The sequence below is a fragment of the Brevibacillus sp. HD3.3A genome (assembly GCF_013284375.2).
In the GTDB taxonomy this organism is placed as follows: Bacteria; Bacillota; Bacilli; order Brevibacillales; family Brevibacillaceae; genus Brevibacillus; species Brevibacillus parabrevis.
Map to the genome: position 1 here is coordinate 1 of NZ_CP085875.1, position 54,830 is coordinate 54,830.

The 54,830-nt window shown below is 47.1% G+C and carries 77 protein-coding genes and 1 pseudogene (1 of these 78 running past the window's edge); 62 read left to right on the forward strand and 16 right to left on the reverse strand.

Annotation, left to right across the window (positions count from 1 at the left end):
• The 3 genes from HP435_RS28625 to HP435_RS28635 all read left to right on the forward strand — a co-directional run.
• On the forward strand, positions 1-748 hold a 748-nt coding region (locus HP435_RS28625), incomplete at its 5' end, for an N-acetylmuramoyl-L-alanine amidase (protein ID WP_229050014.1).
• A 160-nt stretch (positions 749-908) separates the two neighbouring features.
• Positions 909-1,760 (forward strand): DUF3800 domain-containing protein, encoded by an 852-nt coding sequence (locus HP435_RS28630; protein ID WP_173600031.1) that lies wholly within the window; start codon positions 909-911, stop codon positions 1,758-1,760.
• 266 nt (positions 1,761-2,026) lie between these two features.
• Positions 2,027-2,212, forward strand: a complete 186-nt coding sequence (locus tag HP435_RS28635; RefSeq protein ID WP_173600032.1) for a hypothetical protein — start codon at positions 2,027-2,029, stop codon at positions 2,210-2,212.
• A gap of 43 nt (positions 2,213-2,255) precedes the next feature.
• Here the strand turns inward: HP435_RS28635 and HP435_RS28640 are convergent, their stop codons facing one another.
• The 9 genes from HP435_RS28640 to HP435_RS28675 all read right to left on the reverse strand — a co-directional run bounded on the left by HP435_RS28640 (position 2,256) and on the right by HP435_RS28675 (position 9,759).
• The gene (locus HP435_RS28640; RefSeq protein WP_173600033.1) at positions 2,256-3,635 is read right to left on the reverse strand and encodes a helix-turn-helix transcriptional regulator; all 1,380 of its coding nucleotides are present in this window, start codon (positions 3,633-3,635) and stop codon (positions 2,256-2,258) included.
• 20 nt (positions 3,636-3,655) lie between these two features.
• A complete protein-coding gene (locus HP435_RS28645) occupies positions 3,656-3,991 on the reverse strand; it encodes a GNAT family N-acetyltransferase (protein ID WP_173600034.1) in 336 nt (111 codons plus the stop codon).
• A 526-nt stretch (positions 3,992-4,517) separates the two neighbouring features.
• Positions 4,518-4,832: a hypothetical protein gene (locus HP435_RS28650; protein WP_173600035.1), complete on the reverse strand. Its 315-nt coding sequence runs from the start codon at positions 4,830-4,832 to the stop codon at positions 4,518-4,520.
• A gap of 434 nt (positions 4,833-5,266) precedes the next feature.
• Positions 5,267-5,647, reverse strand: a complete 381-nt coding sequence (locus HP435_RS28655) for a ParB N-terminal domain-containing protein (RefSeq protein ID WP_173600036.1) — start codon at positions 5,645-5,647, stop codon at positions 5,267-5,269.
• 102 nt (positions 5,648-5,749) lie between these two features.
• The gene (locus HP435_RS29365) at positions 5,750-5,935 is read right to left on the reverse strand and encodes a helix-turn-helix transcriptional regulator (protein WP_370641124.1); all 186 of its coding nucleotides are present in this window, start codon (positions 5,933-5,935) and stop codon (positions 5,750-5,752) included.
• A 497-nt stretch (positions 5,936-6,432) separates the two neighbouring features.
• A complete protein-coding gene (locus HP435_RS28660) occupies positions 6,433-7,791 on the reverse strand; it encodes a sensor histidine kinase (protein ID WP_229050039.1) in 1,359 nt (452 codons plus the stop codon).
• 271 nt (positions 7,792-8,062) lie between these two features.
• Positions 8,063-8,299, reverse strand: coding sequence for a hypothetical protein (locus tag HP435_RS28665; protein WP_173600039.1), 237 nt, complete (start codon positions 8,297-8,299; stop codon positions 8,063-8,065).
• Positions 8,300-8,302: 3 nt separating this feature from the next.
• The gene (locus tag HP435_RS28670; RefSeq protein WP_173600040.1) at positions 8,303-9,319 is read right to left on the reverse strand and encodes a ParM/StbA family protein; all 1,017 of its coding nucleotides are present in this window, start codon (positions 9,317-9,319) and stop codon (positions 8,303-8,305) included.
• Positions 9,320-9,489: 170 nt separating this feature from the next.
• Positions 9,490-9,759: a transcriptional regulator gene (locus tag HP435_RS28675; RefSeq protein ID WP_370641122.1), complete on the reverse strand. Its 270-nt coding sequence runs from the start codon at positions 9,757-9,759 to the stop codon at positions 9,490-9,492.
• 217 nt (positions 9,760-9,976) lie between these two features.
• On the opposite strand from HP435_RS28675, the gene HP435_RS28680 reads away from it, so the two are divergent.
• From HP435_RS28680 to HP435_RS28690, 3 genes are all read left to right on the forward strand, one after another.
• Positions 9,977-11,422 (forward strand): FtsK/SpoIIIE domain-containing protein, encoded by a 1,446-nt coding sequence (locus tag HP435_RS28680; protein WP_173600041.1) that lies wholly within the window; start codon positions 9,977-9,979, stop codon positions 11,420-11,422.
• Positions 11,406-11,996, forward strand: coding sequence for a replication-relaxation family protein (locus HP435_RS28685; RefSeq protein ID WP_173600042.1), 591 nt, complete (start codon positions 11,406-11,408; stop codon positions 11,994-11,996). Before HP435_RS28680 ends, HP435_RS28685 begins: the two co-directional genes overlap by 17 nt.
• 279 nt (positions 11,997-12,275) lie before the next feature.
• Positions 12,276-12,428, forward strand: a complete 153-nt coding sequence (locus HP435_RS28690) for a hypothetical protein (RefSeq protein ID WP_229050016.1) — start codon at positions 12,276-12,278, stop codon at positions 12,426-12,428.
• Positions 12,429-12,618: 190 nt separating this feature from the next.
• On the opposite strand, the gene HP435_RS28695 is transcribed toward HP435_RS28690, so the two are convergent.
• Entirely contained in the window at positions 12,619-13,521 is a 903-nt protein-coding gene (locus HP435_RS28695) for a hypothetical protein (protein ID WP_173600044.1), read from the reverse strand.
• A 460-nt stretch (positions 13,522-13,981) separates the two neighbouring features.
• On the opposite strand from HP435_RS28695, the gene HP435_RS28700 reads away from it, so the two are divergent.
• Positions 13,982-14,527, forward strand: coding sequence for a DUF3862 domain-containing protein (locus HP435_RS28700; RefSeq protein WP_173600045.1), 546 nt, complete (start codon positions 13,982-13,984; stop codon positions 14,525-14,527).
• 148 nt (positions 14,528-14,675) lie between these two features.
• Here the strand turns inward: HP435_RS28700 and HP435_RS28705 are convergent, their stop codons facing one another.
• Positions 14,676-14,927 (reverse strand): helix-turn-helix domain-containing protein, encoded by a 252-nt coding sequence (locus HP435_RS28705; protein WP_173600046.1) that lies wholly within the window; start codon positions 14,925-14,927, stop codon positions 14,676-14,678.
• Positions 14,928-15,090: 163 nt separating this feature from the next.
• On the opposite strand from HP435_RS28705, the gene HP435_RS28710 reads away from it, so the two are divergent.
• Positions 15,091-15,840 carry a LytTR family DNA-binding domain-containing protein gene (locus HP435_RS28710; protein WP_173600047.1) on the forward strand — a complete coding sequence of 250 codons (750 nt, stop codon included), beginning with the start codon at positions 15,091-15,093 and terminating at the stop codon, positions 15,838-15,840.
• 158 nt (positions 15,841-15,998) lie between these two features.
• The gene (locus HP435_RS28715; protein WP_173600048.1) at positions 15,999-17,216 is read left to right on the forward strand and encodes a helix-turn-helix domain-containing protein; all 1,218 of its coding nucleotides are present in this window, start codon (positions 15,999-16,001) and stop codon (positions 17,214-17,216) included.
• Positions 17,217-17,253: 37 nt separating this feature from the next.
• Here the strand turns inward: HP435_RS28715 and HP435_RS28720 are convergent, their stop codons facing one another.
• Positions 17,254-17,412 (reverse strand): hypothetical protein, encoded by a 159-nt coding sequence (locus HP435_RS28720; protein WP_173600049.1) that lies wholly within the window; start codon positions 17,410-17,412, stop codon positions 17,254-17,256.
• A gap of 183 nt (positions 17,413-17,595) precedes the next feature.
• On the opposite strand from HP435_RS28720, the gene HP435_RS28725 reads away from it, so the two are divergent.
• The gene (locus HP435_RS28725; protein ID WP_173600050.1) at positions 17,596-17,766 is read left to right on the forward strand and encodes a hypothetical protein; all 171 of its coding nucleotides are present in this window, start codon (positions 17,596-17,598) and stop codon (positions 17,764-17,766) included.
• Positions 17,767-17,777: 11 nt separating this feature from the next.
• On the opposite strand, the gene HP435_RS28730 is transcribed toward HP435_RS28725, so the two are convergent.
• Positions 17,778-18,158, reverse strand: coding sequence for a helix-turn-helix domain-containing protein (locus HP435_RS28730; RefSeq protein ID WP_173600051.1), 381 nt, complete (start codon positions 18,156-18,158; stop codon positions 17,778-17,780).
• Between the two features lie 200 nt (positions 18,159-18,358).
• Between HP435_RS28730 and HP435_RS28735 the strand changes: the two genes are divergently transcribed.
• From HP435_RS28735 to HP435_RS28800, 14 genes are all read left to right on the forward strand, one after another.
• Entirely contained in the window at positions 18,359-18,649 is a 291-nt protein-coding gene (locus HP435_RS28735) for a helix-turn-helix transcriptional regulator (protein ID WP_217365848.1), read from the forward strand.
• Positions 18,650-18,830: 181 nt separating this feature from the next.
• Positions 18,831-19,067, forward strand: coding sequence for a hypothetical protein (locus HP435_RS28740; protein WP_173600052.1), 237 nt, complete (start codon positions 18,831-18,833; stop codon positions 19,065-19,067).
• A complete protein-coding gene (locus HP435_RS28745; protein ID WP_173600053.1) occupies positions 19,067-19,252 on the forward strand; it encodes a hypothetical protein in 186 nt (61 codons plus the stop codon). The genes HP435_RS28740 and HP435_RS28745 overlap by 1 nt, the downstream gene beginning before the upstream one ends.
• 2 nt (positions 19,253-19,254) lie before the next feature.
• The gene (locus HP435_RS28750) at positions 19,255-19,500 is read left to right on the forward strand and encodes a hypothetical protein (protein ID WP_173600054.1); all 246 of its coding nucleotides are present in this window, start codon (positions 19,255-19,257) and stop codon (positions 19,498-19,500) included.
• A 188-nt stretch (positions 19,501-19,688) separates the two neighbouring features.
• Entirely contained in the window at positions 19,689-20,564 is an 876-nt protein-coding gene (locus HP435_RS28755) for a hypothetical protein (RefSeq protein ID WP_370641123.1), read from the forward strand.
• Entirely contained in the window at positions 20,542-21,330 is a 789-nt protein-coding gene (locus tag HP435_RS28760; RefSeq protein WP_173600055.1) for a PD-(D/E)XK nuclease-like domain-containing protein, read from the forward strand. Before HP435_RS28755 ends, HP435_RS28760 begins: the two co-directional genes overlap by 23 nt.
• A 15-nt stretch (positions 21,331-21,345) precedes the next feature.
• A complete protein-coding gene (locus HP435_RS28765; protein ID WP_173600056.1) occupies positions 21,346-21,777 on the forward strand; it encodes a single-stranded DNA-binding protein in 432 nt (143 codons plus the stop codon).
• A 9-nt stretch (positions 21,778-21,786) separates the two neighbouring features.
• A complete protein-coding gene (locus tag HP435_RS28770; protein WP_217365849.1) occupies positions 21,787-21,954 on the forward strand; it encodes a DUF6906 family protein in 168 nt (55 codons plus the stop codon).
• Between the two features lie 180 nt (positions 21,955-22,134).
• The gene (locus HP435_RS28775; protein ID WP_173600058.1) at positions 22,135-22,941 is read left to right on the forward strand and encodes a phage replisome organizer N-terminal domain-containing protein; all 807 of its coding nucleotides are present in this window, start codon (positions 22,135-22,137) and stop codon (positions 22,939-22,941) included.
• A gap of 14 nt (positions 22,942-22,955) precedes the next feature.
• Positions 22,956-24,302: a replicative DNA helicase gene (dnaB, locus tag HP435_RS28780; RefSeq protein WP_173600059.1), complete on the forward strand. Its 1,347-nt coding sequence runs from the start codon at positions 22,956-22,958 to the stop codon at positions 24,300-24,302.
• A 316-nt stretch (positions 24,303-24,618) separates the two neighbouring features.
• Positions 24,619-25,005, forward strand: a complete 387-nt coding sequence (locus HP435_RS28785; RefSeq protein WP_173600060.1) for a hypothetical protein — start codon at positions 24,619-24,621, stop codon at positions 25,003-25,005.
• A gap of 198 nt (positions 25,006-25,203) precedes the next feature.
• Positions 25,204-25,725, forward strand: a complete 522-nt coding sequence (locus tag HP435_RS28790; RefSeq protein WP_173600061.1) for a crossover junction endodeoxyribonuclease RuvC — start codon at positions 25,204-25,206, stop codon at positions 25,723-25,725.
• Positions 25,726-25,758: 33 nt separating this feature from the next.
• On the forward strand, positions 25,759-26,148 hold the full coding sequence (locus HP435_RS28795) for a hypothetical protein (protein ID WP_173600062.1): 390 nt from the start codon (positions 25,759-25,761) through the stop codon (positions 26,146-26,148).
• A gap of 35 nt (positions 26,149-26,183) precedes the next feature.
• Entirely contained in the window at positions 26,184-26,483 is a 300-nt protein-coding gene (locus HP435_RS28800; protein ID WP_173600063.1) for a hypothetical protein, read from the forward strand.
• 147 nt (positions 26,484-26,630) lie between these two features.
• On the opposite strand, the gene HP435_RS28805 is transcribed toward HP435_RS28800, so the two are convergent.
• Positions 26,631-26,849 (reverse strand): hypothetical protein, encoded by a 219-nt coding sequence (locus HP435_RS28805; protein WP_173600064.1) that lies wholly within the window; start codon positions 26,847-26,849, stop codon positions 26,631-26,633.
• An 80-nt stretch (positions 26,850-26,929) separates the two neighbouring features.
• Between HP435_RS28805 and HP435_RS28810 the strand changes: the two genes are divergently transcribed.
• From HP435_RS28810 to HP435_RS28830, 5 genes are read left to right on the forward strand one after another with little or no spacing between them, the layout of a single operon-like run.
• Entirely contained in the window at positions 26,930-27,472 is a 543-nt protein-coding gene (locus HP435_RS28810; protein ID WP_229050018.1) for a site-specific integrase, read from the forward strand.
• A gap of 45 nt (positions 27,473-27,517) precedes the next feature.
• A complete protein-coding gene (locus HP435_RS28815) occupies positions 27,518-27,694 on the forward strand; it encodes a hypothetical protein (RefSeq protein WP_173600242.1) in 177 nt (58 codons plus the stop codon).
• A complete protein-coding gene (locus HP435_RS28820; protein WP_173600241.1) occupies positions 27,691-28,017 on the forward strand; it encodes a hypothetical protein in 327 nt (108 codons plus the stop codon). The genes HP435_RS28815 and HP435_RS28820 overlap by 4 nt, the downstream gene beginning before the upstream one ends.
• 15 nt (positions 28,018-28,032) lie before the next feature.
• Entirely contained in the window at positions 28,033-29,853 is a 1,821-nt protein-coding gene (locus HP435_RS28825) for a DNA cytosine methyltransferase (protein ID WP_173600240.1), read from the forward strand.
• 42 nt (positions 29,854-29,895) lie between these two features.
• The gene (locus HP435_RS28830; RefSeq protein WP_173600159.1) at positions 29,896-30,078 is read left to right on the forward strand and encodes a hypothetical protein; all 183 of its coding nucleotides are present in this window, start codon (positions 29,896-29,898) and stop codon (positions 30,076-30,078) included.
• 209 nt (positions 30,079-30,287) lie between these two features.
• Here HP435_RS28830 and HP435_RS28835 read toward each other — a convergent pair whose 3' ends face one another.
• Entirely contained in the window at positions 30,288-30,521 is a 234-nt protein-coding gene (locus HP435_RS28835) for a hypothetical protein (protein ID WP_173600160.1), read from the reverse strand.
• Between the two features lie 111 nt (positions 30,522-30,632).
• Between HP435_RS28835 and HP435_RS28840 the strand changes: the two genes are divergently transcribed.
• The 4 genes from HP435_RS28840 (at position 30,633) to HP435_RS28855 (ending at position 31,883) form a co-directional block, all read left to right on the forward strand.
• Positions 30,633-30,875 (forward strand): hypothetical protein, encoded by a 243-nt coding sequence (locus HP435_RS28840; RefSeq protein WP_173600161.1) that lies wholly within the window; start codon positions 30,633-30,635, stop codon positions 30,873-30,875.
• On the forward strand, positions 30,859-31,143 hold the full coding sequence (locus HP435_RS28845) for a hypothetical protein (protein ID WP_173600162.1): 285 nt from the start codon (positions 30,859-30,861) through the stop codon (positions 31,141-31,143). The genes HP435_RS28840 and HP435_RS28845 overlap by 17 nt, the downstream gene beginning before the upstream one ends.
• A gap of 37 nt (positions 31,144-31,180) precedes the next feature.
• On the forward strand, positions 31,181-31,588 hold the full coding sequence (locus HP435_RS28850) for a hypothetical protein (RefSeq protein WP_173600163.1): 408 nt from the start codon (positions 31,181-31,183) through the stop codon (positions 31,586-31,588).
• 61 nt (positions 31,589-31,649) lie between these two features.
• A complete protein-coding gene (locus HP435_RS28855; RefSeq protein WP_173600164.1) occupies positions 31,650-31,883 on the forward strand; it encodes a hypothetical protein in 234 nt (77 codons plus the stop codon).
• Positions 31,884-31,894: 11 nt separating this feature from the next.
• Here the strand turns inward: HP435_RS28855 and HP435_RS28860 are convergent, their stop codons facing one another.
• On the reverse strand, positions 31,895-32,083 hold the full coding sequence (locus HP435_RS28860; protein ID WP_173600165.1) for a hypothetical protein: 189 nt from the start codon (positions 32,081-32,083) through the stop codon (positions 31,895-31,897).
• A 45-nt stretch (positions 32,084-32,128) separates the two neighbouring features.
• Here HP435_RS28860 and HP435_RS29190 point away from each other — a divergent pair, with 45 nt between their 5' ends.
• The 29 genes and pseudogenes from HP435_RS29190 to HP435_RS28995 all read left to right on the forward strand — a co-directional run.
• Positions 32,129-32,260, forward strand: coding sequence for a hypothetical protein (locus HP435_RS29190; RefSeq protein WP_255679281.1), 132 nt, complete (start codon positions 32,129-32,131; stop codon positions 32,258-32,260).
• A 35-nt stretch (positions 32,261-32,295) separates the two neighbouring features.
• Positions 32,296-32,439, forward strand: coding sequence for a hypothetical protein (locus tag HP435_RS28865; RefSeq protein ID WP_173600166.1), 144 nt, complete (start codon positions 32,296-32,298; stop codon positions 32,437-32,439).
• Positions 32,440-32,451: 12 nt separating this feature from the next.
• On the forward strand, positions 32,452-32,835 hold the full coding sequence (locus HP435_RS28870) for a YopX family protein (RefSeq protein ID WP_173600167.1): 384 nt from the start codon (positions 32,452-32,454) through the stop codon (positions 32,833-32,835).
• A 143-nt stretch (positions 32,836-32,978) separates the two neighbouring features.
• Positions 32,979-33,344: a hypothetical protein gene (locus tag HP435_RS28875; RefSeq protein WP_173600168.1), complete on the forward strand. Its 366-nt coding sequence runs from the start codon at positions 32,979-32,981 to the stop codon at positions 33,342-33,344.
• Between the two features lie 13 nt (positions 33,345-33,357).
• Positions 33,358-33,588: a hypothetical protein gene (locus HP435_RS28880; RefSeq protein ID WP_229050021.1), complete on the forward strand. Its 231-nt coding sequence runs from the start codon at positions 33,358-33,360 to the stop codon at positions 33,586-33,588.
• A gap of 150 nt (positions 33,589-33,738) precedes the next feature.
• Positions 33,739-34,044 (forward strand): hypothetical protein, encoded by a 306-nt coding sequence (locus HP435_RS28885; RefSeq protein ID WP_173600170.1) that lies wholly within the window; start codon positions 33,739-33,741, stop codon positions 34,042-34,044.
• 26 nt (positions 34,045-34,070) lie between these two features.
• Positions 34,071-34,325, forward strand: coding sequence for a hypothetical protein (locus HP435_RS28890; protein ID WP_217365864.1), 255 nt, complete (start codon positions 34,071-34,073; stop codon positions 34,323-34,325).
• A 31-nt stretch (positions 34,326-34,356) separates the two neighbouring features.
• A complete protein-coding gene (locus tag HP435_RS28895; RefSeq protein ID WP_173600171.1) occupies positions 34,357-34,839 on the forward strand; it encodes a hypothetical protein in 483 nt (160 codons plus the stop codon).
• 62 nt (positions 34,840-34,901) lie between these two features.
• Positions 34,902-35,558 (forward strand): helix-turn-helix domain-containing protein, encoded by a 657-nt coding sequence (locus HP435_RS28900; RefSeq protein WP_229050023.1) that lies wholly within the window; start codon positions 34,902-34,904, stop codon positions 35,556-35,558.
• A gap of 782 nt (positions 35,559-36,340) precedes the next feature.
• Complete coding sequence (locus HP435_RS29370) at positions 36,341-36,541, forward strand: BC1881 family protein (RefSeq protein ID WP_370641125.1); 201 nt, start codon at positions 36,341-36,343, stop codon at positions 36,539-36,541.
• A 227-nt stretch (positions 36,542-36,768) separates the two neighbouring features.
• The gene (locus tag HP435_RS28905; RefSeq protein WP_173600173.1) at positions 36,769-37,311 is read left to right on the forward strand and encodes a GIY-YIG nuclease family protein; all 543 of its coding nucleotides are present in this window, start codon (positions 36,769-36,771) and stop codon (positions 37,309-37,311) included.
• A 68-nt stretch (positions 37,312-37,379) separates the two neighbouring features.
• Positions 37,380-37,820, forward strand: a complete 441-nt coding sequence (locus HP435_RS28910) for a hypothetical protein (protein ID WP_173600174.1) — start codon at positions 37,380-37,382, stop codon at positions 37,818-37,820.
• A 186-nt stretch (positions 37,821-38,006) separates the two neighbouring features.
• Positions 38,007-38,198, forward strand: a pseudogene (locus HP435_RS28915) (DUF1653 domain-containing protein); the annotation flags it as partial.
• A gap of 173 nt (positions 38,199-38,371) precedes the next feature.
• The gene (locus HP435_RS28920) at positions 38,372-38,761 is read left to right on the forward strand and encodes a phBC6A51 family helix-turn-helix protein (RefSeq protein WP_173600176.1); all 390 of its coding nucleotides are present in this window, start codon (positions 38,372-38,374) and stop codon (positions 38,759-38,761) included.
• A gap of 389 nt (positions 38,762-39,150) precedes the next feature.
• Positions 39,151-39,717, forward strand: a complete 567-nt coding sequence (locus HP435_RS28925) for a recombinase family protein (RefSeq protein WP_173600177.1) — start codon at positions 39,151-39,153, stop codon at positions 39,715-39,717.
• A gap of 52 nt (positions 39,718-39,769) precedes the next feature.
• Positions 39,770-40,336, forward strand: a complete 567-nt coding sequence (locus tag HP435_RS28930; protein ID WP_173600178.1) for a dUTP diphosphatase — start codon at positions 39,770-39,772, stop codon at positions 40,334-40,336.
• A 121-nt stretch (positions 40,337-40,457) separates the two neighbouring features.
• On the forward strand, positions 40,458-42,227 hold the full coding sequence (terL, locus tag HP435_RS28935) for a phage terminase large subunit (RefSeq protein WP_173600179.1): 1,770 nt from the start codon (positions 40,458-40,460) through the stop codon (positions 42,225-42,227).
• A 15-nt stretch (positions 42,228-42,242) separates the two neighbouring features.
• The gene (locus HP435_RS28940) at positions 42,243-44,414 is read left to right on the forward strand and encodes a portal protein (RefSeq protein WP_229050024.1); all 2,172 of its coding nucleotides are present in this window, start codon (positions 42,243-42,245) and stop codon (positions 44,412-44,414) included.
• Between the two features lie 78 nt (positions 44,415-44,492).
• Complete coding sequence (locus HP435_RS28945; protein WP_229050026.1) at positions 44,493-47,450, forward strand: hypothetical protein; 2,958 nt, start codon at positions 44,493-44,495, stop codon at positions 47,448-47,450.
• Positions 47,451-47,465: 15 nt separating this feature from the next.
• Positions 47,466-47,675, forward strand: coding sequence for a hypothetical protein (locus HP435_RS28950; protein WP_173600290.1), 210 nt, complete (start codon positions 47,466-47,468; stop codon positions 47,673-47,675).
• Entirely contained in the window at positions 47,632-48,171 is a 540-nt protein-coding gene (locus HP435_RS28955) for a hypothetical protein (protein WP_229050028.1), read from the forward strand. Before HP435_RS28950 ends, HP435_RS28955 begins: the two co-directional genes overlap by 44 nt.
• Positions 48,171-48,596 (forward strand): hypothetical protein, encoded by a 426-nt coding sequence (locus HP435_RS28960; RefSeq protein WP_173600248.1) that lies wholly within the window; start codon positions 48,171-48,173, stop codon positions 48,594-48,596. Before HP435_RS28955 ends, HP435_RS28960 begins: the two co-directional genes overlap by 1 nt.
• Position 48,597: 1 nt before the next feature.
• Complete coding sequence (locus HP435_RS28965; RefSeq protein ID WP_173600249.1) at positions 48,598-49,164, forward strand: phage virion morphogenesis protein; 567 nt, start codon at positions 48,598-48,600, stop codon at positions 49,162-49,164.
• Entirely contained in the window at positions 49,161-49,694 is a 534-nt protein-coding gene (locus HP435_RS28970; RefSeq protein WP_173600250.1) for a hypothetical protein, read from the forward strand. Before HP435_RS28965 ends, HP435_RS28970 begins: the two co-directional genes overlap by 4 nt.
• A 4-nt stretch (positions 49,695-49,698) precedes the next feature.
• Positions 49,699-51,228, forward strand: coding sequence for a phage tail protein (locus HP435_RS28975; RefSeq protein ID WP_229050029.1), 1,530 nt, complete (start codon positions 49,699-49,701; stop codon positions 51,226-51,228).
• Positions 51,228-51,662: a hypothetical protein gene (locus HP435_RS28980; protein WP_229050030.1), complete on the forward strand. Its 435-nt coding sequence runs from the start codon at positions 51,228-51,230 to the stop codon at positions 51,660-51,662. The genes HP435_RS28975 and HP435_RS28980 overlap by 1 nt, the downstream gene beginning before the upstream one ends.
• Before the next feature lie 13 nt (positions 51,663-51,675).
• Entirely contained in the window at positions 51,676-52,023 is a 348-nt protein-coding gene (locus tag HP435_RS28985) for a hypothetical protein (protein ID WP_173600228.1), read from the forward strand.
• A gap of 225 nt (positions 52,024-52,248) precedes the next feature.
• Positions 52,249-52,416, forward strand: a complete 168-nt coding sequence (locus tag HP435_RS28990; protein WP_173600227.1) for a hypothetical protein — start codon at positions 52,249-52,251, stop codon at positions 52,414-52,416.
• A gap of 53 nt (positions 52,417-52,469) precedes the next feature.
• A protein-coding gene (locus HP435_RS28995; protein WP_229050032.1) for a phage tail tape measure protein crosses the window boundary here: on the forward strand, positions 52,470-54,830 show its 5' portion. It continues 567 nt past the right edge of the window; the window shows 2,361 of its 2,928 coding nt (coding positions 1-2,361); its start codon is at positions 52,470-52,472; its stop codon lies off the right edge, out of view.

Below are 54,830 nucleotides of genomic sequence, written 5' to 3' on the forward strand. Positions count from 1 at the left end.
TAAAGGTGCTGATGCCGTGGCGAATCGGAACTACTTCAACAAGCCGACGACAGAAGCCAGCGCTCACTACATCGTGGACGACAGGCAGATCATCAGGTGTTTGCCCGAGACGGAAATGGGCTATCACGTAGGAGCCAAGTCGTACAAACCCGAAGCTTTGAAGCAGCTCAGCTCGTACCCGAACAATTGCACGATTGGCATCGAGATGTGCGTGAACCAGGACGGTGATTTTCGAGCGATGTACAAACGAACGGTGGAGCTGGCAGCGGATATTCTCAAACGCCACGGTTGGGGCGCGGACAAGCTGTGGCGGCATTACGACATTACCGGGAAAAACTGCCCGGCTTACTTTGTTGCGGATGACTACGCACGCAAGTACACCGGGCTGACAGCGGCGCAGGCATGGGCAAAGTTTAAGGCTGATGTGGAGCAGGCGTTAAAGCCTAATCCACAACCAGTCGCAAAACCTGTGGACAAAGTTTGCGTCGAGATCAACGGCAAGCGCCTGGCGGCGTCCGGCTACCTCAAAGACGGCGTATCCATGCTGCCGATCCGCGTCGTTGCAGAGGCAGTCGGCGGCAAGGTCGGTTGGTGCCAAGCTACCAAGCAGGTGACGGTCAACGGCCACGACCTGACAGAGACGATCGACGCTGGCGTCTCGTATGCTCCGGCGCGCGAGTTGGCATCGGCGCTCGGGTTGCAAGTCACATGGAGTCAAGCTGCCAAAACAGTGGAGCTATCAAAATGATCAACAAACCGTATAGGTTTTTGAAAGCAGCAAATGTAAGCAATAAAGCCTCTCTTATCAATTGATATGAGAGGCTTTATTTTTGTGTTTTTGTTTTTTCTCCTAACAAATCTCAGTTGGCATGGTACAATCGATCTATGTCTATTTGGGGGGAGATATAGTGTCAGGTGAATGGAAAAGAAGACCAACGCTAATTGATAGCTGGGAGGATTCAATCGATTCCGTCATGTCTCTTGATGAAAATGGTACGACAGACCTTGCTGGAATCCGGAAGCAAATCATGAAAAATTTTATGAATCCCAGCGCAATAACAGACAGATGGTTTACGATCACTGGAGTTGTTATAGATAGGAGTGACTTCCCAGCATTTCGAGACAGCATCTTAGCTGTTAAACATGCGCACTGGAATGATGGGAAATTTGGATATAAGCAAGGAATGAAAAGGGTTGTTTTCCATTCCAGTGAAATAAGGAAACGAGTAGGGCCGTTTAACCCCAAGATGATTAACTACGGACAATTTATGCTGGATTTATCTGACATGATTGCAGCAGCCCCTGTGACTGTTTATAGTGCTTCTATTGACAAATACCGACATGTTATACAATATGCGTACCCCTATCATGTATACACCCTGTGCCTAGAGTTTATCGTTGAAAGGTACTGCAGAGAGCTAAGAGCAAATGGAAAAACAGGGATGCTACTGCTAGAATCTCGAGGAAAAAAAGAAGATGCTGAAATTTTGAAGTTCCTTGTGGATTTTCTAGATAGAGGGAATCGGTATTACAGACCAGAACAGCTTTCCTGTATTAAAGGAGTCTATTTTAATCCCAAGTGGAGTAGCTTACATAATGGACAAGCATCTTTCATAACTCTTGAATTGACAGATTTGATCTCTTATCCAATCCATAAATTTGTAAGAAGTAATACTCGAGATAAAGCCTATGAGATTGTTGAAACAAAGCTATTCAATTATCCCTTTCCATCTGGTTATGGACTCAAGACATTCCCATAAATGAATAAAGCCGCCATCCGGCGGCCGTCCAGGCTAACCCTGAACCCTAATTTAAGTATACACTAATTACGTAATTACGCAATAGGTGTATAGGAACAATTGTTCCATTTTTTTATTTTTTTATACCTCTCTCCTCAATAGGAGGGCTTTTTCATTTGTACGTTCCCCTTCTGTTCGCATATCACCAAAGACGTCGAAGCCCTCGAGAGTGCTTTTCTATTTTGTGGAACAATTGTATCATTGATAGAAAAGAGAGGAGGGATAGAATGACTAATCTCATGATGAGAGGCACCGAGCCTAACTGGACGTTTGATCCAGGCGATGGCTGGGAATCTATCAGATTTGAAGATGGCCCAGGGTATGACCTCGTTTTGGACGGAGGACCAGGCTGGGATATCGCACCAGCACCCGCAAATGGCCCAGGCGAAACAGGTAAGGTAGCGGGCCACTAAAAAACTGACTCCTGCAGCCTCATCGGGCAGGAGTCAGTTTTTTCTAACGAAATAGTTCTTCAACAGTCGTATTCAAAACTCTAGCGATTTGTATGGCCACGTTTACGGGCGTTGATAGTTGATTACGTTCGTACCTGCCAACAGAGGTGCGAGACAAGCCAATTTGTTTGCCGAGTTCTTCTTGCGATATTCCCTGTTTTTCGCGGAAGAACTTGATGTTATTGGGCGTTGGAACTGCTTCATCTTCGTTCAGACTAAGTTCTTGATAGAGGGCGTCGTTGCTGCCAAAGTATTGTGTGACAACGCTTTGAAAGTTGTCATCAAACCATAGATATGAACTAAGTTTAATGTTGTGATCGATAATGGTTTTGGCATAATGAATTACTTTTGACTTAGACCACTCAGTATTTCTCCGAACATCTTCATAATTTATTCCTGCATGCTCCAAAGCTGACTTCAGAGAGCCAAAATGATTAATCGCTGCACCGTAAAGCGATTTGTTAAGCGCGCTAATCGTTTTATCAGACAAATCAGCGTTCGCTTTATAAGCCGTCTGTAGTATCTCGATGACCTTTTGCTTGTCCCATTCGTTCGTTTTTCTGATAGTTTTGTAGTCTAGCCCAACTGCTTCAACTGCTGCTGCCCACGATCCAAAATAATAGGTGGCACTTGAGTACAACTTAGGGCGTGCCTTCTGGACTTCATGAGCACTTAGATAGCAACCATCAGTGGTTATTTCACGTATCTCTTCCATGATTAGCTCTTTACTCCAGTACCCTGGTGGCTTCATGTCAACTCTTGGGTTCTTTACTGTTTTCGGACCAATGTTCGCTGCAATCAAGGCATTATCCCAACTGCCGAAGAGTCTGCGAGCTGCCCCGGTTAACTTTTCATCATCGTTGACGACTGCCTGGTAATTTAACGGCTTATTGTCTTCTGCTCGTTTGTGAATTGTCTCAATAACAAGTTCCCGACTCCACTTTACACGCATCTGAATCCTCCGTTGTTTCCGCTCATTCTTGTATAATTCGATCTGTTCGCGTGTCCAAACAGGCCCACTGGCGAGTCGTTGGATAGGCTCAGGAAACATCCCTTCCGGCCATCCTTTTTCTTCGGCTCGCTTGATGTAGTTCTGCACTTGTTGTTTTTTCCAACCAAGCAGCTCAGCAGTTTCAGCAAGGCCGACAAGTTCCGGGGCATGCCACGGGATCACACCCAAAAGCAGCACATCACCGGAAACCTCATCGTCCTCGTCTGGTTCCCGCCAATAAATATCGAAGTGCGAAAGTGCTGCTTTTGCTTCTTCGACTGTATCGTGCTCTGATCTTTCGTAAGCGGGAACTCCGTCGTGATCGTGAAGAGAGAGAATGATAGGCTTGCCGTCACTGTGGTAGTCATGATTTTCACGTATCACTGCTAACATGATGTTCCTCCTTTAGATGATCAGATGATCGCGTATCCACCGATGCCAGCATAGTCGGCATCACACTTGAAAGTGATGTCAGAGCGTTTCCGGAGAGATTCCCAGACGCGTTGGGCTTCTTCGGAAGCCTCGTCATCAAACGCTACTCCACAAAGATTCATTTCCTTTGCAAGACGAGCTGCTTCTACGTAGAGTTGAACACCGAAACCTTTGCCACGCTGATCTTCATCAACATGTACGTGGCTGATACGGAAGCAAGCATCTTCATCGTCGTTGATGACCACCAGATCGATGTGTCCGTGCTCGAAAGAAATGGTGTGGACTGCAGTTCGTTCATCGTAGGACTTTTTAAACATTGTTATCAACTCCCTGTTATCCTTCTTGATTTATATTATAAACCAAATATTTATAAAGTAAACCAGAACAACACACGAACATAACATTGATTTCATTTGCATGTGCGACTCAATGATTTCCTGCAAACTGGCATCACATGATGCACAGAGGGATTATGGCAGCAAAAAACCCGCCTGGCGCGAGGTCAGAGCGGGTTTTGTATTTCAAAATCAAGAGTAGCCAAGGTACTTGTAACTGATAAATACAATCTCTTCCGTCAACGGGTCGCTCGATAACTGTTTCCATGCTTGAGCAGCACTATTAATCGCCTGCTCCTTCACTTCATCAAACGTCAATTCCTTTTTAGAATAAACATCCAGTGTAATCAGATGATCTTTTGTACTTAGTTGGCACTCGTATCGATGCATTTGATCAGTCCTTTTTAAGTCTGATAATGTCTGATAATGTCAGATGATGTAACGCGACAATGTACGCTTTAGGCATTCGGATTTTCTTGGTGCGATCGGTACGTTGATTACAAGAGAACTATTCAGCAAAATCCACTTCTGTAGAATCCAAAGCAATTATCAGGCGTTTTTTCTTCTCCAAACGATTTTGTAGCTGCTCGCTTAACAATTCGCTTAGAGATAGGGGTATCTTTTTTTCCGGATCGGATTCTTTGAGAATACCCTCCAGCCATTTTATTTCCGTACTCAATGTTGTTAGCCTTTCTAGTGCTTCCCGAGCTGACAACTTACCATTAATTCTTTGCTGTAGAGCTTTTTCATGTTCCCACGACACATTTTTACTGCTAAATTTTATTGCTTCCCAAAAATCACTATCCGATTGTGTTTCCTTCATCATTAAGCATTCCTTTCAAATATCCATGCACGTTCCGTAAAATGCAGCGCAAGGTCAGAGTGAAAAAACTATACACAGTAACTAAACGTGTTAAGTAAGCACGGATAAATTTTTCGCCATCCATTTTAGAAAGTAAACATTCAGTTTAATCAGTCGTGAAAAAGGGATGTATCGTCTCATAATGCCAGTAGCCACGCCCGTTGTTGTCGTACCCGTCAAACGCTGGAAGTGTACCACGATCTAAGCGACCTGTTATCGCTGCTCGTGACACACCAAGCGCACGAGCGAGATCAGCTTGAGAAAAGTTACCAGCAATATCGCCCGGACCAAATGCCCGACCATCCGGTGATACCAGTACCGGCTGACCGTATGAGCTGGCGGCGTGGTCCGTCGTCAGTCGCCAGCCTGCCCATATTCCCGTCCCTGTCCAGATATCACCACTCTGCGAGTTGTGCTGCATACTGTTCAACCTCCGTTCCTTCGAAGATCGAGCGGAGCGAAGAGAAGTCGATTTCGTCAAACGAGCACTCATTTTCTTCGCAAAAGGAATTGATAAGGTCGGTTACATCCAAAGCAATCTCCGCGTTGAAAATCTCATCGATACGAGATTTTGTTTCGTCGTCCACGGCATCGTACATGTTGTTCAAGCGTTTTAGGGCTTCCAAGCGATGGCTGCCGGTTACAAGCCCTGTGTCCTCAACATAGAGGATAGGTGCGCCTTGCCAACCATTTTCGAGCATCGAATCAACAAGTTCTTGCACTTTCGTTTCTTCAACCAGGTTAATTCCTGCAAAGCATTTAATTTCGGAGTACATCGCTATCGCTCCCCTCGTGTCATGTCTTAATTATAGCAAAACATTAACAAGGTGTAAACGGGAACAGATAGGAACGAATTGTAAATTTTATGCAATGAGCAATCAGTTTTCTTTCCTTCGCCTACCTCTTGGTCGCGGCGTATCCAGCCACATTTGAATCTGGACCCGCAGCCAGAGCGGACCACTTGCAAGCACCTTTACTGGCTGCGGGAATTGCCCTCGTTCCAGATATGTCCGTACATTTTGTTTGGACATACCTACCATTTCACTTACTTCTGACAATCCCATGATGTCGTCTAAATTGACCTGCACGTTAGTCCCTTCTTCCAAACAAGGCCGTGACTATCATGTAGCCAACAGCGACAATCAAGATAGTCTGCTGCCACCAAGCATCTGATGGTGAGTAGGTAATAGCAAGAGCGATTCCCAGGACACCGCGTGGAGACAACAAATTCCTGACGTCTATTTTCCTTGTTTTCATGGTATACTTGGAGTAGATTGGTTTGCAGAAGGAGGGAGATTTTCTCCCGCCTTCCTTCTTACTACTTGCGACGTTTACTCTTGGCGGAGGGGCGTCGCTTTCGCTTTTTCCACCACTTTTTGAGCGGTGGCTCTACCCGATCTTTGAAGATCAAGTAGAGGAATGCTATTGTTGCTAACCAATCTTTGAACTCCAAGTTTTTCACCTCCTTCCTTATGTCTAAATTATATCACTTTGTGCTACATTGTACCACATTTATTTTCTAGTTTTCCCATAATTTTTTCACAGGAAAACCGTTCCAGCATCAAGCCGAAACGGTTTCGTTTGTGTCTGTGGTCTTCTGTGAGCCTTTCTCAGCGATTGGTAGAGTTACGGTGAATCGAGTTACCCCATTGCGAGAAACAACGTCAATTTCCCCCTTGTATTTCGTCACAAGAGCTTTTACGACTGGCAAACCGACTCCACCTTTTCCAGACTCGCGGGTTGTGTATCCAAGATCGAAGAGACGCGGCAAAGCTTCCTCTGGAATTGTTGGACCGGAGTTCTCTACAAACAGGTACTCATAACCACTTCTAACCCCCCATTCAATTCGAATATAACGATCCTCATATTGATTTTTTTTCGTAGCTGTGTACGCATTATCCAGCAGATTACCCAAGAGCTTGCTCACGTCGATGTCCTTCCAGTTCTCAAGCTGTGGAGCATTTGGAGATACCTTAACCTGAAAGTCGATACTGTCTTTCGTGTACTGCGACATTTTACCATACAAGAGAGCTGAGACAGTTTTGTTCTTGACTCCTTCTGTAATGTCGATAAGTTCCTTCGTTTCGGTCACAAGGTTCTGGACAAAGTTCTCAATCCGACCATACTCGTTCATTTTCAAGTAGCCAAGGATGACAGTGTAATGATTGAGCACGTCGTGCTTGATGGAGCGCACGGCTGTTGTAAGATCGATCAGTTGCTTTGCATACGGTGCTTCTGTCTCACGTTCAACTCGCAGGATCGTCTCACGCACATACAAGTAAAACAAAAGGACGTTAAGCAGCATGAAGATGAGCGCACCAAGCTGGTACATCCACATGCTTTTTGTGGATGTCATAATTTTGGTTGGTAGGATATCAATCAACAGAACCGAGATGTTCAGCAACAACATAAAGCCAACCGATATGCCACCGGATATCACCAGAAAGAGTAGATATCGGTTAGGTACTGTTTTGGGCCAAAGTGTCCTGGCGTCAAAACGAAACCACTTCAGCGTGATCGGAAGGATCGAAAGTGTGGCCAAGTAAATGTACGAAAGAGCGTACCTGAGTAAGCTTGAACCAGAAAAGATGATAAAATCAACATCGAAAAAATTGAAGGTGATCACAAGGATAGGTTCTGCTGTGAGCAGCCAGATCGCTGAAATGAGTGTCATTGGTATTGCCCTTAGTTTATGTCCCAGGCTCAAAAGGATCAAAAACTGCGCACAGAAAAACAAGATAAGCTTCATCTGATACGTAACCCCGATCAGTGAGAGAATATCCCCCCAAGCAGCCAGCAGAGCAGACCACAATAGGAGCGATTTCCAGTTCTCTCGGACTGGAATATTAAACAGTGAAAAAGCAGTAAGAATGAGCAGAAACGCTTCTTCGATGTCGATAAATACATAGTTGAGGAGCATTTCCACGTTACTTTTTCCCCTTTCTCTTGTCTATCCAACGATAAAGCTTGTACAGCAATGGCTCAGGGGTACTGAATGACCAGGATATCAGTGAAACAAGGATAAAGCAGGCAAATACTTCCCAGAAGTTGATTTCATGCATCGTGTTGTCCCGCCTAACATGGTGTATTTGCTATCCATTACCCGTGTTACACGGAGCAGAAACGCTAATTAGTGTTGTTTTCAGAAAAAAAGAAACACCCTGTGCGGGTGTTAGAAGTTGCTCATGTTGTCATCCAAAATCCATATCTGCTTTCGGCTCTCTTTTTGGCTTTTCCGGCTTTTTCTGAGGTGGAGTTGCAGGAACAACGACTGCGGTAGTTGATTCCCCTATTTCGGCTGCCATGTAATAACGAATTGCAGCCCTTACCCACTCGGCCTTTCTGGATCTCGGTAATTTATCAAGACGTTGTATTATCTCTTTATCATGAACTTCATCAAGCGGCAACTGATATATTTTATGGGCCATTTGTTACCCCCGAGCTTTGAATTTTCCGTAACGGAAGAATCCCTTAGCGTTTGCGATTTGGCTGTCCTTAACAACAATTATGTCATTTTCCCAAGCTTTAAAGTAAGGTGCCATAATCTCTGCACCTCCACCGGTGAGCAATAGCTTATCAAATTTAGCTCTGTTATTCCAACGAGAACTAATCCTTGGAATGATCCTATCTGCATATTTTCGCAGAACGTCTTCTTTAACTGCTTTAATATCTATTGAGCTACGTTTGCTGATTACATATGAGTCAGATCCAGTCAAAATCTGCTTCTCTACGGATTGCACAGTTGCTCCTGATTCTGGGTGCTGTCCAATAATGTAGTCACAAATTTCCTCGAATACTTTGTACATGGCGTATGGAATAGTTTCGGTGTCCTCTTTTTGACGCTTGAGCCCCTTGATGCCGTCCAAATCTGTTGTTCCGCCACCGATGTCAATTACACCGACATAATCTTCTTCGTAGCTTTCGTCTTCTACATATCCTTCTTCGTCAAGGTACAGAGATAACACAGTTCCTAGCGGCTGCGGCAATACAATTACATTGGAAACCTCGATGATTTTGGTTGCTCCGTTTACCGTTACAACATGGCCTCCGCTGAATATCTCTTCTAGTTCTGTCTCCAAACGTGTTCCTTTCTCTTTGCTTGGGCACCCTGTCACAACCAGGACATTATCGAAGGTTTTTTTCTTATCTGAAACTAAAGAAGCTAATGCAAATTCCGAAAGTAGTCGGTACGATTTTTGAGCATAACGGTTATCAGTTGTATAAGTTGGGATCAACATCGATGCTTCTGTTACGTCTTCTCCCCATACATATTGTTCCTTCTCGTATTTGTTTGATGTGTATGTCTTGACCTTGAACTGCTTCCCATTACCAAGCCCTTCTTCTCCAAACGAATCAGGAAGAGCATAAGCAGACGGACGAAGCAATTCTCCTTCTTCTGAAACACCCTTTACATTCGTATTCCCATGATCCAAACCAATTACAATCATTCACTACCCCTCCGTTTATGTAATATTTATATAACCATTCGCTAATGATTATATATTAACTAGAAGGGCAAGCGAAAATCAAGATAAATTTTCCACAATCATTATGTATTCGTTATGTATTAATTATGTAATAGAGTACAAAAAGCCACTGAGTATGATTCAGTGGCTTTTTACATGCTCCAAAAATCATCCTGTTTCACGTTCGGATCAACCTTTCGCAGCGCCTGAAGCACCTTCTTCATCGTGCTGCCCGTTGGCAGGTAGTCTGGCTTTGTAGCCAGGTGACTGACTGTAGTCTTATTGAGCTTTCCTTCCTTGCATAGCCAATCCTGTTTTATCCCTCGTTGATCAAGCCACTTCCCAAGTTTTGTTCTTGTCTTTCCTAGTCCAAACATTTGAATCACCTCAGTACCAGTTTGGACAAGATCGATTATTTTCAAACATTTTTCTCAAAAAAAACGTAATCTTGGACAATCCGTTCCTCGTAGCCTTTACTACACCAGTTACCTCACCAGAAACCAACATATCTACGGCAGTAACCTTACTGCAATAATCAAGCCAAGAAACCATGTGGTGACGGATAAGAGTGCTTTGTTAAGAGCGGAGCGATGAGCAAAGCGAGGCGCGGAGCTCTAGCGGCGAAAGGGGCGAAATTGTATGAACGTTTGGGCGAGTATAACAACCATGTTGGATGACCAGATGCAGGACTTATTTCGTGATGCCATGATCGAATTATTCGGTAGCGCCATGTTGGGCGGATTGCCAAGCGCACGTCTGGCTGATGGTTTGTATGTACTAGCAAAGGGCATCACCACAGCGTGTATACTCACGTATTGCGTGTTGAAGGTGCCAGGGTGGGTAAATGATCGCGCTAAGGTTAAAGAACGCCTGGTACGGTCGTTCATTGCAGCAGGAGTATACGTTGAGAAACAACGGAGAGACATTGGGGATGGCAACGTGAAGCCGTATCGCATTTTTCCGACCATCGAGCGCGTTACCATCGGGGGTAATTGTACGATCGCCCACCTTCATCTGCCGATTGGTATGGACCCATCTTTGATCGAGCGTAGCGAATGGGTGTTTCAGAACGCGTTTGGCCCGACCGCACATTTGGTGAACGACAAAGCCGGGCGGTTCCGCCTGATGATTCCAAAAAAGTTGCCTACAAAGATCACATACGACTTTGAAGCAGCAAAGGAAGCTATGAAGAAAGCTGGTAGCTTTGCACTTTATATCGGCGAGGCGTACAACGGCAGCGTGGCAATAGACCTCAAACAAACACCGCATGTCGGGCTGGTCGGGGTCACAGGCTGGGGCAAGTCAACGGCCCTGCGTGTTATCCTGAACACCTGGCTGCAGGTGTACGAACCGGATCGCCTCCGGCTATTTCTCGGTGATCTGAAAATGACAGAGTTCGGGATGTACCGGGGAGTCCCGCACGTAGAAGGCAGCATCGCTGTCAGGAAGGGGGAAGTGGTTGCCATGCTTGCAGAGGTCCACGAGATTCTTCTGTACCGGCAAGAGCAGTTCCATGCGGCGGGAGCCGTCGATCTGGACGAATACGAGGAGCTGACCAGCGAGCGCGTTCCTTATGTCGTTGTGTGCATTGACGAGGTTGCCAGTCTGGAAGGGGAGAGCGCGGCGCATGACATCCTGGAGGAGATCGGGCAACTGGGCCGTAGCTTTGGCATCTTTCTGGTGCTTTCACAACAACGTGTCGACCGGGAAGTAATGGACGGCAAGCTCAAAAACAATCTCAATGTCAGGATCGCCTACCGGATGAGCGATGACCTGAACAGCCGGATGCTATTGGGTAAGCCAGACGCAGCCGACCTAGATGTAAAAGGGCGTTGTTATGTCAAGCAGGCAACAGGAATGATCGAGGTTCAAACACCGTGGCTGGCCCCAAACGAGGCTCGCCAGCAGATTACGGATATCAAGCAGCGTTATGCCGGCGTAAAAAAGACGCCGTTGATTCCGCCGATTAATCCAGATGTTCCGCAGCCGGTGGAGCTGAACGAAGAAGAAAGCAATGAGCTGCGTGAGCTACTGAACGCGCTCATGAAAGAACAGGAGGAGCTGCCACATGCGCGAACGCGATAGAGCAATTCTAAAAGACCTGGAGCGGTTCCGGTGCTTGTCACGCGATGATGTAGTCAAACTCCACTTCAGTAGCGTCAAGGACGGCGTAGGAGCTGCAAATCGGGTTCTCCGCAGGCTACGCGATCGTGGAGAAGTCGAGGTCATCACCAGTCATGCGCCATTCGTGTACGCAGCGAAGCCGTCGCCGATTAAGCGTGACTCTCAGAAAATCCCTCACTATCTGGAGATCGCTGCCGTCTATCACCAAATGGCTCAGCTGCGTAAGCCTGACCTGTTCATACCGGAACCGAAGTATGGAAAAGGGCTGCCTGAACCAGACATATTCGCCATCTGGGGCAAACCTCTGTTCATCGAGGTACAGCGCAACCAGTTCACGCCGTCGGTCTGGCAAGACAAATTTGCCCGGTACCGCACACTTTATCATCGCGGGGATATCGCCAAAGAGCCGTGGCAGAATCCGCAGACACCAGTGTTCCCATTGCTGATCGTACTGACTGACCATCGAATCCTGGTACCCGATGCTTTGCCGTTCAAGGTACTACAGATAAAGGGCATAGGTGACCTGCTCAAATGACCGCGATGAGCGGTTTTTTTGTTGAGCAGGTCTATCTTTGGACAACCCAGCATATACGTCTGGTAAATGTGTTACACCGGAACAGATGAACACCGTAACCAAGTAACAGTGTTCCTGAGATAACCACAAAAAAGGGGTGTTGTTTTGATGGAAATTAGAGTAGGGAAGGCCCAACCCATACCAGTTAGAAAAGTAAGATCAGACAAAAAAGTCCGCGTCAATTCTTCGCTCTCTCAAGACACCCACGACAAACTCGTCATGTTGGCGACGAGTTGCGGCATGACCAAAACGAGTATGCAGGAAAGGATCGTCGAAGCCGTTCTCAATTCTCCGGAATGGGTGAACTTCTTCCAAGATCGGTACAACAAAACCGGGCGTTATCGGATCACCCCGATGAAAGAAAACGGCAAGATCAGCTACTTGTTGCTTTGAGTTCCTTCCTCATCGTCTTGGCAACAGCCTGGGCTTTCTTCCAGTTTGAATAGCAGTCATGACACATATCCATCTGCAAACGCCAGGCTCTCCTGGAGGTTTCGATCTTTCCGCATTCACATCTTTGCATTACAATCCCGACCCTTCTGAATTGTTTCGTTGGTATGAGGATTGACACGATGATGAGTATTTATACCATCCTGCGAGCAGCCTTCTGGTTTTCGGTATACTGCTGACGCATAGCTTTCTCTTCGAGAACAGTCATAAAATAATGCGGATAGCTGAAAATTCCAGGATCATCAAGCTTAGGGAAAGTCACAATACATGCTTGTCGTAAAGTTTCGGAATCAAATTCAAATTCTGCTTTAGTCATGCGGTGTACGATGTCATGGATGAACTTATCAGGGATACCGTTAGCCGGAGAATTTACTTTGAATAATTCAATTGCTCTTTCGCGATTAGGTGACATAGTGCGTACATGCTCTTTTTTCTTCCTGTCTTCTTCTATATCACTTAAATCAATATCATTAGATTTATTATTAGTATAAGGCGGGTTATCCAAAACAGGATTACCTTCTTCCGGAATATCCACTTCTGGGTTATCCGTTTCTAGGTCCATTTCCGGATTATCCGTTTCTGGCTTTTCATCCAGAATGGGGTTATCCGTTTCTGGACCTTTCAGACGCTTATCGTTTTTCTTTTTGTTGCGATTCTTTTTTTTATTGATCAGATCCATCGCTTTTTCTTGAGCTTCTTGAAGATGGGGATTAAACTCTGGTCGCTCAAAAACCAGGTACACCCACCTTTCAATTGTCCCATCCTCTTTGCGTTCCGGGAAGTAATAGAGGTATCCATGAAGCATGAGGTCCAAGATTGAGTTTTCCAGTGCTTCTTTTCCATCAGATGCCCGGTTCAATAAATCTGCCTTGTTGATCTGCCAGTCGTCTGGACGGGATAGAAGGTAGCTGAGCAACCCCTTTGATGCCCATTTCAAATTGTCATCATTCTCGATGAAATACCGATCAAGCTGAACAAAAGGATTTTCTCTTTTTACTGTGCGGAAGTATGTAGCGTTACCTGTAGATGTAGACATTGTATTCTCTCCCTTTTTGGGGTTAGAAAAAGCCTAGTCACTGTTACAACGCTGAAGAACAGCGAGTGTGACTAGGCTATTGTCATAAAATGACGTGTTTTTCCGATAGGTAACCTGTTGTATCTGTCGTGAAAATGGGTTAAAATGGTGACAGAAAGCAATGAGAGGTATAGCCGATCGGAAAGCCTGGTCACTGTTGCCGCAGTGTTCCCGGCTGTGGTAGAAGTGTTGGTCGCACTCTATCACCCCGGTCGGCTTTCTCTTTTCCCGTTCAATTGTGTTGAGACAATTCTAGCAAATATTTCTATTAGTTGTCCACATGTGGATAACTTTTCGTTTTTATGATCTGCGTCGCAGTGAATAAGAACTAGATGATTTTCTTTAAAACGACATAATATGACAATAGATTGGTATTTCTTATGGTATATTAGTCCTGAAAAATGGAAATGGAGGACTAAATATGAAGTTTTTGAGAGTTTTGGGTTGGATTTTCATTCCCTATGTAATCCTTGGGTTCCAGTGGAACAAGCTAGGGTCCGTAGGTAAAGGGCTTGGATCGGCATGGGCTGCCGTGTCTTTTTTTGGTCTGATGTTTAATGTTAGCAACACTACACCAAGCCCAGTGAAGCAAACAGCTGTCGTGACACAAACGGTGCAAACCGAGAAGCCAGCAGCAACCGAGACGACCAAAAAGGAAACGGAAACGCCTGTTAGTCCAACGACAACGCCAGCACCATCTCCGCAACCGACTGAGACACCTGCGCCTGAAAACAAACCAACAATTTCTAAGGCTGAATTCGACAAACTCAAAAATGGTATGACCTATGAGCAAGTCGTAGAGATAGTGGGCGGGCCAGGAGAAATGATGTCTGAAGTGGGTAGTGCAGGAGATCAATTTCATACGGTCATGTATACTTGGGAAGGCGAAGGAAGCATTGGAGCTAATGCAAACGCCATGTTCCAGGGAGGCAAACTAAATTCAAAAGCACAACTTGGATTACAGTGAGGAAAGGGCAGCGCAGCTGCTCTTTTTTTGTTTAACTATAGAGTATGTGGATTATTTTTTGTGTGTTCTGAAAGGGAAAGGGGGGGGAGAAAAAACGATGCACAAATGTGTGCTAAGTAGCGCGATTTTTGCCGTGAGTAGGGGATGCCTACTCTTTTTTTGTGCGTCTGACCCGTTCGCTTGGGGGAATATAATCCCATTCATACAGCTCTTCTATACGGATACTTAGCGCCGACGCGATCGTCATAGCCACATTAAGACTCATAGTTGGTTTCCTGCCACTGATGTAGTCGCGGAGCTGACTGGGAGACATGTTGATCATCTCTCCAAAAACCGCGATCTTTATCCGACGAGCTTTAAGAATCACCCCAAGCCGGCAGCGCCCGGCTTTATACGCCATGCTCCCTCCAAGGTGACTTTTTTTGAGATAGGTGTATTTTACCACTTTTTTTACGTTCAGAAAAATAAACGTAGATATAACTCCTAAAATCGGATTTTATTTCAAATAAAGACAGGTTAGAATATAAATATCCGTTTCATTGCGGATAAAGGGAGGAATAGGGATGATTAACAGCTTGAAACTTTTGGTTTTGGAAGATGCTGAAGCTCATCAGGAACTCATCAAGCGCTCATTAGAGTTGATCGGGATTAAACATATAGAATTTGCCCAAACAATAGGAGAATTTTTTGACACTCTAGAGCAACGAGGAAAGGATTTCAATTCATTTATTGTTGATGTTCATCTCGGGGAAGGGCAAATGGACGGGGTTCAAGTGTTGAAACTAGCTCGATCATTAGGTTTTGCTTACCCAGCAGCAGTGATAACAATGGATACCTCATTGGTTGATTTGATGAAATGCTATGAACTTGGGGTAACGGCAATCTTTGAGAAAGATAGATTATACGAAGAGGATGCATTAATATCCTTGGCAAGAGGACTTGCGGAGAAATATATCTGTGACAAGCTACACGACTCAAAAGTGATGATTGTTCCTGTAGTTAACGAGGAGATTTCGTACATACCTGCGTCGGACATTTTGTTCATACAGTTTTCCGAAGGTACTTACACAATACACACCTATTGCAATAGTTATGAGACGACCTTGCCGATTAAATTATACGCTCGACTCCTAGAATCATTTGATTTCTACCCAGTATCAAAAAGTGCTTTAGTTAATTTAAAGGCTGTAGAGCGTATCGATGTTATTGAACAATGCGTCACTTTCTATCACGATCCTGAGAATCGCTCAATTCCAGTACAGAAAACGTCGGTAAGTAGCATCAATAAGTATATTAAAAACAGAATGAAATAACAAAAAGGCAAAAAATCACGTCATATTTTGAATCGGACTTGATTTTTTGCCTTTTTTGGTCTTTAATCTAAATATGACTATGAAAAAATATTCTGTCGAATAGGATTTTGTTTTCTGGGGGGCATAATAGAATGACTGTTTGTCAAAGAGACATTTCGTTGTCAGTTAGTGATGTAGTTGAAAAATCGAGTCTACAAAAAACTCAAATTGCTAACGCTCTTAACATACCATTGGCTCAGCTCAGCCGATATCTTAGTGGAAAACGTCCTTTTGACATGAGAACTTTAGATGGTATAACAGAAATGCTTGGGTTATCATTGGGATACTTTTATACAGACTACCTATATGATTGTTGGACGGCACCGCGCAATCGAAATTTGCGTATTCGAAATTTCCTTTGGCATACAGCTTCAAATGGGAATATGGAATATACAAGAAAAATGGTTGAACTTCTAATCGATAGTGGAAAATCACTGGATGATCTTTACAAAGTGGGAGAAACTTTCGATAAGAGCGGTATAAAGGAAAAGGCATTGTATTTTTACAATCTAGTAATCGCAAATGAGAGGAACAGATTGGCGGAATGCTTGGCACAGAGCTACTATCGTAGATTTATGATCGTACGTGAATGGGATTTAGATCATGCATTTGAATCAGCAACAAAACTAGGGGAGCACATCAAGTTATTACCAGGCAAGGAAATGTATGAAGCCTTTCTGAAAATAATGACCGTATTCTATGTCCTTGATAAATGGGATCACCTTCTTAAATACAGCAAAGAAGTTAGAGGGGTAATGGAAGGCGCAAAAGAATATGACATCGACTTATATGTAGAATGTATGTCATACCAAGAGATCTCTTATAGACATATGAGGGACTATGATAAGGCACTGGAGATAAACAATATTTATTCTAAGTTAGGTGAACAGTATAGAAGATGGTCCGAACTAAATAGGTGCCTAATCTTTATTGAAAAGGGTGACAAAGAAGCGATTCAACACATGTTAATTTTGATGAACTTGTATCGCGAAGACGCCCCAAATAACCTTGAGCACGTTTTAAAATACTATGTGAGTAACAAGGAATTCGATGAAATAGGTATCGTGCTAGAAAAGTTTTCTGACGCTATTCAAGCACTATTTAGCAGAAGGGACCCAATTAGTCAAAAACGATCTATTCGAGTTAGGTGTTTTATCGCTGAGTGGTATATTAGTAAAAATGATTATGAAACAGCGGGAAGTTTAATAATTGAATCTCTTACACAATCAAAGAGTTTGAGGTTGACTAACCAATCAAATGAATGCCTGCGAATTTTGATGCGTATCTTTGATGAAATCCCACAGGAACACAAAAAAGAAATACAATCATTAATATAAAAAAGGGAGCACCAACCACCAGGTGCCCCCTTTTTTATTACCATTTGGGTCCGTTATCCATGGGTGTAACGGTTCCGATTGCAGGTAAATCGGTTGTTGGCGGAGCGATCCACTTAGGACCATTGTCAGCTGAAGCCACTGCCGTTACTGAGAAGACTGAAACAATAAACATCAGTGCACAGATTACTTTTTTCATAGTTCATTCACTCCTTTTGTTCTGCTTGCAGTACAAAATATCACAAAAAATTAGTCTTGTCGACAAATGTCGGAAAATTTACGGGCTATTTCCATTATACGCAATACCTCTCTAGTGGAAATGTATTCTATGATAAAATTGTGAGATGAACGAGAATGCCTTGCACATATTGGAGGGGTATGAATGGAAGCAGTAGAACAGAAGAACTTTACAATAGTATCTAAAAATAGCCAAGACTTTAGCAATATTGCATGGACGCCAGAACGGTTAGCAAAACTTCATTGGATTATTGATACAGAATCTCCAGAAGCTGAAGAGCTTCGTAAAAAGATTAAAGCCATCCTAACCGAGTAGGATGGCCATTTTTATTTTGGAAGGTTTACAGAGTCTAGAAATTCCATTAAGGCCACTAGCTTTTCGTCAGGAGTATTTTGAATCATACGAGCGAATCGCTTCTTCGCTTCAGAGGAATTTTGGTCATTAATTATTGCTTGGATCGGATCTCCTTCACTCTGGATGAAACCAGCTGCTTTCATTAGCTCTTCATACGGATAATCATATGCATTTGACAATTTGCGCAAAGTATCTGGAGATGGCTGTACAGGTCCTTTAGACCGAGTGCTTTGATTGAGTTCAATAGAGCGGATATATGAAAAACTCAGTCCAGTCTTCTCTTTGACATCGCGGAGCGAGAGCTTTTTATCTTTTCGGATTTGTTCCAGGAGAATCCCCAATTGGTTGCTCATCGTTTTAGTCCACCTTTTGTAATGTTTACAGTTCATATTGTACAGACAACAGTACATAATTAGAAGAGAGATCGTATGTTCCTGTATTCTCTGATTATACTTGTATTTTAGTATTGACATCGTGTTCTTTAAGCAATACAATTTGAACTGTATACAGCACAAAATGAATTGGCATTAGTACATAACGGGTGGTGAGTTGATTGAGAATCAACAAAGTCTGGGAGCTTCGTCAAGAATTTGGCGTTACTCAAAAAGAGTTGGCAACGGCCTGCGGAATTAGCAGAACTACTCTTTCAGAAATAGAACGGGGCCATATCCCGACTGGTGATGTAATGTTAAAAATAGCAGCATTTTTTGAATTAGATCCAAGGGTTATTTTTTTTACTAGGAACGTACTGTATACAGCACGAGAAGTGAAAGAAAAGAAAATCCAAAAGCAAAAGGAGCGAATGGAAAATGACAAGCGCAGAAGCCAACCGACGTCAGGCTGAGATCTGGTTAAGAGACGTTCACCACGAAAATGACATGATGAGGCCAGTATCTGGCGACGAAGTGTGCCAGAGCTTCTATAACCACGTTTTAGCCTTCTTTGACCTGTACGGGGTGGGAACATACTCGGTTAATTCAAAATCGTCTGTATCAAGCCAATAGACGGCGAGAGGGTGATGTGAAGTGGTGACAATCGAAGAAGAAATGGAGCTTTTGGAAATCAGGCGCCAGGCAAATGCCGAACACCTGCGATTTGTGGAGTTGATCCTGAAAAAGGCCAAAATGAACCTTCGCCTTTGCCAGACATCAGTGGAATCAGCTGAACAGCAAGTGGAGTATTGGCAGAAGAAGCTCGCCAATGACGATGCACGAATCGCTGAGTTGATGGCAATTGCGCGGCATGAAAGGGAGGGAGATTGATGGACAGGTTTTCGGAAGGGATTAAAGATGCTCAGGAAGCCAAGGTAGTCGATTACTGCGAAGAATGCGGCGGCGAGATTTACGAAGGGCAGTTTGTTTGGAAAGTAGGAAGAAACATCTTCTGTTGCCGAGGATGCATGCTGACAAATTTGGGAGTTGTGATGATCACAGCAGGGGAGGAATAAAAGTGCCAAGCGTAATCTATGATCATGCACAAGGTACGAATAGCGGTATTAAAGCGATCCAACGATTTGAAAGTTTTTTAGATGATAGTCACAACGAGATTGCTAAAAACCTTCACGAATCATTGGTTAAGATTCATTCCGAGATCGATGATGAGGTTACTCAAAAGTTGGACGAATACGAAAGCCGCGTGTTCGAACTGGAAGAACGGATTAAAGAGCTGGGGGAAGAACTGGAAAGCAAAGAATAACGCAGGCTTCGGCCTCGCGTGGAAGCATCGAGAAAGAACCCGCACAGTTCTTCCATATCACTCGATGCTTCCGCAAGTGGTTCGAACCACAAATGAGGTCACAACGGGCGCAGTCAACGGAGCTGTACGGCCGACAGAGAGGTTGGGCTGTCGGCGGCCTCGATTCCAAATACAAAGGAGTGATCATCTTGAACCAAATGCAACCGTTTGATCCTTCGCAGTACATGCCTGCACCAACTGATCAACGTAATTCGGTCACAGCACAAACAATGACAGGTCGCCAGGCTCAAGAAGTACAAATGATGATGTTGGCAGCTAAACAGTTTCCACGAGATTTGAATGTTGCTTATGCAAACATCATGAAGGCATGCAGCAGAAAAATTCTTGCAGAAACAGCGATGTATGAGTATCCACGCGGGGGGCAAAAAGTTACAGGACCATCTATTCGCATGGCAGAAGTTCTCGCTCAGAATTGGGGAAATATCGACTACGGTGTCGTTGAGTTAGAACAAAAGAACGGTGAATCATCGATGATGGCATATGCCTGGGACTTGGAGACGAATACCAGACAAACGAAAATCTTTACAGTAAAACATGAGCGAAAGGCCAAAGGTTCTGTAAACAGACTCGATGATCCGCGTGACATCTACGAAATGACGGCAAATCAGGGCGCTCGACGTGTACGCGCATGCATCCTTGGTGTTATCCCTGGTGACATCGTAGAAGCAGCAATTAAGCAGTGTGAGATAACCCTGAAAAGTGGACATAAAGAACCTTTGTCTGATCGGGTAAGGAATGCTTTGGTTCTCTTCGAAAGAGAGTTCAGCGTGTCCAAGGATATGATCGAACAGTATTTCCGTTGCAAAGTTGATGCCTTTTCAGAACAGGACTTTTTGAAAATGGGACGAGTGTACAACTCGCTCAAGGATGGGATGGCAAAGCGTGAGGACTATTTCGACATAAAAGCAACTCATGACGTTGGGGCAAGAGCTGAGGAGCAATTTAAACAACAGCAGCAAGCGCAAGGTGGTGTAAAACCAGATGCTGGAGCTGAACAACAGTAATTACTTCTCACTCGAAGCGGATCAGCATTACATGAGCAACAGTCAATACAAGGACTTCGTCGAATGTGAGGCTAGGGCGATGGAGAAGCTGACGGGGTCTTGGAAAGAGCCTCCGAGCGAAGCTTTACTGCTCGGCTCTTATGTTCACGCATGGGCGGAAGGAACGTTGGATGAGTTCAAAACAAATAATCCCGAACTGTTCACGAAAAAAGGCGAGCTGTATGCACAGTATAAGCACGCTGACAAGATGATTGAAACACTCGCCAAAGACCCTTTCATCATGTTCCTGCTGCAAGGTGAGAAAGAGAAGATCATCACAGCAGAATTTGCCGGTGCGGTCTGGAAAGCAAAGTTGGACGTCAGGAACGAAGAGGGCGAGCGGATCGTTGACCTCAAAACTGTGAGGGACATCCGCGGTAAGCATTGGGACAAGGAACTTGGCTGCTATGTCTCATTCGTCGAGGCATACGGATACCTGAGGCAGATGGCACTTTACGCCGAATTGGAGCGAATCTACTATGGCCACAGTCACTTTTACGAAACTTACATCGTGGCAGTCTCCAAAGAAGATCCGCCTGATAAAGAGGTGATCGGGATGGATCAGCATCGGATGGAAGAAGAGCTGGCCGAAATTGAACGCCGCATGCCTAGGGTTCTTGAAGTGAAGAGCGGTAACGCTGAACCGAAACGTTGCGAAAACTGCCGGTACTGCCGGGAGACGAAAAAAGTAACCAAGGTGGTCCATTACATGGATCTGTTGGCATAACAGGAGGCGGAACACTTGAACAAGGCAATTCTGATCGGCAACCTGACGAAAGATCCTGAACTTCGCTACACGCCAAATGGAGTAGCAGTAACCACATTTACAGTTGCGATCAACCGTCCAAGACGAAGCGAGAATCAGGAAACGGATTTCATCAACATCGTTGCGTGGCAGAAGCTCGCTGATTTGGCTGCTGAGTATCTGGCCAAAGGTCGGCAATGCGCAGTAGAGGGTCGTATCCAGACACGTAATTACGACAACAAGGAAGGTAAGCGCGTGTATGTGACAGAGGTCATTGCTGAAAACATCCAGTTCCTCGGTGGACGCGGCGGGAATGGCCAGGGCGGACAGCGTGGAGAACAGCCAGAACGTGGACAAGATCCGTTCGGAGATCCATTTGCAAGTTCTGGTCAAGCAATCAACATCGATTTTGATAACCTGCAATTCTGAGGAGTGCGAATGATGAAAAACGGCCGAAGGCTCACACGTAAGGAAATCCAGCAAATCAAAGCATCAATGCCCAGCCTGAACGTCGCTGACTACCTCCGCGTGAAGCGAGCTGGCAACGTGCTGACGCTGGTGCATCGCCACACGAATAAGCTGCTTGAAGTTCCGGTGGCGCTATGATCGGGCAAGTTTACATCATCCAAGGGATGCGCTGGGAGGTAATCAAAGCCTTTCAGCGCAGAAAAGTCGAGTGGGCAAGGTTGAGATGCCTCGATAAAAGGAGAAAGTACAGGTCGGTGACGATTGAGTTTCTGAAGTTTATCGATCATCGGCGACTGGTGGTGTAGGGAGTGAGCAAACATGAGCATCAAATGGATAAAAATTACCACAACCATGTTCGATGACGAGAAAATCAAACTTATCCGAAATCTTCCTGAGTCTGACAGTATTCTACTGACTTGGATTCAACTGTTGGTGCAAGCAGGGAAGGCAAACGCAAGCGGCAGCATCATCTTGAATGAGCGTATCCCATACAGCGAGGAAATGCTGGCGACAATTTTTGACCGACCATTGAATATTATCCGGCTGGCACTTAACACTTTCGAACAGTTTGGAATGATCAACATCGAGAATGGCGTCATCACCATCTCCAATTGGGAGAAGCACCAGAACGTTGACGGCATGGAAAAGATCAGGGAATTGAACAGGCAGAGGGTTGCAAATCATCGACAGAAGAAAAAGCTACTCGCTGAAGGCAGTAATGGTACATGTAATGTTACAGTCACGCACGGTAACGCACTAGATATAGATAAAGAAATAGATATAGAAAAAGATAAAAACAAAAAGATTACCTCCGGCTATACGCCAGAGTTTGAAAGTTTTTGGTCAGTTTACCCAAAAAAGATCAGCAAGAAAGAAGCAGTCAAAAAATGGAGCACTCGCCTAAAGGAAAAAGTAGAGCCAGAAACTTTGATCCAAGCAGCAACGAACTATGCAATAGAATGCAAGAAACGCGGAACCTCACCAGAGTTCATCATGCATCCATCCACCTTTTTAGGACCGAATGAGAAATACGCTGACTACATCAGTCCTCCAGAACCACCTACTCCTCAACCACCAAAGAAACCGGATGGAGACGATTTCCTTACCAAGTACGGATTCAAATAGGAAGGGGTGTGACAATGATTTACAACGAAGAAGCAGAACGCTCTGTTTTAGGAGCCATCCTCATAGACGGTTCGCTGATCAAAGAAACAAAACTGCGACCGGAGCACTTCTTTGAAGAAGTTCATCGAGTAGTCTTCAAGGCAATGAGAGAAGTTGAGAAAGACGATGAGCCAATTGACTTGGTAACCGTTGTTACGCGGTTGCAAAAGTCAAAGACATCCAGTTCAGTAGGCGTTGCATACCTGACTAATTTGGGACAGTCGGTGCCAACAACAGCGAACTTCTCATTTTATGAAGCCCATGTGATAAATGCCTGGAAGTTGCGGCAGGCAATGGCACTTGTTACGGAATTTAAAGCCGGGATCAAAAGCAGCGCAGACGTTAACATGATCGGCGAAGTAATCGCCAATCTATCCCGAGTAGATGAAGTCGCATTTGATTCTGACTTTGAGATGAGAAAAGCACTGCTGGAAGTTTATGATGATCTGATGTCCAAGCAAGTAGAGGCTATCGAGGGCATATCCACCGGATACACTGATCTCGATGCATTTACAAACGGTATGAAGAATCAGGACCTCATCATATTGGCAGCCCGCCCATCAGTTGGTAAAACAGCATTCGCCCTCAACATTGGTGCGTATGCCAGTGACAAGGAAGATACCGTTACCGCAATTTTTTCGCTGGAAATGAATGAAAAGTCTCTCTTAAAACGACTCATCAGCGCATATGGACGGATCGATGCCACGAAACTCAGAAATCCAGAACGATTCTTTACCGAAGATGATCATCAACGTTTAACGATGGCCATGGGTTCAATCGAAAAATGGAACCTGTTCATCTATGATAAGCCATCGGTAACCATAAACGAGATCCGCGCAAAGCTACGGCAGCTGAAAAAGAAGTTTCCTGGTAAACGCCTGCTTTGCATCATCGATTATTTGCAGTTGATCCAACCAGTGAACCCGCAGCCAGGTAATCGTGCTCAAGAAATATCAGATATCTCTCGCGGACTGAAATTAATTGCTCGGGATTTGGACATTCCGGTGGTTGCGTTGTCGCAATTATCTCGATCAGTGGAAAGTCGGCAAAACAAACGACCGATGCTCAGTGATCTGCGCGAGAGCGGTAGCATCGAGCAAGATGCTGATCTGATTGCCTTCCTGTACCGAGATGATTACTACGACAAAGAAACAAGCAATCGCAACATCGTGGAAATTATCATCGGAAAGCAGCGGAACGGACCAACCGGAACAGTTGAGCTGGCATTCCTCAAGGAATACAACAAATTTGTGTCTCTGGATCACCGATTCCGGCAGACAACGATAGATGAGGTGGGAAATGGCAAAGCGTCCAGTCAATAAAATCACATCAGATATGCCGACACGGATTCCGATTCCAGAACGACTGCTACAGATAGCAGACCCGAAACAAAAACGTAATGCACTGGAAGCACATTGGTTCTCATATGGCTACAGAGATCGATATGAGGTTGATCGGATAGAAAACGGCCATTTCGTGATGGTCAGGAAGCAAACGATTGATTGAACACAACGGACATATCGATTTAAACGTTTTAAGCCATGAAATTACGCTGATACCGGACAAGCCAGAGCAAAATACTACAGAAGATTCAAACGAGCTAAAATCATGGCGAAATTCGGTCAGGGAGTGATCAAGATGAATGCAACGATAGGAACCCTAACCACTGAAATTTACCTGAGATTGAAAGAGGCAAATCTCGCGGATGCTGAGATCGCCAAAAAATTCGGCATGAAGTCACTGACTGCATGGAAAAAGGAACGCGGTTTGAACGGAGTTCAAAACAAGCCAGGCAGGGACAGCTACTTTGCGATTACTCCGCGAGCACCGTGGGTTAGCGTAGAAGAGGCACCTGAAGAGTCATCGGCTGTTGAAGATTTGCGAAAGGCTCTGCAAGAAAAGCACAAGCACATCAACCATCTGGAAGGTCTGCTGAATCGAGCAAATGTAGCGACCAGGGCGGCAGAAGCAAAAGCAGAGCAATACCTCGAACTGCTGAAAACGAACGGCATTCCGGTCCCATGAAGAAGCGATACTGCCCATTGTTGCGACGGATCGAGGAACAAGGAGAGATTTTCTTCGGCGACTTAGTCAAAGGGGTTTACTTCTCCGATTACGATCGGGTTTATGAAAAGCTGGAGGATTATAGGCAGCGCGGGTTGATCGACTACAAAGGCATTCGAATATGGGAGAACACGGTCATCGCGGTTAGGAGGAAGAAAAGTGGCAAGATTTGTGGGAATAGACCCGTCAACCGCAACCGGATTTGTGGTGATAGACGAGAACGGTCAGGTGGTCGAGGAAACAGAGATCGTAAGAAAAGGGGAAGATCCAGCCAGAATGATTTCGCTCATCGATGATGTAATCCGGCTGGTTCAACATGGTGATTATGTGGCGATTGAGGGTTTTGGATTCGCCAGCCAGCAAGCTATCCAAATGGGCGGAATTGGCTGGGGAATAAGAATGGCCCTTCACAGACGCGGAATCAATTACGTAGAGCCAGCACCAAATGCAGTGAAAAAGTTCTGCGGGTCCAAAGGGAACGCCAAGAAAGAGCATGTCTCGGTTGAGGTGTACAAACGGTGGGGATTTGAACACCGGAGCAACAACGTGGTTGATGCATTTGTAATCGCCCATCTATGCAGGGCCTATTACATGGAAAACCTTGATCTGCTGGCGTTTCAACGTGACGTGATTCTTACGATGAAGAACCCACCAGATAAAAAGTCTAGAAAAAATAAGTAGAAACAATAAAACGATTCGAGAGGATGAATGAAAATGAAATCGACATTCCGTGCAGAGGTAAAAAAGTTCAACACAGATGGTAAAAAGCGAGTAATTCAGCTTGAGGTCGTCGGGAAGATGAGTTCTCAAGCCATTCTTAATACCGACGCCTTGACCGGAAGTGTTGTGGAAGTGGTTCTGGATGATAATCAATTGACCATCGATGACGTTGAAGAAGAAGAAAACGACCAAATTGAAATTGATGATCTGGATCATGAAGATCGCGAGGGCATCGAGTACACTACGGACGTCAGTGGAGTCGTTGAGATAAATGATGCTGATCGAGTAGTTCAAGAGTTCGAAGCAGCCAGGGACGCAGAAGATTCGGAACATGCAAAGGAAGAGAAATTGCCTTTCACTGACACAGATGAGGAGTCCTTTTAAAAAGGGCTCCACTCTCTCGGAAAGGGTGACCCGGCATGATGATCATCATCAACGACAACATTCGAATCACCAATGACGGAAGGCACAACCTCATCATAGAAGAGCGAAAGCTCGTCAGGTCAACAAAAGAAGGCGTATCCGATCGATACGAATGGGATGTAGTAGGCTACTTCGGCAACTTGCAAGCGCTCTGTATCGCGCTAATTGACGTTGTGACGGTGCGATCAGAAGCGCAAAGTCTGGAAGAACTGATGAACGAGCTGCGGCGATTGCGGGATGAAATCATTCGAACAGTTCAACAGATGAAGGAGAGCGAAAACAATGCGCTGCCCTAACTGCGGAAGCACGAAAAGCATCGTCAAAGAAAAACGCCCGGTCAAGAATAAGCCCGAGATAACCCGGCGTCGCCGCGAGTGCCTGGTATGCAAGACCAGATGGACGACGCATGAGCTTCTGGCAGGAAAAGTGGACATCCCTGCGAGTCACACCGGATAACTCCGGCCGTGGCTGCCAAACAGATCGAGGACTGACTTGTAAACCCGAACTGGCACGACCGGAAACACGAAAGCAACGTGACCAGCGGCCAGGTTCAGCTTGTCGGAAGGTTGCTCAATGGCAAACGGTATCTCCATGGCTTGCAAGGCATCCTTCAAGTAACCAATATCAGACCATTCTACCAAGTAATAAAACGACTTTTCCACGATATCACGCCTCCTTTTCTGATAGGGTAGCACACCCGTTTGAGACAAAAAAACAGGCATCACTCCACGGAGGGATGAGTATGAATTTTGTCGAGCCAATCAGGGACATGCAGAAATTGGACGAGCTTAAATCACTGTTGAAAAAGCGGTCTGAGCGAGACTATTTCTTGGTGGTACTGGGCATCAACACCGGGTTGAGAATATCCGATCTGCTGCGCTTGAAAGTGGCGGACGTGAAAGGTAAGAGTCACATCATTTTGGTCGAGAAGAAGACGGGCAAGCGAAAAAGGTTTCTCATCAACGACAGCCTGCGTAAAGAGGTTGATCAATACGTCATTGGCAAGAAAGGCGACGAGTATCTTTTTGCCTCGACGAAAAGGCCCCAACCAATCACTCGGGTCCGGGCCTACCAAATCATCAACGGAGCTGCGAAGAAGATAGGACTGAGCGAGATTGGTACCCATACACTTCGTAAGACGTTTGGCTACCATTTCTATCAGCGCACAAAAGACATCGCCACACTCCAGATGATATTCAATCACTCGCACCCGTCGATCACGTTGAGATACATCGGTATCACGCAAGACTTGATCGACGACGCGGTGAACAGATTCAGCCTGTAAAGGCTGGTAACAAACGCTCAATTTTGATAAATAGGCGGTGACGGCATGCAGGAACACCAAGCAAAAATAGAGCGCCTGATCGGGATGGAACGCGCAGAAGTCCAGCGGAAACATGTCGCTGCTTTGGTTGACGGATTGAAGTGCGGGGAGCTGACTGTCGCGGACGTTACAGCATACACCAACATCACACCTGAGAAGTTGGCGGAGCTGATGATGACGTGACAGAAGCAGAAGTTTGGCACCTCAATTACAGCATCGCATTTAACAACCGGGCACTTGAAGAGGATCGCGCTCTGTTGCAGATGGCCTATGATCAATTAAGACGGCATCACCAGGAGCTGAATATCCGTAGAAAAGCGATCAGTGCCAGACAGAGCATTGAATACCTGACAAAGAAATTTATTCCAGACATCCAAGAAGAGATAGCCATGATTGAAAGGCTGATCGAGATCAGGAAGCTGCAGCTGACTGGACTTACCTACGAAGAGGCTGAGGCATTTTTGGAAGCAGGCGCAAGCGAAAGGCAGTTAGAACTGTTCGGGTGAAATGGGGGGAGAACAATGCCTTTTACGAAAGAAATCATCGTCGACAACTTCGCGGGGGGCGGCGGGGCCAGCACCGGAATCGAGCTGGCAACTGGCTGCAGCGTAGACATCGCCATCAATCACGATCCGGCAGCGATCGCCATGCACCGGGCCAATCACCCGGAAACAGAGCACTATTGCGAGTCGGTGTGGGATGTTGATCCGCGCCAGGTGACGCAGGGGCGGCCGGTAGCACTCTGCTGGTTTAGCCCGGACTGCAAGCATTTCAGCAAGGCCAAAGGTGGCAAGCCAAAGGAAAAAGGTATCCGGGGGCTGGCATGGGTCGCCGTACGTTGGGCAGCCACGGTGAAACCGCGGGTCATCATGCTGGAGAATGTTGAAGAGTTCAAGACGTGGGGGCCGTTGTTGAAAAACGGCATGCCGGACCCGGACAAGAAGGGCCGTACGTTCCAAGCGTTCGTGAACGCGCTCAAACGGCAAGGGTACCAGGTTGACTACAGGGAGCTGCGGGCTTGCGATTACGGAGCGCCCACGACTCGCAAGCGGTTTTTCTTGATCGCGCGATGCGACGGCAGAAAAATCGTCTGGCCGGAGCCGACACACGGTGATCCAGAGAGCGCGGAAGTAAAGAGTGGGAGACTCAAGCCCTGGCGAACGGCAGCCGAAATCATCGACTGGTCGCTGCCATGCCCGAGCATCTTCGGGAGAAAACGTCCTTTAGCTGAGAACACGATGCGTCGGATCGCGCGCGGCATCCAGCGTTTCTTGATCGACAATCCGAACCCTTTCATAGTACGGATCGGGCAGACAGGTTTTGGTGGAGATCGATTGCAATATGAGGTAGATCAGCCTCTTACCACGATCACGACGAAAGCGGAGCATCTGCTTGTAACTCCGGTTCTTGGCGTAAACACATCTGGACACCCTGGCAGTCGGCCAGACGAGCCATTGCGCACCGTCACAACAGGAAACCATCACATGCTTGTAAGCCCGACGCTGATCCAGATGGGATACGGCGAGCGGACCGGGCAGAAGCCTCGCGTTCTCGATCTTGAGAAGCCAATCGGAACCGTGACAGCAGGAGGGAACAAGTTCGCGGTAGCGGAAGCCGTGCTCGCGGTGCCGCATATCACGAAGTTCCGTACCGGAGCGACCGGACATGGTATTAATGAACCATTACACACCATAACCTCTGGTGCGGGTAGCAAACGCCCGGCAGGGGCCGCTCATGCAATGGGAATGGTCACAGCATTTCTATCTCGACAATTTGGGCAATCGGTTGGACATGGGGCAGATGTTCCGGCGGCCACGATTACAGCCGGGGGCGGCGGTAAGTCGGCACTGGTCACCAGCCACTTGGTCAAAATGCGCGGGACTAACATCGGACAACCAGCGACAGAACCGTTGCAGACAATTACAGCTGGCGGGAACCATTTTGGCGAGGTGCGGACCTTCCTGATGAAGTATTACGGTGCCGGGATCGGGCAGGAGTGCAGCGAACCTTTACACACGATTCCGACAAAAGATCGGTTCGGGCTGGTGACGATCCACGGTCAAGACTATCAAATTGTTGATATCGGCATGAGGATGCTGGAACCACATGAGTTATTCGCTGCCCAGGGCTTCCCGGACACATATGTCATCGATCGGGACGCTGACGGCAAGTCATATTCCAAAAGTGCCCAGGTGGCGCGCTGCGGAAACTCCGTTCCGCCCCCATTCGCGGAAGCGCTGGTCCGGGCTAATCTGCCAGAACATTGCGCTGGAGCTGGGAATGTTGCGGTATTCGAAAGATACAAGGAGCAGCCGGCCGGGCAGCTGGCGCTGACTATGTAGTCAATGGGTACAAAATGCTCAGGGAGATAAGGAGGGAGCATAGTGGGCAGAAACAAATACACTCGTTGCTATCTTATGGAATCATCGTTGGGGCAAATGGAACAAATGGCTCCGTCTCAAAAGGAAGCAATTGTACGTTTCAAAACAGAAAATCCGACCGCCAAAAAAGTTAAAGTGGTCGCTGTCATGACGGCATTTGGGTGGCACTGCAAAGAAGCCAAGTAGCTTTACATTTTGTGTAAAAAGAATAGACCCTCACTTTTGAGAGTCTTTATACTCACGAAACTGTTCGATTTGCGCTCGCAACCACAATGGCCCACTTGCCAGACGCTGAATAGGTTTGGGGAAAACCCCGCGATTGATGTAAGTCACCAGTTTCTGTTTTTTCCAGCCGAGCAGTTCTGCTGATTCGGCAACGCCGACAAGTGGGGGGATCAGTTTCCCGAGATGTCATCCGGGTATTCGCCTTTCGCCAGATGTCTCGCACACTCACCAGCTTCTTCGCACCAGATGATATCGCCTTTGTCATAAGCGTGGTCGTAATCGGCACGGAGAAACTTTTCGCCGTCCTCTTCAACCAGCATGACATCTGTACCAGTTTCGATGGCAACCTTTACGACACTCTCAAAATTTTCGATAGACACCTTGTAGTTTTCAAATGCTTTCACTTCGATCACTCCTCCGTTTTGTTAACTTTATAATACATTAATTGTATTACAGAGTCAACAGTCAGAGAAGGTAATTTTACAAAATAGTTAGGGAAGGAAGTGCAATATCTCATGTGGCCTATGCACTCAAAGAACGGATTGAAACGCGGTGACCGGGTAAAGCACATCAACAGCCATCGCAGCAAGTGGAAACACCTGGTCAACGGCGAGGTGGAGGACATATCCATGACGGAAGAATCGGTTTATGTGAAGTGGTACAACGAGAACGGAAAACCGTTCCACTGGGCGAAGTACGATTGCCACAAGATTGAGAAAATCGGACAGGGAGGACAGAACGATGCCACACTGGTCTGATACTTACCCGCACAATGTTTACGCAAGCGTTCTGCTGCTGGACGAAAAAATCTACAACTACAAAGTAGGGGGGAGTTATTGGAAAACTCCTCTCGAAGTCAAAATGCGCTACTCAGATTTCGACAAGATCGACCGCATGACTGTGGAACATACCTACTTTGAGGTGAACAACTCTGAAGAGCACAATGCTGCTTTTGAGGTATTGGCAAGGGATTGGTTCAAGAAATGGGAAATTCACGAAAATCATATCGGCGCCAGGTGCTATTAACAAATCGGTAATTGAGATCCATAAGGAGGAAACCCAATTGAATATCAAAGAAGCACTAGCAGCCAAAGGTATTCGCCAATTGAGAAAAGGCGAGTCTTTAGCTGATGCTATAACCTCTATTTACAGAGGTGTACCTAGAAAGGGATACGAATACAAACGCGCTGACGGAAGTCTGATGCATAGAAATGAGATCGTCCGAACAGCACATAGAGAGGCACTTTCTAAAACAGTACAAGAACCGTACTATGTAGGTCCTAAAGCAATAAACATAGACGATATACCAGCGTGCGATGACTTCAGAGACGACCTTTCACAAGCAGGAACCATAGCTAAGTGCCAATATTGCAGCCGCCCACTGAGAGTCGATGAAGACGAGTACGATAGTTTCGACATCTTATGTTGTGTACGCTGCATGGACCACGCCATCTTAGAGCATTGCATGTAAGATAGGGGACACGAAGGTGCGTATTAACAAACCACACGATTTGACAAACGGAGGAATCGTGATGAGTCAATGGGCTGAGAATATTCAAGCGTTCTGGCATGGCGACTGGCGTGAGTATATCGCGTGGAAGGGATCGCACCAGATCCTGGTCTATCCGACAGATGAGCATCCTGGCCCTCCATCACATGTTATCCAGTACACCAAGAGGATTGAGACGTTGGAAGATTTCAACGATGCCTTACAGAACGGAAAGTGGCTCAAGGCTACTTACGAAGAGACAGAAGAACCAATTTAACACACGATTTGTTAAATCGGTAATTTAAACTCTGCTTTTATGATCGTGATTGCAAAATCAAGAGTTTGATCAGCACCGTACTTTAGCCCTTCAGCGAAATCACCACTACTATCTTGAAACGTCTTTGCTTGTGTTTCCTTTAGGGTTTCAAGTGTCTCCAATACGCGCTGGACCTTACCAATACGGAAAGTTTCAGACATTATAGCCACCTCATCATTAGAATTAGTAGAAGTGTCGCCGAAAGTATGAGTTTGTATACATTTGATTACAAAATCAATGTCGGCGGCTACGTTGGCAGCAGTACGCGAAACGAGATCGAATATGCAAAGAAAACAGGTAAGCCAGTGCGGTATCTCGACGAACAAGCTGCAATTTAACATATCATTACATGTGGTAAATGGGGGCGGATGCTGTGAAGTGTAAACATTGCGGAGAGGAAATGGTCGAAGAAGAACTGTACGACTTGGGTTACGGGCAAAGGGGAGTCGATTACAATTGCCCAAACGCGTGCGGGTTGCTCAAGTGGATGGAAAAGCAGCAAGCAAAAGATAAATAGGGAGGGAACGGGATGCAAGCAGGACGTGAGATCAAGTTTCGGGGGAAACGCAAAGACAACGGAGAGTGGGTGTATGGCTACATCTGGATCATTCCGGTGTTGCAAATTCATTACATTTTGACAGGCAAAATTGATATGCGCGATTGCTCCATCGAGAAATATGAAGTCGATCCAGCATCTGTCGGACAATTCACCGGCCTCCGCGACAAGAACGACCGTGAGATTTACGAGGGGGATATCCTGGGAAAAACGTCCGAAACAAGCGGGCTGTCATATCGCTACACCGTTGAGTGGGACTCCGAAAATGCGCGCTTTATGGCAAGAGGAAAACATTTTCAGGAACTGGTGTCTGACTCATTGGAACGCTGTTGTGAACTGCTGGAGGTGAGCAAGTGATCGGAGGATTCAATATCGATCCTGACGAGTGGTATCACAAGCTGTGGTTCTATCCATTGTGCTTAGTCCTCTTGGTTGCACTTACGTGTTGGGAAACGGCTAAAGAATTGAAGCAGAAAATACAGAGAAAGGAGTGATAGCCAGTGCGTGACGCAGAAAAAGACCTGGCTTTGTGCGAGGCGGCTACGCCGGGACCATGGGAGTCACTACCTGACGCAGTAATGGCCAGCAATATAGTTCTTCGCTGGGTATGCCAGATGTATGACAGTGTAGATGTGTTTCCAAGCGCAGCGGCAGACGCGCGTTTTATTGCTGAATCACGCACCGCGTTGCCGCACTGGATTCAGCGGGCGGTTGTAGCGGAGGCGGAGGTTGAACGATTGAAAAATACGATGAGAAGCATGTCGGGATCGCTGATAGCTTGGTCTATGCACCTGGATGATACCGTTTTGACGCCCCTACAGTTCCGCGAGCTGCAACGGATAACAAAGCCACTTTTCGAGGCTTAACATAAGAGAAATTGTGAGAAACGGGGTGATTCTCTTGTTCGATATCCGGAAGTTTGTAGAGGATGGCTTTCAAGAAACGCAGGAGAAATCGAAAGCATTTGAGGATGAACATGCCAGCACCTCAAAGCGAATAGAGGCCTTCAGGGAACAAATGAGCAACAAGAAATGGCGGTTATTGAATGAGCGCGAATCTCCAGAAGAGGAAGTGCGGAAAACAGATGAAAAAAATCGCTTTAAAAATTGAATGCGATTGCGGAACAGTATTTGAAACTTATCCTCCAGAAGCATCTTATGGTGATGAAATTGAATTGAATTGCCCGTACTGCCAAGGGGACGTAGGAAAGTGGTTTCTTATTAAAGACAAAGAGAAATTGTGATCAGTGGAGGAGCATTGATGACTCAGGACCAGATAGAGAAAGCGCGAAACTTGATAGAAAGCATGGGCCTTTGGGAAGTGGACAAGATTCGAATTAATTATATTTCGGATCGCTGGGTACAATTCAGCTGCGAGAAGAAGGTCTGCAACGGCCCTACCATGATAAGAAACGTCAAGCACACTATACGCGATTGGATTAAAGAGAGGTCATTTGACGAGAAGGTAGAGACTGAGCTGCAACAGTTCGTATCCATGTTGAAGCAGCGTAACGAGGAGATTATCCGGCTACGCAGGAAAGAAGAACATCTTCGTAATTTGTTGTAAAGAAATTGTGATGAGGAGGAGAGAACGTGGTAGCAGAGTGGAGCGATAAGATATCAGCGTTTTGGTACGGCGGGATAGATGTAAAGAATGGGCAATCAGTGGAGCTCATCGCATGGAAAGGGTCTCATCACATCATGGTTTACCCGGTCCACGAACATCCTCAGCCTCCTTCGAAGTTCTTGCAATATCACAAACGAATCGAAACCTTGGAAGACTTCCAGGATGCGATAGATAACAACAAGGAGTATATGGCTACTTACTTGTCGCTGGAACGCATTTAACAAAATATTTCAGGAGCAAAGGAGGCTGCACATGATCACTCAAACAGAAGAAGAAGCGTTGATTACGCAGGCCAAAGTCAATGCGATGGCATACCGGCAACCAATCATCGACCGACTGGACAGGCAGACCGAGAAGGGGATCAGAAAGTACGGCGATACGATCGACAAAGCCGGGCACTTGAAGAACGGAACGGAGCGACTGGAGTATCTGGCTGAAGAGTTGATTGATGCCCTGGTCTACATCGAGGACATAAAAGCAAACGGAGCCGGAATGGAGCAGCTGATCCAAGAGCTGAGCAGTGAATGGGCTGCGTATAAAGAAGCGCTGGAAACCATCAGGAAGATCCTTCTGGATACCTTACATATGAACAATCCAGTGGCTATGGTGAGATGGTCGACTATCACAGTGGCCGATCCGATGAAAGTGGTTGAACTCACTAGATACGTGACTGACTGGTACGAGAAAGACCGTGATCGATTGGCTGAACTACTGATGGAAAAGAACGAAGCGTAACAAAAAGCCCCCTCAGGGGAGCTTAATCCATCCAATACACATACCTTTGAGGGGGAATCACAGTGGCTGCCAGCACAACAATGAGCAAAGACCTGTTGATAGAAAAGGTTTGCGAAAAATGCCCAGCCACTTGCTGGGGGAAGAAAGCCCACTGCCAAGTACATGATCTTCATGTCGGTAAAATTGATTCTTGTCCTGAATGGGACAAATACGCACTTGAACAACAAGGATTGATAGAACAGAATGGTCAACTTGCATTCACAACAATTGAGCCGGCCATGGAGTGGGTGCAAAAGGCTGAAGAGGTCATTAAAGGTTATCGTTACATGTTGAATAGGGCTGCTTGGCTGAAAGATGAACTGAATAGAGCGATCTCTGATTCACCACCAGGTTCAAGACTGGTTGCTCAATATGGAATCGAAGCAACACTCCCAAAAGCTCAGGGTACTAAACCAACCAGCCTAAACATTCCAGAAGAGTTATACGAGCGGAAAGTAAAACGCCTGACGGATTTGGAGATAAAGATCAAGGAAGCGGAGCATGCCGCCGAGCAAATCGTTGATCCGCAAGAAAAAGCTGTGCTGGAATGCTTGATGGATGGAGAAAGAATGAATATGATCGCGCTGATTGTCGGAGTATCCCGGCAACGGGTGCATGAGATACGAAAAAGTATCGTCCAAAAGCTTGCATGGGCTTTGTACAGCATTCAAAACGGTTGACACTTCTGACAAAACTTAACGTTTTGGACGTTTTGAGCGGAGTTGCTCGCTATCGGTTTATAATTGAGCCAAGCGAATAAATCAAAGACAAGCAAGGCCATCCGGCGACGGGTGGCTTTTCTGTTGGAGTTGATACTATGCGTTCCTTTGCAAAGAAGAATGAAACACAAGCGGCGACCAAGTTGCCGAAGGATCACAAGTGTTACGGCTGCGAGTGGGTGAATTACCACGACAACAAGATTGTATGCGTGCGGGTGCCGTGTGTAAGAGAAAAGCCAGCGAGATAGTAGCAGCGCTTGGCGAGAAAGGGACATTGTGGGCTCAGGCCCAACAAATGCAATGCGAGATCAAGGCTCCGGCTACTCGCCCCTTTCCCGGCAGGCGTTGCTTGCCTGCTATCCCTCCATCCTACCGCCTCGGAAACGGGGCGGGATTTTCACATAGACAATCATTTCTGTCTGTATGAAAATGAAACAAAGGAGGGGATGGTATGATCTGTAAATATTGCGAATCAAGAATGGCAACTCAAGGCACGGACAGAATTGGGAGTGCATATTCGGAGTTGTTTGTCTGCATCAATGAAGATTGTAGGGGAGTATACGAAACATGGAGAACCTTAAACGGGCAAAGCTTAGCCGATAAAAATCGATGGTTCAACCCAAAAACAAAAGAGTTTGAGAATTGAAGCTCGCAGATCAGCGGGCTTTTTATTTTGATCAGCGCTGGTGGGGCTGAAGGCGGTCACAAGAGAGGCGAAAGAGGCGACGCGTGCCCTGCAGGAGATGGAGCGCACATACGAACGTGCTACAGGAGTGAACAAGAGCCTGCAGCACTTCACTACAAAAGAACTCCACGAAGAATTGGCCAAACGAACCGGAGCCACTGAGTTTGTGGCTGATCCACACCGATATTTCGATATTTGCGTGAATGGCACTGTCTATTCTATGTCAGGACCAGCACGTATCCTCGTGAATCAAGATTAATTCGGAAGGTGGATTTGATGCCAGGATTCCATATCCCCCAAAGCTGACTCATATAATGATATCAATTTCGGGAATGTTCTCTTACTTGTTGATGATCTGGTCGCTCATAGAATCGAATAACGATATTGAAAGAGCAAGGTTTATGTTCTTGTGTGCCTTGATCTGGCAAATACGTCATGAACAGATAAAGAAGAGCGGCTTGCAGTTGCTGAAGGGGTCGAAAGCGAATGTTGAAGAGCCAACCAAAAACGTACAAAGCGGCCTTGGAGAATCTCCTGGGCGTCGAATTTGACGGCAGAGCGAAGATGCGTATGCGATCGCTCGAAGAAGAGGGGTACAGCGAGGGTGTCATATGCCATGCAATCTCTCTGGATCAGGAGATTTTGCGAAAGCATCGGGGCGATCCTGAGTTTTGGACACTCATCAAAAATGCAGTGAAGAAGCGCAGCTGGACGAAGGTTGAACAACGGCCGAAGAAGCCGAAGGAAACCGAAGCAGGCTGCGTTTACTTTTTGCAGGGAGACAACGGAGGCCCGATCAAAATCGGATACTCCAAAGATGTGAGCAAGCGGATCAAGGAGTTACAGACGGGTTTTCCGGCGAGGCTGACTGTTCTGGCACTTATGCCGGGCAGCAGAACGACCGAGGCGGAGCTGCACAGGAAGTTCAAGGTTCACAGGCTGCAAGGAGAATGGTTCAGAGCAGCACCGGACCTAATCAAATACATTGAATCCATCAACGCTGGAAAACAGGTGATGGTAATGGGATAAAACGAATAACTGACAACCTTGGCGTAGATACAGTAACCGGCGAGAAGATGATCCGGCAGGAATTGTGGGTGAATAGCAAGCAAAAGGTAAAGGTCGTGGACGTGCATAACCGGAAGAACATGAAGCACATCAAGTTCCGGGCGTCGAGAGAACAAAAGCGGCTGATTGCCAAGCTCACAGACAATGAACTGGCAGTCCTGACCAGGTTGATTCCGTACCTTGGGTGGGAAACAAACATTCTAATCGGAGACAGCGAAAACGGAGAGAAAGGCGTGCCGTTGAGCTGGGCACAGATTGACAAGATACTGCCGATCTCCAAACCCACGCGAATCCGAATAGCAAGGTCACTCGAAAGCAAGGGACTGACCGGCTACTACACCGAAGAGGACGGCAGGCGGATCGGCATTGCCATTAACCCAAAGTTCGCTTTCAACGGTTACAGACCAGACAAGGAATTACTCAAGATTTTTGGATTGGATGAGACATCAAAACAGCATGAAGGGGGGTAAAGTTAGACGCACCCCCTCGTATTTGCGGTTTTACTCCCCAAAAACACCGAAAAACACTTGATACACATAAGGAAATCGCCTGTCTGTGGTCGCGGTTCATATATGTAATAGAATATGTACCGCAATAAATCCGAAGTAAAGGTAAAAAACGATACACCCCCATAAAAAAACATTGGAGGTCAGAGCATGCAAGGACTCTATCAGCATTACAAAGGCAACCTGTATCAGGTTATCGATATCGCAAGACACTCCGAAACACTAGAACAACTGGTTGCCTATCAGTCCTGTGAGACTGGGGAGATTTGGGTGCGACCACTGGCCATGTTCAACGAAACCGTCAATCACAACGGACAGCACGTTCCTCGATTTGAGAAGCTGGCAGAGCAAGAGCCTGTAAACATCGATGAGGACGAAGAGGCCGCGTTCATCCAGGATTACCTCCTGAAGAACGGCAGCGGCATCATCTCGGTCGAAGACATTAAACTGATCACCGAGGCCCAGTTCGAATTCATGCGGTCGAAAGGGCTTATCGTCGGGGAGGGAACTGACTGATGGCACTCACACGACTTGAAACGCATCACCTGATCGCGATTGGTTATCTGGCTAAACCAAAGCGCGCTGGTAAGACTATGGACGAAATTGCAGCTGAATGCTCCGTTGACCGGCGCACGCTGTACAACTGGTTGAAAGACCCTCTCTTCGAAAAAGAACTCAAGAAGGAAATGGTCCGGGAATCATCCAAACGCATTCCGGAAGTGCTCGAAAGCATGACCGATGCTGCTGTCATCGATCGCAATGCTCAGGCAGCCAAATTGCTCCTGCAGGTGAACGAAATGCTCACAGAAAAAATGGAGGTCGAACAGAAATCATCACAGACTGGACGCGGCGATCTCGACGACCTCAAACGTGAAGTGGAGCAGATCGACAACGAGCCTGTGTGAAATCGAACCACCACTACAGTATCTTATCGAAGCGATAGGTTAGGTCGGGTTCACACGCGTTCACGCTATGTGGAATACGGGATGATGGATGGAATGGAAAAGATGGATATTGGATAGAGGGGAAATGACTGCACCCTCCTGCTGATGCGTGACCATACCGAAAAATTTCGCTCAGGCTTCTGTTGTCTGATTCGCTGCTTTCCTGCTGGTCGTTACTGTTCTGATCTTTCAAAGGGACAGTAGTTTCTATAGTAACTAAGGGATAACCACCTCGTTATCGTCGCTTTGTGACATAACTTATAAGTATTGACACCGATTTGATTACCCAGTATCATCAAGGTATAAGATCGTGTCAAAACATAGTGACATAAATAAAGGTGGGAAAATCGATGAAATATGGGTATGCACGCGTGTCTACATTGGCACAAGACCTGACGGCTCAAATTGAAGAGCTGAAGCGTGAAGGCTGCGAAGTCATCTATGAGGATAAGTTCACAGGAACAAAGGCAGATCGTCCGAAGTTTATGGAAGTCCTTGCATTGATCCAAAAAGGTGATACTTTGGTTGTGACGAAGCTGGATCGCTTTGCCCGTTCCACAATCGATGCCATCCAGACGGTCAAAACACTCTTTGAAAGAGGCGTCAAAATCCATATCCTGAACATGGGTCTGGTTGAAGACACACCAACCGGAAGGCTGATCTTCAGTGTGATGAGCGCCTTTGCTGAGTTTGAAAGGGACATGATCGTGGAGCGCACGCAAGAAGGCAAAGCAATTGCCAGACAGAGGGATGACTTCAGAGAAGGTCGGCCGAGGAAACACTCCAAACAGCAGGTCAAGCATGCGCTGCAACTTCTGGTGGAGCACTCTTACAAAGAAGTGGAAGAAATGACCGGTATCAGCAAACGGACGCTGATCAGAAGGAAACAAGAGCTGGAAGCCAGCCAACAAATATAAGTAGGAAGACTCCTATCGGGGTCTTTTTTTATTGAAGAAAGGAGTTATTCTCATGGATCAGCAAAAGGTGAACATCAAACTGAAGCGCCTGCACAACGATGCAGTGCTTCCTACATACGCCAAGCCACTAGACGCGGGATTCGATCTCTACGCCATCGAGGACACCATCATCGTTCCGGGCGAGTCTGCAAAGATCTGTACGGGACTTTCGGTAGCTCTCCCGCCTGGAACTGAGTTGCAGGTTCGGCCACGGTCGGGAGTCAGCGCCAATACAAAGCTGCGAGTGTCGAATGCACCAGGCACTGTAGATGCAGGATTTCGAGGTGAGATAGGCATCCTCATCGACAACATCGCACAGATGATACCAGGCAGAGTCATTGGCGGCATGGTTGAGTTCGAAACAGGACCACTACTCGACATCAACGGAAAGCCGACTGATTACCGACCAGCAGGCTATGAAGACGAGACTTTCTATAAAAGCACCTATGTCATACGTAAGGGCGACCGCATTGCGCAAGGGGTACTTGCCAGCGTGTTGCAGGCGGACTTCGAGACAGTTGACGAACTGGACGAAACAGAACGAGGAACTGGCGGCTTCGGATCGTCTGGCACCAATTGACAAAATATAGCCATGATTTTAGCTTATTTCGGTGGTTTTTGGTATAAATACACCACCCAAGACCTAAACAAGCTAATTTCATTGCTTAAATCGCTCAAATGCATATGTGGGAGGTGATCACATGGCTTGGTATAACGGACGCTGGCTGGAAAGGGAACAGCGTAGGGAAGCAATCAGTCTCCTACGGTTGGGAATCGACAAACTGAAAGCAAAGCTCAATGACGGCAGCATCGAAGTCGAAGAGAGCGACCGGCTAAGGGAGTACCTGCACGACTACAAGCGTCTGCGCCGTGTACACCGCGCTGAGTTGGACCTCAACTACATGGGCCATGAGTATTTTGGTGAGATGTACAATCCCAACAACCCGGGGAACTGGATACCGTCACCGATTGACCAGTCACCAGAGTTCCACCATGAACTGTGTAACATCATGAACGTGATATCCAGCGAGAAGATCAACGAGAAGATCGCATGGGCAGCTCCTCGTGGTCATGCGAAGTCTTCCTGGTTAAGCAAGACGTTTCCACTTCACCAAATCGTCTTTCGGAAGCGAAAATACATCATTCTGATCTCCGAGACCCCATCAATTGCTAAAGCCAACATCGAATGGATTGGCGATCAATTGAAATACAACCAGAAGCTCCGGGAAGACTTTGGTCCCTTGCTATCACCAAAAAAGGGTCAGAACGACAAGGACAATGAGGGAGAGTTCATTGCCTGGGAGCCAACACCGGACGGCGGCAAGCGGTCGATATGCAAAGTTGAAGTATATTCGACTGGACAATCAATCCGCGGTACCAACTGGAACGCAACGCGACCTGACTTGATCATTGCGGATGATTTGGAAGACCCGAAGACGAACGCTTCTACTCCTGAGCAGAGGGCCAAGTTGCGAGACTGGTTCACGCAGTCGGTCATGGCCTTGGGCGACCCTGAAGGCAAGAAAACAGCCGTTATTTACATGGGGACCATTGTTTGTCATGGTTCACTGCTGCAAACTGTAATCCAACATCGTTCTGACTTCAAAAGCCGCCTGTTCAAGGCAGTTGTTAAATTCCCAGTGCGCATGGACTTGTGGGAAGAGTGTCGCAAGATATACCAGTCAAAGGAAAATATCAACTGCGCGGATGATGCGCGATCCTTCTATGAGGCCAACAGGGAAGAGATGGACCGGGGCGTTGTGGTGCTCTGGCCGCAGGTCAAGTCCATCTGGCAGCTGATGACGTGGCGGTGGGATAACGGTAGTAAGGCGTTCAACACAGAGATGCAAAACGATCCAATCGACGAGGACGCACAAATTTTCAAGACTGATCAGTTCTACTACTGGACAGACGCGGAGCCAAATCGTGAGTTCCCGCCTGACGAATACGACTTCTATATGGGTGTAGACTTCGCCATGGGAAAGAAACGAGGCGACTTCTCAGCGTGCATTGTGATCGCCAAGCACAAGACAACAGGGGTCATGTACGTGGTGGACGCATTTGTCGAGCGTGTTCATCCGGATAAATACATCGACGTCATTGCGGATATGGTCGTGAAGTGGCAGCCAGCTGGAGTTGCGGCCGAGGCTCAGATGGCACAGGAGTTCTTTGTTCACAAGTTGAAAGAGGAGCTTGAGAGACGAGGATATCCCGCAGGAACACGAGTGCAAGAGATTCACCAACGCGCGCGCAAGGAGATACGGATCGAAGCGCTGTTGCCAGACATTCAGAATACCATGATTCGCTTCCATCGTCGGCATATGGAGCTGCTTCACCAGTTCGAGCGCTACGGCAGCGGATATCATGACGACGCGCCGGACGCCCTTGAAATGGCTGTGAGCATCAGCAAATCAGCTCCAAAACCAGTCGGATTCGCCATCATGCCTGACTTCGCAGCGATTTTCGGATAAGGGGGTGAGACTAAATTGAGCATTAAAACGAAAATACTGGACTTTTTCGGTCTGAAAACCAAGCAGTCGCCCCCGGAAGAGATCGAGAAACAGCGGTCTTCTTACGCCGAATCACCGCAGATGTACGTGTTTGACCAGTTCAAAGTAGCGACTGACCGGATTTCAACCATTCGCGAGGTGCGCGAGCTGATCAAACGGGACCTGCGATTCAAGATGACGAATCTTCGGCTTGCGGCGGACGCCACGCGGGGAGGGTGCAGGGTCATTGTTCAAGGAAGCGAAGCGCATCGAGCGTACTTGAAGCGCCAGGGCAAGCAGTTGCCAAAACGATTGGTTCCCGGGGCCAACATCGCGCAGCAAGTGATTGACGACTTCATGCGGCGGACAAAGCTGTCGGTAAAATCAGAGGAGCATCTGCGATCTCTGTTGCGGGACGGTGACCTATTCCTCAACCCGATCGTTGATATGGCTGCTGGCTTGGTTTTGGATGTGCGACGTGCGCCCGCACTGACCATGAAGCGAAACAGTGATGCATACGGTGAGTTTCCAGACCCAGAGCGTGCATTCAGCCAGATCGATCCCTTAACACAGATCAATGCACTAATGGATATTGGGCCACCTGGTAAGTCACGGACTGATTTCGCACTGTTTCAGATGAACCACATCAGGTGGTTGTCAGAGGAGACGGAACATTACGGCACATCACACTACGCGTCGGCCAGAAAGACCTTTAAAATCCTCGAAAAGATGGAGATGGCTGCTGCAATCAGGCGGGAGTTCAGGTCTGTGCAAAAGTTGAGTCACAGGCTGCCTGAGGGAACACAACAGAAAGATGCGCAAGAATATGCGCGGGACAATCGGATCATCGATGAAAACGGCAACCCGACGAAAAATGCACATCTTCTGAGTGATTTTGTTGGAACAGCAGAGGTCAAAGCGATTCAAGGCGATGCCAACCTCTCCGAAATGGCTGATATTGAATACTTCGACGACCTACTCTGGTTGAATCTTGGCGTTCCCAAAGCGGTACTGACATCTGGCCAGAATATCAATCGCGATATCCTTAAAGTCCAGTATCCGCAGTATCTCCAATCGTTGGATGATATGACAGACACTCTGGAATATGGAGACGTCGGCCCGTTCTCCGGTTATCGGGCGTTGATCGATCTTCAACTACTGCTCGCCGGAATTAATCCGGAGTCAATCGCTTATGATGTGGTCTGGACAGAAAAGTCCACAGAGACAGCCTCCGAGCGCCTGGAACGAGTTCAAAACGCGCTGGGCAAAGGCGGTGGAAGCAAGCTGATCACCACACAAAAGGCCATACAAGAGATTGCTGACGACTTCGACATCGAAGACCCCGTGGAGTTGGCGGCACAAATTGAAGAAGAGAAGGAAAAAGAGGTCAAACTTGCTCTTGCTGTGGCTGCTCAAAATGCGAAACAAGCAACTGAGGGTGATAAACCTGACGACGAGCCAGTGACGGATGTGGTTTTGGAGGATCGACCCGAATTTGATAAGTTTGAGGCTGGAGCGAAGGCAGAAGTCCTTCGTTTTTTTCATGCCGTTACACAGCGCATGTCCTCTTACGAGAGTGACGCCGTGACCGACTCGGCAATCATGGACTATTCGGAGGATGAGATTCTTTCTGCCTTCACGGATGCCTGGGAAGCCGAGCAAGGCAAGTATCAGCGTGCAATCGTGAAGTACATGCTGGCTGCTGGGTTGCTTGGTGCAGAACAAGCGGCACAACTGGTAGAAGGCAGGAGTCAATCCATCAGACCTCGTATCGTTCGAACGGATATCCGCGATGATCTGATGAACGAGTCGGGTTCTCGTATCAAAGGAATCGAGGAAACGACACGCAAGCAGATTCAAAGTACACTGGCGGATGGGTTCACAGCCAATGCTGGCTGGAAAGAGATCATGAAGCAGGTGCAACCGATCATTGAGAACCCGATCCGCGCGGAACTCATTGCGAGAACCGAGTTATCATGGGCATACAATCGCAGCGCCAAGCGGATATACGCAGATGCGGGCTTTACAAAAGTGGAGTGGTCCGCAGTCATCGACGCCAGAACGTGTCCAGTGTGCCGAGAGAGGCATGGAAAGGTGTATCCAATTGATGAGCATCCTGACATACCAGCGCATCCGCGATGCAAGTGTACGTTGTTACCATCAGACTGATTTCGTAGAAGGGCGGTGATGCACATTGTAAACGCAGCGGGACGACCAACCATTGAAGAAAACGAAAGGAGGCCCATCGTGAATAGTAGAAAATCGATTTTCAACTTCCCGGTTCATCTGCAGCATTTCAACAACATCGGATTTACGACTGGTCAAGAACAACCAGTCAAAGACGCATTGGCCGATGATCCGTTGATGAAACAGATTCTGGATGCAACCAGTGCAATCGCGTTGCTCGCAATCAAAAAAAGCCTGGCCAATACACCTCTGACGGAGGTAGACCGCAGAATCTACTATGATGCGATCGAAGCGAAGTGCAGAGCTGACTTTGGTTACTACGACGTCGAGAACGCAGCAAGAAAGGAACAGGAAGCCGCGAAGCCCAATCTCGGGTTCACAGTTCAGAATGCTACAGTGACCGTCGCCACTGACTCAGTAAAACTCGCTGTACTGACTGACAGTGCAGGCGAAACGAAGGACGTTTGCCTGTCCCGAGCGGTTCCAATCTTGGACTCCACACAAAAACCGTCCGGTTGGTATCGGCAGCCTGTGTCCCGGGTTGATTCCATCAACGGTAACAATCGCCTGTACCCGAGAAATGTATATCAGCCAGCACTTGATCAACTAAAAGCTACTGGCTTCCCGTATGCAGGAGAGCACCCGCACCCGCGCAGTTACAAAGGCGCTGATGGCCGGGTGCTTTTTGATTCGAGTGTTCCAAATCAAGCCGTCGTCTTCCGTGATGCCAGCATCGATGAAAACGGTGTGGTGTGGGCCGAATATAAGCCACTGACAACCGATATGGGGAAACAAGTCCAGGCCATGCTCGATGCTGGGCTGCCAATAGGCTTCTCAAATCGCATGAGCGGCGACATCGTGACTGCCAAAGTCCAAGGTAAGAACGTAGGAGTCGCAAAACGACTCAACCTGTACACCTGGGACGTGGTGCTCAATCCAGCCGAGCCAGAAGCATTCACCGCGCCGGAATCCTTAACGGATGCGGCTGTATCTGTCATTCTTGATTCGATTTCCAAGGAGGAACCAAACGTGAACTTTTTGACTATGAGCTTGTCTCAACTGAAAGCATGGAAAGCTGCAAATCCTGGTCACGCGGACATGGCGCTGTGCGACCAAGCGATTGAGCTGAAGGAAAAGGCCGAAAATGCAACCGCCATGACAGATGAATTGGAAAAATTGCGCCGCGAAAAAGCAGAGCGTGAACAGCGCGAAGAGGCAGAACGTAAAAAACAAGCAGCTCAACAAGCGCTAGCCGACGCTGTCTCAGCATTGCCATACGATCAGAAAGTAAAAGATGGTCTGATTCAAAAAGGTGCTGTCATCACAGACGCTGCTGAAGTTGATAGTTTCGTCCAACGAGAGCGGGCTTTTGTTGACTCACTCGTTATCGGAAAACGTTTGAGCGCTCTCGGTGTACCGCAGGCTGGCCGCGCAACCGTAATCGATCCAGAGGTACAAGTTGGTGCCGAAGGGCAGCCGTGGAAGCCGATCGTGGACAACCTTCAGGCGGCTATGGACGATGTGATTCGTTCCAAAACCGGGGCAATTCCTGACCCCGAGCTGCGCAAGGCGAATCGTGCAATTATGGATCGCGCTTTGAAGCAAATGGAACGTGAAAACAATCAGGAGTTCAAGAAGTATATGCAGAGCCTTACTGACTCAGCAGAAGCCATTAACAATGGGGCGATCATGGACTCGGCAGTCTCTACAACTGGTGATTTTGCGCAAGCAGCAATCATCAGCAATGCCTTGATGATGCAATCTTGGCAAGACCTGAACTTCTTGCAGCTGGTCATGGCGGAAGGTTTCGCTGGTACGACTTACAAAATTCCGGTCGAGATTCTTTCCACAGACTTGTATTCGCAGGATGACCTCATCGTGGGCGAACTGGACGGTATTCCGACTGAAGGCGCGACCACATCACTGTTGGAATTTGGTGCTGAGTGGATCAAACGCGGTACTGTAGTGACAAAAGAGGCTATGGTCGAGATGCAATCAGGCCCATTCCGTTACGATGTCCTGGCACGCAACCTTGCAAATCTGCCGATGCGTTTCCAGCGCTACTTGGATCAACGTTTCAGCCTGGAAATGTTGCATGTAGCAGATGAGTACCAAGCCAAAGTGGTTACCAATGAGGCCGTAGCTGCTACCGAAATCGAAGCAGCCAATGGCTCTAATGTACCTGCCGGTTCCAATGCCGCATTTGTCGTCAAACTGCTCTGCGGACAAACAGCGGGCGCCTACAATCAAAAACTGGTGCCAACAATCGTCCTTCCGCGTATTCGCCAATCTATCGATGCTGCTGGGCAACGCCAATATACGATCGCCAACAACATCGTGGCGAAGAAAGGAGCGACAACCCTCACACGCGGTACGTGGGACCCTGTAACTGGACAAATCAAGAACGGTGACTACGCCGTTGACTTTGAAAAGGGCAAAGTCTACTTCACAGCTGCATCCGGAGTGGATGGCACCAATCGTCCAACCATTTCCTACAGTTACGCAACGAACATCTCGTTCTTTGATCTGGCTGTACCAAATGGTGTTGAGCCGTCCAAATACTTTAATCGCTTGCTGGAGCGTTTCGACTACGAGAAAGCCTACATGGGTTCTGCTCCGCGCTATGTCACACCGGACTTTGCGATCGGTAGCCTGAACGCAATGGTCAACCTGAAAATCTCCGAGTTGTTCTACAAGTGGGCATCGCCAGAAGGAACCCGACTGCTGCAAGGCCGTATGTGGTTTGCTGAGCGCAACGGTCTGAACCTGGGCGAAATCAATGCGCCGTGGGCTGCCGGCGACAGCCGAATCCTGCTCGGTAAGATCAACGCTACGCGCTTTGGTGTAGGTTCTCCAATGCAGATTGAAGGTCCAGAACCGTACTACGATGCCAATGGCAAACTGACCTCGGCCAAGCAATACTACGCAACCGAGCAAATCAGCATTGCAACGCCGTTGGTTACGGACAAGAACGGCATCGTCTACAACCCACCATACCGTACCATCAAGTTCGTGTAAGGAGGAATAGGTGACATGAAGGTAAACACTGGTTGCTCGTTTATCCATCCGGTTACTGGCCAGATGGTTCATCCCGGCCAGACATACGAAGAACCTGAAATTCAAAAAGCAGACGATAAAAAGGAGGTAGCCACCAAAAAGGCTGCTTCTTCTGCAAAGGAGAAAACGGGGGCAGCTGCCAATGACGGAAAAGGAACAAAAGCTGATAGCACGCCTGCGGAATGAGGTTGGAGATAAAGAGGAGCCTTATCGGTTCCTTGATGATGACCTTCTTGACTTGCTTAACGAGGCTGTGGGTGACTACTCCAAGCATCGTCCACGAGTACAGCGCGGCAAGATTACTCTTCTGCCTGACATCACCGAGTATCAACTTCCTGATGATTACCAAACGTGGATAAACGGACTCACGGGGTACGAGATTTTTGATCGTACCCTTTTCCTTTCCGTCCCGCCAGTCGGGAACTTCGACCTGACATTCACCTATCTGGCGGATCACACATTGGAGAGTATTCCTGATCGAGATGTTTCTCTTTTGTTTGATTACTCCATGTGGAAGCTGCTGGACAGCATTGTTCAGGATGGTGCTGAAATCAGCGGACTGAAGCTAGGTAAAGGACTAGACATCAAGTTCGATAACTTCGATCAGATATCCACTATGGCTCAACAACGCCAGGCACGATACATGAAGCTTGTTACCAAGCCGATCGGGATGTGGTCCTGATGAACGCACTAAAGCTTGCCGGAAAGGTTCAGCGAATCATTGACCGGCACATCCGGAAGAAGGGGTACGAGGTGGAGGTAATCCTGGAAACCCCAAAAGAAGGTATGATTAACCGTCCGAAGTTCTCGCTTGAAGATGACGGTACAGACGATGATGGTAACCCCATTCAGATGCATCAAGCGAGCATCAAAGTGGTCATCACGGGCCATAAGATCGATGAGGACGCTACTCCAATCGGTGACAATCCGGTCAAACTTCTGGATTTCATCGTTATTGATGACACCGAGTTGCCACAAGCAAGCCAAGTAGAGGAAGGTCGATTCTTGGTCTACAACGGTGAACGGTACAACATCATTCTGGTGTCACCAGCGTCATTAGCAGGCATCTTGATCATCAAAGAGTGCCAGGCAAGGTCGGTGAAGTAGAATGGCTGGATTTGATGACTTGTTTAAAGCATTGAAGGGTATACCCAACCAAGTTGACGCAGCCGCCAAGCGTGGATTAAAGCGCGGGGCTGCTCAGGTCATGAAGAAAGCCAAGCAAAAACTTGGAACGTATCAAGCTGCATCAGGGCCATATCCTGCATGGAAACACTTGAAGCCATACACTGTAGCAATGAAATACACCGTCAAGTCAGGGCCAAACAAAGGATTTTTCAACAAAAAAGGGATGAAGTTGCTCAGACAACAAGGTGGCTGGCGAGTAGGATCAAGCGCAGATGCCCCGTTGGTGGATAGAGGTCACTTGCGCCAGGCAATCACTACTGATGACAGCGACTTGAGTAGTGATGGCGTGATGTATGTCGGCGTAGGATCAGGTAGCGATAAGAAGGGAAAAGGCAGCCCAGGCGACTTTGCAGCAGCACATGAATTTGGATATGCTCCAGGCAATCTGCCCGCGCGTCCTTTTCTGCGTCCTGCTTTACACGAGTCAAAGGATGCAATCAAAGACGCTGTAGTCTCTGAGCTGCTGAAGGAGATGAGAAAGCTGTGATCACGCGTGATCCACTGCTATGTGCGTATCGAGCCATCGGGGAGGCGATTTATCATGTGCATGGACAAAACTTCGAGATTCGGAACGATACACCCAATCCTATCGAGTTTAAAAAGGTTCTGCCGGCCGCCAACATTTCGTATGTAAGCGGGACGTCCGAAAAGGCGTTGATGAGGGAGTACGAGCCGCATGGGGTCATCAAAAACCCAGACGGTACTTTCACTGTCGGAACAGAGTCGACAAGGTTTGACTACCTCATCCAAGTCTCTTTTTTCGCAAACAAACCAGGCACGGCTCAGCGCCTATCGACAGCTTTCATGGCCTATATCGAGGTAGAGAATGAGATACCCGTACCAGGAGACAAGTGGGAACAGACTATGGAGATATTTCTGGCTGCTCCGCCTCCGCCGCCAAGAGGTGAACCTGATCTGTACCAAGTAGACACCACCTATCAATGCACAGGCAAGCTGATCACGGAACAAGTGGTCAGCGCCGTTGATATATCGAAATTCAAACCGAAAGTGAGTTGAGAACATGATCTTGCGAGGAGTAACATCACTGGCTGGTTATCCGCCGGGCTTGTACATCAATGAACAAGCCGTTCCGCAAAGTGATGAAGTGAAAACCAGCGACTTTATTCCGGCGTTTGTGGGTGAATTTGACCGCGGACCAGTAAACGAGTTTGTGTTGATCTCGGAAACACCAACAAAAAAACTGCATGAGATTGCTCTGCCTGTGCTTGGGTCAGTAGACAAGCCCAATGCAGGCAACGCTCTGCTGGATCACTTGAAACATGCCAAAGTCAAAAAGGCTGCCTTTGTACGCGTGCTTGGTTCTGGACACGCGACTGCCAGCCTGACTCTGAACGATCGGCAATTAACACCAGCGCCAACGCTGAGAGTATCAGCGAAGTTCCCGGGCGAGTATGCCAACATCTTTACAGTAGAGGTAGCAGAAGGTGGGGCACCAGACACGTTTAAGCTGATTCTCGTCTCAGATTCTGGAACAGAGACGTATGATAACCTCAGCATGAGTCCAACCAACGCTCGTTACGCGGTGAATGTAGTGAACACCAGCAGCGAGCATTTTGTGTTGGAAAACCTGCACTCGACAGACCCATCCAATCCAGAAGCTCGTCCGGCTGTCAAAGCCAAGACACAGCTTGTCGGTGGCAGCAATGGAGCTGCAATCACAGATAACGATCGGTTAGGTTCGTATGACCCTGGGACAGGCAAGCGGTCTGGGCTGAAGCTGCTGGAGGTAATCGGAAATATCGTGACAGATGTTGCACACATCAACTACTCCAGTCCAACAGTAGACGATGCACTCCTTACATTTGGAGAGAAGAACAACTGCACTACTTACATCGGAACTGGATCGGCTCCAGGCATTGACGGGGCTATCACATACCGCGATACCTACGACTCTGGGTTTGGTCAAATGGCAATGAACTACTACCGATCTGTAACGGGACAGCGCCTCTCGGCTGCGTGCCTCTCTGCTATCGTTCATGTGAAGGGTAACATTGAAGACTCCGGTCTGGCTGTCGAATGCCCGTGGATCGTGGGTGCTGACATGGAGTTCTCTTTCGATGATTACCAGAGGCTTTACGAGCACCAAATTGCGACTTTTCAGCTGAAGCCATCTGCTGCGGGCGATGGCTCACTTGCATGGCGAATGTCGAGTGACTATTTGCTCGCAAAAACAGACGAGGCCGGAGAAGTGATTTCCGATAACGAGAATCGAAAAACGAACCGTCGTCGCCTGAACAGTTGGATCGAAAGGCAGTTGGCTGCGGTTGCTGCACCGTGGCAAGGCCGGGCCATGACGAAAAAGATGCGAGACGATGCAGAACGACGCATTCGAACCTTCTTCGATAAGCTGAAAACTCCTGGCAACCCCGAAACGGAAACAAGTAAGATTGAGGACTATTCCATCGTCTTCAATCTTGCTGCGAAGAACATTGATCAGTTTATTCAAGACATCAAAGTGAAGCATTACAACACCGCAGAATGGATTTTGCTGAACTATCAGGGCGGCACGAACGTGGAGGTGAGCCAATAATGGCACAAGCTGGTCTGCTTGGTAAAAAGCTGGTTATTGCCATCACGGACAGCGATGGTAATGTTTTGCAAAAGGCGCCTGAAATCCTGAAATGGTCTGAAGAAGAAATCTCTTCTGATGAAAAGAAATATCCAATCGGTGAGGAAGAAGAACACCGCGAGGTTATAAACCAGGGATGGAAAGGCTCTATTAGCGGCCAAGACACCAACGGTGCATATGACGACATCGTTGATGCGAAAATCAAGTATCAAGAAGAAACTGGCGACACCTTGCAATTTGTCATTTTCACAACGAGAACCTACCGCGATGGCACTGTGAAAAAGTACAAGTTCACTGGAGTTACGTTCGATGGCTACAAAGCTGATGTCGACGGCAATAACAAGCCGGTAAATAACTCAATCAACTGGCAAGCGAAGAAACGCGTGCCGATTTAAGGAGGAACTATACATGGAAATCACACTCTCTACTGGGAAAAAAGTTACTTTGCGCGAGAAAAAGGGGCAGCACCGTTTCATTGAGAAGCGACTTATGGCAACCTGCATGGGAGAAGGCGGACAGAACCTTGGTGGCATCATGACTGCTCTTACTATCTCCTCTATTGTCAGTATCGAAGCAATTAATGGAGAAAAAGTAAGTATCCCAACTGACATCAGCCAGATTTTCGAATTGATGTCAAACTTCGAATACGACGAGTGGAACGAATTTGAACTCAAATCAGCACCAAAAGAGGTTCAGGATAAACTGGAAGAACTCGCAAAAAACTCGCAGCCGAGCCCTGGTTTCGGAACAGAGTAGAAGTTGCTCTGGCTTCCGGGGCCGGCATATCCTTTTCGGAAACAATGGAGATGGACGAGGTCACACTAATGGCCACGATCATCGTCACAAACGAGTGGAACACAAAACAGCAAGTCCCCGATACTGATTAATCGGGGGCCTTTCTAAGCCTGTCATTTCAATGATGGGTTTAGAAAGGTGGATGATGTAAAATATAGACAACAGCGAACAGGAGGAGATTGGAGAATGTTCGGACTTAAAAAAGAAGAAGTAATAAAGACTGACAAAGCATGTCCGTTTACTTTTGCATTAACGAGAAGAGAAGATAAAGTGAACAAATTTGGAATGTGTATAACGGCTAGCTGTCAGATGTGGGATGAAAAAAGAAATGACTGTGGTTTGAAACAAAAATGAATACGTCGAAGAAGCGCCTGTTAAGGGCGCTTCTTATTTTGGAGGTGATTCAAATGAGTACAATTTTGGACATTGCAATCGCGCTCAGCCTTTCAGATCGTGTTACGAACGGAGTCAATAATATCATTAGCCAATTCAGACTAATGAATGGTGCAACGGAGGAAGCCCAAAGAAGAATGGACTCCTTTAAAAACATGGCATGGACTGGTGGTGCATTTGCTGCTGGTGGTGCACTGGCTTTTGCGGCCGTAACCAAAACGGCATCTGAGGCGTTGGAACGAGCTGGTAACTTGCAGGAAGTGATGACAGAAATCAAGTCATTAACGTTTGGGAAAGACCTTTTTGACCCTACCAAAGCCGATGAAATCTCAGGAAAAATGCGGATAATTGAGAACCTTGCCACCCGGCTTGGCTTAGAAACGACATTTTCCAACATTGATGCTGGGCAAGCGATTGTTGAATTGCAAAAAGGGGGAATCAAGTATCAGGACATCGTTAACGGCGCAGCCGAAGCAACAATAAAGTTTGCACAACTTAATAAAATGGCACCTACAGCAGCGGCCGAACTGATGGTTCAAACCCGAGCTGGTTTTCAGTTGATCGGAGAACAAATGTTGGGTGCTGCAGATATTGTTACAAAAGTGGCTGCCACATCCAGTGCAAACGCTGCTGATATCAACCGAGGGCTGGGTAATATGGCTGGTGTGGCCACACAAATGTGGGGAACCAGAAACAAATACGAACAGGTCTTAGACTCTTCAGCTCTGGTAGCTTTAACGCGAACACAAACACCAGAAGGGGCAAGCGCGGGTACATTCGTACGAAACTTCCTGGAGCGACTGGTCCCTCAGACCAAGAGGCAAACAGAGATGATGGATTCAGTTGGTTGGCTGGATGCTCAAGGTAAGTCTGTTTTTCTGGATTATAGTAAAGACCCGCGCGGCCAACTAAAGTCTGCACTTGAAATCGCGAAGATACTTCGAAAAACCGTTGGTGCAGGAATGGTAATAACCAATGAGAAGGACATTGAGAAGCAATTTGAACTGGCTCAACAAGGAATGGGTACAGACAAGCTCATTAAGCTGTTTCACAAGGTTTTTGGAGAACAAGGAGGACGAACGGCGTACACCTTACTCAGAACAGGAGAAGGGTCACTCGAAGAAATCATGTCCGGTGTTGACGATCAACTTTCATTAACAGAGCGAGTTCGTTTCCAGATGGAAAACTACAATCAAGTCTTGGATACAGCTCGCGAGGCATGGAATACGTTCTTGTCAGCACTTGGTTCTCCGTTGCTTGGAGCAGCAACCAAATTCTTTGCATACCTCAATGATCAATTGTCAAGAGCAGCCATTTTCTTTCAGGAACATCCGCAGGTTAGCCGATACATGTTTGCAGTTGCAGGTGGTGTAAGTGCATTTGTTGCATTGACGGGAATTGTTCTTGTAAGTATCGCGGCGTTTGGAGCTTTAAGAACAGCATTAGAGGTCGCTGGAATAGGTTTTGGCAGAGTCTTTGCATTGAGTGGATTAGCTGCATTAGCAATAGCAGGTATCGGGACAGCAATTTATCTCATTTATGAGCACTGGGATGATATCGTACCTTACGCCGAAGCGGTGTGGTCAGGAGTGAAAGAGGCTGCAGAACCTTCCATCAAATGGTATCAAGCAAATGTTGCACCTGTTTTTCGAGCCGTAACCGATGAGGCTGTGCATCAACTTGAACGATTGGAAGGTTGGTTAAGCGCTAATAAGACCAGGATCGAGCAGTTTTTTGGTTTTTCACGCAAGCAAATGAGTGATGGTAATGATCCAGAAGCATTCGAAGTCTTGGAATGGAAAATGCCCGAATGGATGCAACCCGTCATTACTGCTGGCGAAAAGATGATAGCAGTTGGTAAAGCCATCTCCGATAACTGGAGCACAATCGAACCCATTGTTGGAGCTGCTGCTGCCGCAGTATTAGCATATAAAGGATACATCATCGCTACAGAAATCGTAACCAAAACCATCACCCTCGCAACAAAAGCATGGGCATTGACTCTGGCACTCGTGAACAATGCCACCAAGATTTGGGCACTAGCACAATGGGCACTCAATGCTGCTATGGCAGCAAACCCGATTGGTTTAGTCGTTGCTGGCGTGGCTGCTCTTATAATTGGAGGTTACCTACTCTTCAAAAACTGGGACGATATATCAAAAAAGACGGTTGAACTTTGGGACAATATGGGGGCGCTGAAATATGCCCTTCTTGCGCTTCCCTTCGTGAATATCTTCGTCTCGTCTGCCCAACTGTATCAGAAGTGGGACGAGATTGTTCTGGTTACCAAAAAGGCAAAAATCACCATAGAGGAGTTTGGATACAAAGGACTCTTGTTCATTGCTGACTTGATCAAAAGCAGAGTCATGCCAATC

What these genes read in the sequence shown, in the direction of transcription:
- HP435_RS28635 (WP_173600032.1), top strand. Translation starts at nt 2,027, where the DNA reads ATGACTAATCTCATGATGAGAGGCACCGAGCCTAACTGGACGTTTGAT.
- HP435_RS28640 (WP_173600033.1), bottom strand. Translation starts at nt 3,635, where the DNA reads ATGTTAGCAGTGATACGTGAAAATCATGACTACCACAGTGACGGCAAG.
- HP435_RS28645 (WP_173600034.1), bottom strand. Translation starts at nt 3,991, where the DNA reads ATGTTTAAAAAGTCCTACGATGAACGAACTGCAGTCCACACCATTTCT.
- HP435_RS28650 (WP_173600035.1), bottom strand. Translation starts at nt 4,832, where the DNA reads ATGAAGGAAACACAATCGGATAGTGATTTTTGGGAAGCAATAAAATTT.
- HP435_RS28655 (WP_173600036.1), bottom strand. Translation starts at nt 5,647, where the DNA reads ATGTACTCCGAAATTAAATGCTTTGCAGGAATTAACCTGGTTGAAGAA.
- HP435_RS29365 (WP_370641124.1), bottom strand. Translation starts at nt 5,935, where the DNA reads ATGGGATTGTCAGAAGTAAGTGAAATGGTAGGTATGTCCAAACAAAAT.
- HP435_RS28660 (WP_229050039.1), bottom strand. Translation starts at nt 7,791, where the DNA reads ATGCTCCTCAACTATGTATTTATCGACATCGAAGAAGCGTTTCTGCTC.
- HP435_RS28665 (WP_173600039.1), bottom strand. Translation starts at nt 8,299, where the DNA reads ATGGCCCATAAAATATATCAGTTGCCGCTTGATGAAGTTCATGATAAA.
- HP435_RS28670 (WP_173600040.1), bottom strand. Translation starts at nt 9,319, where the DNA reads ATGATTGTAATTGGTTTGGATCATGGGAATACGAATGTAAAGGGTGTT.
- HP435_RS28680 (WP_173600041.1), top strand. Translation starts at nt 9,977, where the DNA reads ATGAACGTTTGGGCGAGTATAACAACCATGTTGGATGACCAGATGCAG.
- HP435_RS28685 (WP_173600042.1), top strand. Translation starts at nt 11,406, where the DNA reads ATGCGCGAACGCGATAGAGCAATTCTAAAAGACCTGGAGCGGTTCCGG.
- HP435_RS28690 (WP_229050016.1), top strand. Translation starts at nt 12,276, where the DNA reads ATGACCAAAACGAGTATGCAGGAAAGGATCGTCGAAGCCGTTCTCAAT.
- HP435_RS28695 (WP_173600044.1), bottom strand. Translation starts at nt 13,521, where the DNA reads ATGTCTACATCTACAGGTAACGCTACATACTTCCGCACAGTAAAAAGA.
- HP435_RS28700 (WP_173600045.1), top strand. Translation starts at nt 13,982, where the DNA reads ATGAAGTTTTTGAGAGTTTTGGGTTGGATTTTCATTCCCTATGTAATC.
- HP435_RS28705 (WP_173600046.1), bottom strand. Translation starts at nt 14,927, where the DNA reads ATGGCGTATAAAGCCGGGCGCTGCCGGCTTGGGGTGATTCTTAAAGCT.
- HP435_RS28710 (WP_173600047.1), top strand. Translation starts at nt 15,091, where the DNA reads ATGATTAACAGCTTGAAACTTTTGGTTTTGGAAGATGCTGAAGCTCAT.
- HP435_RS28720 (WP_173600049.1), bottom strand. Translation starts at nt 17,412, where the DNA reads ATGAAAAAAGTAATCTGTGCACTGATGTTTATTGTTTCAGTCTTCTCA.
- HP435_RS28725 (WP_173600050.1), top strand. Translation starts at nt 17,596, where the DNA reads ATGGAAGCAGTAGAACAGAAGAACTTTACAATAGTATCTAAAAATAGC.
- HP435_RS28730 (WP_173600051.1), bottom strand. Translation starts at nt 18,158, where the DNA reads ATGAGCAACCAATTGGGGATTCTCCTGGAACAAATCCGAAAAGATAAA.
- HP435_RS28745 (WP_173600053.1), top strand. Translation starts at nt 19,067, where the DNA reads ATGGACAGGTTTTCGGAAGGGATTAAAGATGCTCAGGAAGCCAAGGTA.
- HP435_RS28760 (WP_173600055.1), top strand. Translation starts at nt 20,542, where the DNA reads ATGCTGGAGCTGAACAACAGTAATTACTTCTCACTCGAAGCGGATCAG.
- HP435_RS28770 (WP_217365849.1), top strand. Translation starts at nt 21,787, where the DNA reads ATGATGAAAAACGGCCGAAGGCTCACACGTAAGGAAATCCAGCAAATC.
- HP435_RS28775 (WP_173600058.1), top strand. Translation starts at nt 22,135, where the DNA reads ATGAGCATCAAATGGATAAAAATTACCACAACCATGTTCGATGACGAG.
- dnaB (WP_173600059.1), top strand. Translation starts at nt 22,956, where the DNA reads ATGATTTACAACGAAGAAGCAGAACGCTCTGTTTTAGGAGCCATCCTC.
- HP435_RS28785 (WP_173600060.1), top strand. Translation starts at nt 24,619, where the DNA reads ATGAATGCAACGATAGGAACCCTAACCACTGAAATTTACCTGAGATTG.
- HP435_RS28795 (WP_173600062.1), top strand. Translation starts at nt 25,759, where the DNA reads ATGAAATCGACATTCCGTGCAGAGGTAAAAAAGTTCAACACAGATGGT.
- HP435_RS28800 (WP_173600063.1), top strand. Translation starts at nt 26,184, where the DNA reads ATGATGATCATCATCAACGACAACATTCGAATCACCAATGACGGAAGG.
- HP435_RS28810 (WP_229050018.1), top strand. Translation starts at nt 26,930, where the DNA reads ATGAATTTTGTCGAGCCAATCAGGGACATGCAGAAATTGGACGAGCTT.
- HP435_RS28815 (WP_173600242.1), top strand. Translation starts at nt 27,518, where the DNA reads ATGCAGGAACACCAAGCAAAAATAGAGCGCCTGATCGGGATGGAACGC.
- HP435_RS28825 (WP_173600240.1), top strand. Translation starts at nt 28,033, where the DNA reads ATGCCTTTTACGAAAGAAATCATCGTCGACAACTTCGCGGGGGGCGGC.
- HP435_RS28840 (WP_173600161.1), top strand. Translation starts at nt 30,633, where the DNA reads ATGTGGCCTATGCACTCAAAGAACGGATTGAAACGCGGTGACCGGGTA.
- HP435_RS28845 (WP_173600162.1), top strand. Translation starts at nt 30,859, where the DNA reads ATGCCACACTGGTCTGATACTTACCCGCACAATGTTTACGCAAGCGTT.
- HP435_RS28855 (WP_173600164.1), top strand. Translation starts at nt 31,650, where the DNA reads ATGAGTCAATGGGCTGAGAATATTCAAGCGTTCTGGCATGGCGACTGG.
- HP435_RS28860 (WP_173600165.1), bottom strand. Translation starts at nt 32,083, where the DNA reads ATGTCTGAAACTTTCCGTATTGGTAAGGTCCAGCGCGTATTGGAGACA.
- HP435_RS29190 (WP_255679281.1), top strand. Translation starts at nt 32,129, where the DNA reads ATGAGTTTGTATACATTTGATTACAAAATCAATGTCGGCGGCTACGTT.
- HP435_RS28870 (WP_173600167.1), top strand. Translation starts at nt 32,452, where the DNA reads ATGCAAGCAGGACGTGAGATCAAGTTTCGGGGGAAACGCAAAGACAAC.
- HP435_RS28885 (WP_173600170.1), top strand. Translation starts at nt 33,739, where the DNA reads ATGACTCAGGACCAGATAGAGAAAGCGCGAAACTTGATAGAAAGCATG.
- HP435_RS28895 (WP_173600171.1), top strand. Translation starts at nt 34,357, where the DNA reads ATGATCACTCAAACAGAAGAAGAAGCGTTGATTACGCAGGCCAAAGTC.
- HP435_RS29370 (WP_370641125.1), top strand. Translation starts at nt 36,341, where the DNA reads ATGGAGCGCACATACGAACGTGCTACAGGAGTGAACAAGAGCCTGCAG.
- HP435_RS28905 (WP_173600173.1), top strand. Translation starts at nt 36,769, where the DNA reads ATGTTGAAGAGCCAACCAAAAACGTACAAAGCGGCCTTGGAGAATCTC.
- HP435_RS28920 (WP_173600176.1), top strand. Translation starts at nt 38,372, where the DNA reads ATGGCACTCACACGACTTGAAACGCATCACCTGATCGCGATTGGTTAT.
- HP435_RS28925 (WP_173600177.1), top strand. Translation starts at nt 39,151, where the DNA reads ATGAAATATGGGTATGCACGCGTGTCTACATTGGCACAAGACCTGACG.
- HP435_RS28930 (WP_173600178.1), top strand. Translation starts at nt 39,770, where the DNA reads ATGGATCAGCAAAAGGTGAACATCAAACTGAAGCGCCTGCACAACGAT.
- terL (WP_173600179.1), top strand. Translation starts at nt 40,458, where the DNA reads ATGGCTTGGTATAACGGACGCTGGCTGGAAAGGGAACAGCGTAGGGAA.
- HP435_RS28950 (WP_173600290.1), top strand. Translation starts at nt 47,466, where the DNA reads ATGAAGGTAAACACTGGTTGCTCGTTTATCCATCCGGTTACTGGCCAG.
- HP435_RS28955 (WP_229050028.1), top strand. Translation starts at nt 47,632, where the DNA reads ATGACGGAAAAGGAACAAAAGCTGATAGCACGCCTGCGGAATGAGGTT.
- HP435_RS28960 (WP_173600248.1), top strand. Translation starts at nt 48,171, where the DNA reads ATGAACGCACTAAAGCTTGCCGGAAAGGTTCAGCGAATCATTGACCGG.
- HP435_RS28965 (WP_173600249.1), top strand. Translation starts at nt 48,598, where the DNA reads ATGGCTGGATTTGATGACTTGTTTAAAGCATTGAAGGGTATACCCAAC.
- HP435_RS28975 (WP_229050029.1), top strand. Translation starts at nt 49,699, where the DNA reads ATGATCTTGCGAGGAGTAACATCACTGGCTGGTTATCCGCCGGGCTTG.
- HP435_RS28980 (WP_229050030.1), top strand. Translation starts at nt 51,228, where the DNA reads ATGGCACAAGCTGGTCTGCTTGGTAAAAAGCTGGTTATTGCCATCACG.
- HP435_RS28985 (WP_173600228.1), top strand. Translation starts at nt 51,676, where the DNA reads ATGGAAATCACACTCTCTACTGGGAAAAAAGTTACTTTGCGCGAGAAA.
- HP435_RS28990 (WP_173600227.1), top strand. Translation starts at nt 52,249, where the DNA reads ATGTTCGGACTTAAAAAAGAAGAAGTAATAAAGACTGACAAAGCATGT.